General features: G+C 43.4%; 42 protein-coding genes and 2 pseudogenes (2 of these 44 cut by a window edge). 13 read left to right on the forward strand and 31 right to left on the reverse strand.

What is annotated here, in order from left to right:
• Window positions 1-432: pseudogene (locus tag QNI08_RS13110) on the reverse strand (CDP-glycerol glycerophosphotransferase family protein); its annotated part reaches 771 nt to the left of the window's first position; the annotation flags it as partial.
• A gap of 757 nt (window positions 433-1189) precedes the next feature.
• Between QNI08_RS13110 and tagD the strand changes: the two are divergent.
• The 4 genes from tagD to QNI08_RS13130 all read left to right on the forward strand — a co-directional run bounded on the left by tagD (window position 1190) and on the right by QNI08_RS13130 (window position 5212).
• Window positions 1190-1588, forward strand: coding sequence for a glycerol-3-phosphate cytidylyltransferase (gene tagD, locus QNI08_RS13115; protein WP_285767873.1), 399 nt, complete (start codon window positions 1190-1192; stop codon window positions 1586-1588).
• Window positions 1581-2744, forward strand: a complete 1164-nt coding sequence (locus tag QNI08_RS13120; RefSeq protein ID WP_285767874.1) for a CDP-glycerol glycerophosphotransferase family protein — start codon at window positions 1581-1583, stop codon at window positions 2742-2744. The genes tagD and QNI08_RS13120 overlap by 8 nt, the downstream gene beginning before the upstream one ends.
• A gap of 277 nt (window positions 2745-3021) precedes the next feature.
• Complete coding sequence (locus QNI08_RS13125; RefSeq protein ID WP_285767875.1) at window positions 3022-4059, forward strand: C40 family peptidase; 1038 nt, start codon at window positions 3022-3024, stop codon at window positions 4057-4059.
• A gap of 226 nt (window positions 4060-4285) precedes the next feature.
• Window positions 4286-5212: an LCP family glycopolymer transferase gene (locus QNI08_RS13130; RefSeq protein WP_285767876.1), complete on the forward strand. Its 927-nt coding sequence runs from the start codon at window positions 4286-4288 to the stop codon at window positions 5210-5212.
• A 404-nt stretch (window positions 5213-5616) separates the two neighbouring features.
• On the opposite strand, the gene QNI08_RS13135 is transcribed toward QNI08_RS13130, so the two are convergent.
• The 3 genes from QNI08_RS13135 to secA form a co-directional block, all read right to left on the reverse strand.
• A complete protein-coding gene (locus QNI08_RS13135) occupies window positions 5617-7380 on the reverse strand; it encodes an LTA synthase family protein (RefSeq protein WP_285767877.1) in 1764 nt (587 codons plus the stop codon).
• A gap of 231 nt (window positions 7381-7611) precedes the next feature.
• Window positions 7612-8082, reverse strand: a complete 471-nt coding sequence (locus QNI08_RS13140) for an SLAP domain-containing protein (RefSeq protein WP_285768112.1) — start codon at window positions 8080-8082, stop codon at window positions 7612-7614.
• Window positions 8082-10421, reverse strand: a complete 2340-nt coding sequence (gene secA, locus QNI08_RS13145; protein ID WP_285767878.1) for a preprotein translocase subunit SecA — start codon at window positions 10419-10421, stop codon at window positions 8082-8084. The genes QNI08_RS13140 and secA overlap by 1 nt, the downstream gene beginning before the upstream one ends.
• 504 nt (window positions 10422-10925) lie before the next feature.
• Here secA and QNI08_RS13150 point away from each other — a divergent pair.
• Together QNI08_RS13150 and QNI08_RS13155 are read left to right on the forward strand one after the other, a co-directional pair.
• Complete coding sequence (locus QNI08_RS13150) at window positions 10926-14099, forward strand: YhgE/Pip domain-containing protein (RefSeq protein ID WP_285767879.1); 3174 nt, start codon at window positions 10926-10928, stop codon at window positions 14097-14099.
• Between the two features lie 88 nt (window positions 14100-14187).
• Window positions 14188-15624, forward strand: a complete 1437-nt coding sequence (locus QNI08_RS13155) for an alkaline phosphatase (RefSeq protein WP_285767880.1) — start codon at window positions 14188-14190, stop codon at window positions 15622-15624.
• Window positions 15625-15832: 208 nt separating this feature from the next.
• Here the strand turns inward: QNI08_RS13155 and QNI08_RS13160 are convergent, their stop codons facing one another.
• The 4 genes from QNI08_RS13160 to QNI08_RS13175 form a co-directional block, all read right to left on the reverse strand.
• Window positions 15833-17899, reverse strand: coding sequence for a SpoIID/LytB domain-containing protein (locus QNI08_RS13160; RefSeq protein ID WP_285767881.1), 2067 nt, complete (start codon window positions 17897-17899; stop codon window positions 15833-15835).
• A gap of 101 nt (window positions 17900-18000) precedes the next feature.
• Window positions 18001-20187: a bifunctional glycosyltransferase/CDP-glycerol:glycerophosphate glycerophosphotransferase gene (locus tag QNI08_RS13165; protein WP_285767882.1), complete on the reverse strand. Its 2187-nt coding sequence runs from the start codon at window positions 20185-20187 to the stop codon at window positions 18001-18003.
• A 630-nt stretch (window positions 20188-20817) separates the two neighbouring features.
• Window positions 20818-22824: a penicillin-binding transpeptidase domain-containing protein gene (locus QNI08_RS13170; protein ID WP_285767883.1), complete on the reverse strand. Its 2007-nt coding sequence runs from the start codon at window positions 22822-22824 to the stop codon at window positions 20818-20820.
• Window positions 22825-23122: 298 nt separating this feature from the next.
• Complete coding sequence (locus QNI08_RS13175) at window positions 23123-24562, reverse strand: hypothetical protein (RefSeq protein ID WP_285767884.1); 1440 nt, start codon at window positions 24560-24562, stop codon at window positions 23123-23125.
• 454 nt (window positions 24563-25016) lie between these two features.
• On the opposite strand from QNI08_RS13175, the gene QNI08_RS13180 reads away from it, so the two are divergent.
• The gene (locus tag QNI08_RS13180) at window positions 25017-25163 is read left to right on the forward strand and encodes a hypothetical protein (RefSeq protein ID WP_285767885.1); all 147 of its coding nucleotides are present in this window, start codon (window positions 25017-25019) and stop codon (window positions 25161-25163) included.
• Window positions 25164-25191: 28 nt separating this feature from the next.
• Here the strand turns inward: QNI08_RS13180 and QNI08_RS13185 are convergent, their stop codons facing one another.
• On the reverse strand, window positions 25192-25509 hold the full coding sequence (locus QNI08_RS13185) for a hypothetical protein (protein WP_285767886.1): 318 nt from the start codon (window positions 25507-25509) through the stop codon (window positions 25192-25194).
• A gap of 542 nt (window positions 25510-26051) precedes the next feature.
• Between QNI08_RS13185 and QNI08_RS13190 the strand changes: the two genes are divergently transcribed.
• The 3 genes from QNI08_RS13190 (at window position 26052) to QNI08_RS13200 (ending at window position 32001) form a co-directional block, all read left to right on the forward strand.
• Window positions 26052-26945: a helix-turn-helix domain-containing protein gene (locus tag QNI08_RS13190; RefSeq protein WP_285767887.1), complete on the forward strand. Its 894-nt coding sequence runs from the start codon at window positions 26052-26054 to the stop codon at window positions 26943-26945.
• A gap of 468 nt (window positions 26946-27413) precedes the next feature.
• Window positions 27414-29036: an SWIM zinc finger family protein gene (locus QNI08_RS13195; protein WP_285767888.1), complete on the forward strand. Its 1623-nt coding sequence runs from the start codon at window positions 27414-27416 to the stop codon at window positions 29034-29036.
• The gene (locus QNI08_RS13200; protein ID WP_285767889.1) at window positions 29029-32001 is read left to right on the forward strand and encodes a DEAD/DEAH box helicase; all 2973 of its coding nucleotides are present in this window, start codon (window positions 29029-29031) and stop codon (window positions 31999-32001) included. Before QNI08_RS13195 ends, QNI08_RS13200 begins: the two co-directional genes overlap by 8 nt.
• A 103-nt stretch (window positions 32002-32104) precedes the next feature.
• On the opposite strand, the gene QNI08_RS13205 is transcribed toward QNI08_RS13200, so the two are convergent.
• Window positions 32105-32713, reverse strand: a complete 609-nt coding sequence (locus QNI08_RS13205) for a LysE/ArgO family amino acid transporter (protein WP_285767890.1) — start codon at window positions 32711-32713, stop codon at window positions 32105-32107.
• Between the two features lie 88 nt (window positions 32714-32801).
• Between QNI08_RS13205 and QNI08_RS13210 the strand changes: the two genes are divergently transcribed.
• Complete coding sequence (locus QNI08_RS13210; RefSeq protein WP_285768113.1) at window positions 32802-34280, forward strand: aminotransferase-like domain-containing protein; 1479 nt, start codon at window positions 32802-32804, stop codon at window positions 34278-34280.
• A gap of 81 nt (window positions 34281-34361) precedes the next feature.
• Here QNI08_RS13210 and QNI08_RS13215 read toward each other — a convergent pair whose 3' ends face one another.
• From QNI08_RS13215 to ssb, 10 genes and pseudogenes are all read right to left on the reverse strand, one after another.
• A complete protein-coding gene (locus tag QNI08_RS13215) occupies window positions 34362-34775 on the reverse strand; it encodes a hypothetical protein (RefSeq protein WP_285767891.1) in 414 nt (137 codons plus the stop codon).
• Between the two features lie 875 nt (window positions 34776-35650).
• A pseudogene (locus QNI08_RS22525) lies at window positions 35651-35767 on the reverse strand (hypothetical protein); the annotation flags it as partial.
• A 144-nt stretch (window positions 35768-35911) separates the two neighbouring features.
• On the reverse strand, window positions 35912-39646 hold the full coding sequence (locus QNI08_RS13220; protein WP_285767892.1) for a S8 family serine peptidase: 3735 nt from the start codon (window positions 39644-39646) through the stop codon (window positions 35912-35914).
• Between the two features lie 210 nt (window positions 39647-39856).
• Complete coding sequence (locus QNI08_RS13225) at window positions 39857-40759, reverse strand: ABC transporter permease (protein ID WP_285767893.1); 903 nt, start codon at window positions 40757-40759, stop codon at window positions 39857-39859.
• 12 nt (window positions 40760-40771) lie between these two features.
• A complete protein-coding gene (locus QNI08_RS13230; RefSeq protein ID WP_285767894.1) occupies window positions 40772-41776 on the reverse strand; it encodes an ABC transporter permease in 1005 nt (334 codons plus the stop codon).
• 114 nt (window positions 41777-41890) lie between these two features.
• Window positions 41891-43498, reverse strand: a complete 1608-nt coding sequence (locus QNI08_RS13235; protein WP_285767895.1) for an ABC transporter substrate-binding protein — start codon at window positions 43496-43498, stop codon at window positions 41891-41893.
• A 44-nt stretch (window positions 43499-43542) separates the two neighbouring features.
• Window positions 43543-44511, reverse strand: coding sequence for an ABC transporter ATP-binding protein (locus tag QNI08_RS13240; protein WP_285767896.1), 969 nt, complete (start codon window positions 44509-44511; stop codon window positions 43543-43545).
• Window positions 44492-45496, reverse strand: a complete 1005-nt coding sequence (locus QNI08_RS13245; RefSeq protein ID WP_285767897.1) for an ABC transporter ATP-binding protein — start codon at window positions 45494-45496, stop codon at window positions 44492-44494. Before QNI08_RS13245 ends, QNI08_RS13240 begins: the two co-directional genes overlap by 20 nt.
• Window positions 45497-45782: 286 nt before the next feature.
• Window positions 45783-46076 carry a hypothetical protein gene (locus tag QNI08_RS13250; protein WP_285767898.1) on the reverse strand — a complete coding sequence of 98 codons (294 nt, stop codon included), beginning with the start codon at window positions 46074-46076 and terminating at the stop codon, window positions 45783-45785.
• 17 nt (window positions 46077-46093) lie between these two features.
• Window positions 46094-46456, reverse strand: a complete 363-nt coding sequence (gene ssb / locus QNI08_RS13255) for a single-stranded DNA-binding protein (RefSeq protein WP_285767899.1) — start codon at window positions 46454-46456, stop codon at window positions 46094-46096.
• Between the two features lie 368 nt (window positions 46457-46824).
• Here ssb and QNI08_RS13260 point away from each other — a divergent pair, with 368 nt between their 5' ends.
• Window positions 46825-47259, forward strand: coding sequence for a YwpF family protein (locus QNI08_RS13260; RefSeq protein WP_285767900.1), 435 nt, complete (start codon window positions 46825-46827; stop codon window positions 47257-47259).
• 112 nt (window positions 47260-47371) lie between these two features.
• Here the strand turns inward: QNI08_RS13260 and QNI08_RS13265 are convergent, their stop codons facing one another.
• The 8 genes from QNI08_RS13265 to spoIIQ all read right to left on the reverse strand — a co-directional run bounded on the left by QNI08_RS13265 (window position 47372) and on the right by spoIIQ (window position 53796).
• Window positions 47372-47662 carry a hypothetical protein gene (locus QNI08_RS13265; protein WP_285767901.1) on the reverse strand — a complete coding sequence of 97 codons (291 nt, stop codon included), beginning with the start codon at window positions 47660-47662 and terminating at the stop codon, window positions 47372-47374.
• 259 nt (window positions 47663-47921) lie between these two features.
• Complete coding sequence (gene fabZ, locus QNI08_RS13270; protein ID WP_285767902.1) at window positions 47922-48350, reverse strand: 3-hydroxyacyl-ACP dehydratase FabZ; 429 nt, start codon at window positions 48348-48350, stop codon at window positions 47922-47924.
• Window positions 48351-48478: 128 nt separating this feature from the next.
• Entirely contained in the window at window positions 48479-48733 is a 255-nt protein-coding gene (locus QNI08_RS13275) for a DNA-directed RNA polymerase subunit beta (RefSeq protein ID WP_285767903.1), read from the reverse strand.
• A 169-nt stretch (window positions 48734-48902) separates the two neighbouring features.
• Entirely contained in the window at window positions 48903-49751 is an 849-nt protein-coding gene (locus tag QNI08_RS13280) for a flagellar hook-basal body protein (protein WP_285767904.1), read from the reverse strand.
• Window positions 49752-49806: 55 nt separating this feature from the next.
• Window positions 49807-50643, reverse strand: coding sequence for a flagellar hook-basal body protein (locus QNI08_RS13285; protein ID WP_285767905.1), 837 nt, complete (start codon window positions 50641-50643; stop codon window positions 49807-49809).
• A 271-nt stretch (window positions 50644-50914) separates the two neighbouring features.
• Window positions 50915-51916 (reverse strand): rod shape-determining protein, encoded by a 1002-nt coding sequence (mreB, locus tag QNI08_RS13290; RefSeq protein ID WP_061141258.1) that lies wholly within the window; start codon window positions 51914-51916, stop codon window positions 50915-50917.
• Between the two features lie 275 nt (window positions 51917-52191).
• Window positions 52192-52464 carry a sporulation transcriptional regulator SpoIIID gene (spoIIID, locus tag QNI08_RS13295; RefSeq protein WP_034315767.1) on the reverse strand — a complete coding sequence of 91 codons (273 nt, stop codon included), beginning with the start codon at window positions 52462-52464 and terminating at the stop codon, window positions 52192-52194.
• A gap of 432 nt (window positions 52465-52896) precedes the next feature.
• Window positions 52897-53796, reverse strand: a complete 900-nt coding sequence (gene spoIIQ / locus QNI08_RS13300) for a stage II sporulation protein SpoIIQ (protein WP_285767906.1) — start codon at window positions 53794-53796, stop codon at window positions 52897-52899.
• 152 nt (window positions 53797-53948) lie between these two features.
• On the opposite strand from spoIIQ, the gene QNI08_RS13305 reads away from it, so the two are divergent.
• Window positions 53949-54374, forward strand: a complete 426-nt coding sequence (locus QNI08_RS13305) for a VanZ family protein (protein ID WP_285767907.1) — start codon at window positions 53949-53951, stop codon at window positions 54372-54374.
• An 18-nt stretch (window positions 54375-54392) separates the two neighbouring features.
• Here QNI08_RS13305 and spoIID read toward each other — a convergent pair whose 3' ends face one another.
• From spoIID to QNI08_RS13320, 3 genes are all read right to left on the reverse strand, one after another.
• Window positions 54393-55430: a stage II sporulation protein D gene (spoIID, locus tag QNI08_RS13310; protein WP_285767908.1), complete on the reverse strand. Its 1038-nt coding sequence runs from the start codon at window positions 55428-55430 to the stop codon at window positions 54393-54395.
• Window positions 55431-55626: 196 nt separating this feature from the next.
• Complete coding sequence (gene murA / locus QNI08_RS13315; RefSeq protein WP_285767909.1) at window positions 55627-56928, reverse strand: UDP-N-acetylglucosamine 1-carboxyvinyltransferase; 1302 nt, start codon at window positions 56926-56928, stop codon at window positions 55627-55629.
• A gap of 32 nt (window positions 56929-56960) precedes the next feature.
• Window positions 56961-57671, reverse strand: partial view of a YwmB family TATA-box binding protein gene (locus tag QNI08_RS13320; RefSeq protein WP_285767910.1) — the 3' portion only. 39 nt of this gene lie beyond the right edge of the window; only the last 711 of its 750 coding nucleotides appear in the window; its start codon lies off the right edge, out of view — the gene reads right to left on this strand; it ends in the stop codon at window positions 56961-56963.

Raw genomic sequence — 57671 nt, forward strand, 5'->3', positions numbered from 1 at the left:
CATATGCACTTCCTTCATATCTGCAGCAAGTTTCTTTAAAGGAGTCCCATGCCACGTTTGTAAATAGATCGTGTGCTTCGGCTTCGGGATCCAAAGCGGGAGCCTGCTGTTCGTCACCCAATAGCCCGCTCGAGTCATTTTAAGCAGCCAACTTAATGAGAAACGATGAAGATATGGAATGCCTGCCTCTTCGAATTGAGCCTTATACCTTTTATCCACACTCCAATACATTTTATATTCTGGATGGTGACTCTGCAAGTATTCATATATCGCACGGGGATTACAGCTATACTGCTTGCCTAAAAAGCTTTCGAAAACAACAAGCTTTTTATCGGCCGGCAACACTTTACCTGCCAAAGAAAAAACCATTTTATAGACACTTATAAGCATGTGCTTTGCCTTATTTATTATCGATGACATTATTTTCTCCTCTCAATAAAAGAGCATGCTGGTTACCTTTTCCACTTTAGTTTTACTATAACTTCATAACTTATATCCATTAAAGGGGAATCCCTTCTCAAAAACCTGTCTGCAACATAATTCCAGATTCATTTCATGGTAAATAAAGAAATTGAACCCCATATGATATATATTTTATCAAAAACCTTCTTTTGCTACTTAAAAATTATTGGGATAAGCAAATATTAAAATACATTGGGTTTTTACAACTTAGCCTAACCTACATCTTCAATATAATGATTAACGATTAATTTCTCCCTTTCTTGAAACATCTATTTCCATAAGTAATAACATAGGATTTTAATAAATTAAGTGTAAATTTACTGTAATTTTACATATAATTGAGGAAAATATTTTTTATGTTTCTACTATAATATACTTTTACATTCCGAACACTTTATTCATATCAAACCATGAATTAATGTTATCTTTAGTTTGTTTTTATTATGCTAAACAAACTTATTTATAAGACATTTTCGTACTTTTAGCTATTTTCCAATATTACTTGAATAATGACTTTTTAATTTGTAAAATTATCTCCTTATTCATTTAATCTTATTTATATAAAATATGATTGTAAAATTTTTGTGGTTCAAATGTAAATTTTATTTGTTATAATGATAAAGACTTTTAAAATCTATCATTTTTTAATTAGTCATTAGCCTAGGTTTTTTTTGTATGCGCCTATCAAGATAAAAAATATAAATACATTTGTACAGGAGGAATAAACATGAAGAAAGTAATCACTTATGGAACCTTTGATTTGCTACATTGGGGTCATATCAATCTATTAAAACGCGCTAAAGATTTAGGAGATTACCTTATCGTTGCCATTTCCACAGATGAATTCAATGCTTTAAAAGATAAAAAAGCTTATCATAGCTTTGAAAATAGAAAGATGATCCTTGAATCGATCCGCTATGTGGATGAAGTCATACCGGAAGACAATTGGGCACAAAAGAAGGAAGACATCATTCGTGAAGGTGTAGATATTTTTGTAATGGGTGATGACTGGAAGGGCCAATTCGATGAACTATCTGATGTTTGTGAAGTGGTCTATCTTCCAAGAACAATCGGTATTTCGACTTCCCAAATTAAAGATGACCTTTTACAAGTTACTAATGGCTAAAGAGTTGGCGATAGAGACTTATCTTCTTTGTTTCAAAATTTTATTCTCTATCTTTAAACTTTTTCCTTTACATGACAAAACGACCTTTGTCACATCATTCGGGGATAATTGCCAATATATAGCTGATGAAATGGACAAGCGGGAGATCCCTGTTCAAAAAGTGTTTTTAAAGAAACCGAGCAGTCATATTATTGCGGAGGGCGATGGGCAAACCATCGTCCTTCCGTTTGAATCTAAAAATATCACAGTCATGATCCGTTCGATCTACCATCTTGCCACTTCAAAATGGATAATCATTGATAATTATTATGGCTTTCTTTCAGCAGTTTCATTCAAGAAGCAAGTAAAATGTGTTCAAGTTTGGCATGCGGCAGGTGCCGTTAAACAATTCGGCGCGAAAGACCCTTCCATCAAAAATCGTTCTGCCGGGGCCAGGAAAAGGTTTTTAAAGGTATATAATAAGTTTGATTATGTAACGGCAGGTTCAGAACGAATGGCAGAAATTTATCAAGAAAGTTTTCAATTGCCGGGATCCCGCATTCTAAGGACGGGGATTCCCCGCACCGACTTCTTTTTCGATGGTGATTCAAAGAGGACTGCACGGGATGTATTTTTAGCCAAGTTTCCGGAACTCGAGCATAAGAAAATCATCTTATACGCCCCTACATTTCGTAATGATGGATTGGATGATGGGAAGAATGCACTTGATATGGAATTGCTGTATAAGGAACTGCAAGCGGAAAATTATGTTATTTTGCTTAAACTCCATCCGGCTGTTAAAGCTGACCATGACTTACAGAGCCAATACCCCGGGTTCGTTTATTCCGTCACTGGTGATTTTCATGTCAATCACCTGCTGATCAGCACAGACCTTTTGATAACCGACTACTCCTCCATTCCGTTTGAATTTTCCTTTTTGAATAGACCGATGATTTTCTTTGCTTACGATTTGGCTGAGTATGAAAAGGAGCGGGGCTTTTGGGAGGATTACACCTCATCCATGCCTGGCCCTGTGGTATCCACCACAAAGGCATTGTTGAAGGAAATCCGTTCAGCCGATCACTCATTAATGAAAATCGCCCCCTTTAACCAAAAATGGAATCAATATTCGACCGGAAATTCGAGCCGGAACATAGTTGACTACCTTTTTAAATAAAAAATCCCTTCAAAAATGAGGGGGTTTTTTTTCGTCAAAAAACCAGTTAATCCAAGAAAAAAGGGGGATTTTAACAGTGTTTGACAAACTTTTCCGCCCCTCGCCTAAATGTGAAAAAAGACTCATAATATAGAAAATATTGTTGGTTTAATCACCATTATCAAACCAATATAAACCAGTATAATACTACTATTTTCCTTCTGTAATAAAAATGTAATATAAATACGTCCGTTTATTTTGTTAGAATAGGGAAAAAGACATATTAGAGGTGGAAAACGTGAAAAAAAGTGTAGTCGCATTTTCGACAATAGCCGTTTTATCTTCAACCTTTGTTTCTCCTGCCCTTGCCGGTACATATACAGTCAAAAGCGGCGATACGTTAAGCAAAATCGCACAGAAACATAATACGACGGTACATGACTTAAAACAGCTTAATCATTTAAAAACCGACTTTTTGAAAATCAATCAAAAATTACTGACATCCAACTCCAAAACAACATCAAACAATTCTTCGGTTTCCGTGAAAAAAACAACGAATACCACATATACCATTGTCTCTGGCGATACGTTAACCCGGATAGCGAACAAACATAACCTGACACTTGCTGAATTGATGAAATTGAACAACCTTAAATCCGATCGAATATATGCAGGCGCAAAACTTATCGTATCCAAATCGTCTACAACCACCACCATTGAAATACCAAGCAGCTCCAAGCCATCCAATGATACACAGACCTCGGTGAATTCTGCTACCTACATTGTGGTGAAAGGTGATACACTCTCTAAAATTTCCAGCAAAACCAACATATCAGTAGTGCAACTAAAAGCGGCCAACTCATTAACATCGGATTTAATCAGGGTGGGACAAAAACTAAAATTAAGCAAATCCTCCACTCCTGCCAATCCAGGAACAAATGATGACAAGGTGGAGGCACCGAGCTCAGGCAACAAAGTGACCAAGCTCATTTCCGAAGCGAAAAAATTGATTGGAACGCCTTATTCATGGGCAGGCGCGTCCCCATCCGGATTCGATTGCAGCGGTTTTATTTACTATACATTCAAGAAGGCTGGATATGATATTTCCAGGGTTTCATCCTCTACATATTATGATATGGGCAAAAAGGTGACTTCACCTAAAAGCGGTGACCTTATCTTCTTTGCAACCGGTTCTAGTAAGTACGTGGTAAGTCATATGGGCATCTACTTGGGCGGCGGACAGTTCATCCACGCCTCATCAAGCCAGGGCGTAACAATCACTTCTACTTCGAACTCTTACTTCAATAGCAGAATCATCGGTTATAAAAGTTTATAATTGCACTGTCCGGGCTTGTACTTGAAGCCTGGGCTTTTTCATGTATAAATGGCACTGCTCATGGACCAATCACGGATATCCTTCGTTTTTTCGGATGGGAATAGGTAAAAATGCACTCTACCTACAAAAAGATACTATTCTATTTTCAGCAGAAAAAAGGTATAGTTATTGCTAGGTACTTTTTCATACCCTCCATTTTCGTTGGATGGTTCAGGGAGGAATTTAGATGAGATCTGAACATAAAAAGAAGAAAAAGAAACGCAAAACGTTTAAAATAATTGGCTTTTCCCTGCTTATCCTTTTCATAGGCGCAGGCGTTTATGCAGTTTCCGTTTATCAATCTCTGGCAGGCGCGATTCACACGATGCAGGGCACGGAGCATAAAACGGATAAGCGCGTAGATGATATTAAATTCAAGAGCAAAGACCCCTTTTCCATCCTTATCCTTGGCGTGGATGAAAGGAAGAATGACAAGGGCCGGTCAGATACGATGATTGTCATGACGGTCAATCCTAAACAAGAATCCATTGAATTATTGAGCTTGCCAAGAGACACACGAACCGAAATCATCGGTAAAGGCACGAACGATAAAATGAACCATGCCTATGCATTTGGCGGAGTTACCATGTCGATCAACACAGTCGAAGCCTATCTCGACATCCCGATCGATTATTATGTCAAAATGAACATGGAAGGTTTCCAGGATATCGTCAATGCTGTTGGCGGCGTCACCGTCGATAATGATATGGACCTTGCCTACAAAGGCTATAATTTCAAAAAAGGCACCATTGATTTAAATGGTAAAGAAGCCTTGATTTATTCCCGGATCCGTAAAGAAGATCCACGTGGTGATTATGGACGCCAAATGCGTCAGCGCCAGGTTATCCAGGCAGTCATGAAAAAGGGCTCAAGCCTATCGACACTCACCAATTATGATGATATCTTCGAAGCATTAGGGAAAAACGTTGAAACTAATTTAACCTTCAACGAAATGCTCAGCATTCAGAATAACTATAAATCTTCACTAAAGAATATTGAACAATATACACTTCAAGGTGACAATCAAAGGGTGAATGGCATCTTTTACAACATTGTTCCAGAAGATAAAAAACTCGAAGCACAAACCCGTATCAAAACACACTTGGGATTATAACCTAAAAAGGATGAATCTCTTTAGACTTCAGAACAAAAGGGTTCCGGAATACTCTCATTCCGGAACCCTTTTGTTGTTGAAAGGCTCTCAAATAAATCATCCGTGTCCGGTTGACTCAACCCATACATACACGGCACACATCCACTTTCTACCAGTATTTTCCAATGGGGTGCAAGCGTTTCGCGCAGAGCCGTATGAAACGGAAGGTTCGAAATCCTTGCGGGATATACAGGCTAGGGGGGCACCGCAGACGCAACGCGACGAGGAGGTTTCCCGGCCGTTCGCTGAATGCGAGAGCCTGCAGTGTATGGAACCGTCTCCGTTTCCTCACTTAAATTTTATGTAATTCATTATCGTTTGTTTTCCATCTCAGAAGATGACATTATTTTGGACAACCTCTTTCTTCAATCCAATTGTTTAAAATAGTCGGTAAGAATCACTTGATCACTCAGATCCATTTCCTTTTGGTCTTTTGGTGTTATTTTTTCTACCTTGCCTGCTGCGTTTATTTTCATTTGTGTTCCATAATCCCCTTTCAATATCAAGGCACTCCCCTTCTCGCCATTCAGCATGCTTTGGCCAAAGTATGAAGAGCTCTTAATATCAAACAAATCATAAAGGGTCGGTAAAATATCGACCTGTCCCGCTACCTTATCAATTGTTTTTCCTTCCATATCCTGCTGATAGATGATGACCGGGATTGGCATATATTGTTCAATCCACTCTTCATCGCTAATCTTTCGCCCATAGTACGCTTCAACCTCATGTTTATCTTTTAAAAAAAGACCATCATGATCTCCGTAAATGACAATCACACTGTCTTTCAGCTTCCCGGCATCCTTCAGCTTCTTAACGAACCCGCCGATCGCGGAATCCGTGTAATGCATCGCCTCAAAATAATTAGCCAGGTAGCTTCCTTCCTTTCCTTTTTCAGGTTTCCATGCTATTGTTTCCTTTGGCAGCGAAAAGGGAACGTGACTGGTCAAGGTCACAAAAAACGCATAATACGGATCTTGTTTCTCTTCCAGGATGTTATAGCTTTGGTTGAAAAAACTGCGGTCTCCCAAACCCATCGAAATGAGTTCATCCTGCTGCATATCTTCGATTGAATAATAATCGGAAAACCCCAATGAAGGATATGCATGCTGCCGATTCCAAAAGTCCGCTTCATCCCCGTGAAAGGCGAAGCTTTGATACCCCGACTTTTTCAACTCTTTGGCAAGGCTGGGAAAGTGATTATAAGGGAACCGAAAAAAAGTCGCACCTTGCTTCAAAGGATATAAACCCGTATTCGCGATCAGCTCACCATCTGATGAATTACCGAATACTGTTTGGGGATATACATGCGGGAAAAACAGGCCTCCTTTCGCAAGGTCATTCATGAAGGGGGTGACTTCCTGCCCGGCACTCTGCTGAAATAGCGGAAATGCCTGCAATGACTCCACCTGGATCAGGATGAGGTTCTTCCCCTTTAGTGTTCCAGATAAGCCATGGGCCGGTGTTGTCTTATTATTGAAGTAATAGGAAACGGCTCTTTTATCCTCCGCCGACATCTCATGCTTTCCTGCGTCAGCAAAGTAGGCATACGCATCCAATACATGATGCCCGATCGGACCCCAGTTTCTTAAAAAAGTATTCGCCTCATAACGCCGTGTAATATCGACCTTGTCGAGGAAAATGTTCTTGACCGGCTTTAGTCCCGCGATCATCAAAAATAGCAGCGCGGGTATAAGTGCCATGTGCCTAAGAGGATATTGTTTCCTCACGAAAGACTCGGCAATTGGAAGGACAGCCAGAAGAAAGAGGGCATCCTTGATGTCCATCATGCTGAATATACTTTCACCCAACCCATTCAGATTGCTTTTTTGCATCCATAAGTATGAATTCATGGGTGTGGCGTAATAACGATAAAACCAAATATCGGCAAGGGAAAAAAGCATGATCGATAATAGGAACAGTGAAAAAACCACGCCTTTCACGATTCTGTTCGGTACCCACTCCTTCAGGTACACGATAAAGCCGGCAACGCCTACGATGATCGTGGTAATTCCGATAGTGAGATGATTGCCCATCTTCGCATTCGTATAAATGAAAAGCATGGTCACGATTGATACCGACAAAACCTCCAATAGTCTTTCCTTCAATCGCTGATTTAGATTAAACTTCATGCTCCTGCCACTTTCCTCTTCATGATTTTCCAGGAGGTCAAGCCTGGTTACGGAAGATTCTTATAAATATTACTTAGCGTTGCCATTTATGAGAAATTGCAGACGGACAGCAGGATAAATATTTGACATAAAAAAAGCCCCCATCAACGGATGGCGGCTTCTATATGCAATTTTCTTCATGAATTTCACAGTCATCCCAAAAAAATGTGATCCCCTTTTCCCAGCCTGCGCTCATTTCCATTCAAACGCGATCTGCCAGTCTTCATCAGGAATCGATGCTGCCACCATGTCATCTTCCTCGAATGAAAAACGCCATGGCAGGCTTGAAAGGGCAGGTACCTCCCCGATTAGCGAAAGGTCAAATGCCTTTTTAGCCAATAACCTTCCGCTCCCATCGACCAATACTATATCCACGGTTTTGAACCGAATCGCTTTCTCTAATGAATTTCGTAAAAATGCGATGATAACCACATCGCCCTCTTCCCTAACAAGCTTCACCCCTGTCAGCGAAATTTGATTGGGCTTCAGCACTGGCAGCTGCTGATGGTGGAACCTATAGACGTATTCCTCTTGCTTTGAAATGTCCCAATTCTCGTGAAATCGCAGGGCAGTTTGAACAGAGTCAGCCTGCTTAAGTCCTTCATGTCCATTCGATGCGGACATGCCATTGCTATCATTGGATCCTTTACTGAATAAACGCATCAATCATCACCCTCCTCCAGGTTGCTCTTCATAAATTCAAGGAAATGGATACTGATTTCCGACTCCATTTCACTTAACATCATGTTGAATTGACTTAGCGCTTCCTTTTCATACAACATATAGGGATCCTGCTGGCCGTATCCGCTTAAACCAATCCCTTCCTTCACACCATTCATTTCGTTTAAATGGTTCATCCAATTCACATCAATATGATGCAGAAGGAAAGCACGCAGCTGGATGCCCCAGCCTTTATCCTCTCGAAAACTTTCCAGCTTCGATTTCAATTCAGCTAAAGCCTCTGTCGCCATGGCCTCAATTAGCTGGACATCCTGATCCCCAATTTCACCTACCGGCCAGTCCGCCGAATGAAAAATAAGGACAAGGTTTTCCATTAAAGCCCCCGGATGATCATCCGCCGTCAGCCTGCGAATGTAATTCTCGATGCCTTCAAGTAAGATCGCATGCAGCCGTTCCGTCTCTGAATCCAAAATCCGATCTCTCATTGCGTAAATGATTTTACTTTGCTCATCGAGGGCAAGCTCGAGCTTGAATAAATGGCTTCGGCTTGATTGATGCTGCTGCTCGACCGTTTCCTGCACCTTGCTCACGAATTTATCGGGTGCAGGTGCAACAATCAATCCTGTTTCATCCGTTTTGATTTTCTTTACATAACGCTCCATTTCTTCCTCATCATAGTAATCAAACAACTCATCTTCCAAAGAAATGATGAATTGTGTGGAGCCTGGGTCACCCTGCCTGCCGGCACGTCCTTTAAGCTGCATATCAATCCGACTGCTTTCGTGCTTCTGCGTACCAATGATATGGAGCCCACCCAAAGCTTTTACGGCTTCAGCAAGCAGTATATCCGTTCCTCTTCCAGCCATATTCGTTGCCAGCATGACTTCGTTTCTTTGACCGGCCTTGGCGATGATTTCAGCTTCAGCTCTTTCGGTCTTTGCATTAAGAATCTGATGCCCAATATTGGCCCGCTTTAAATGGAGCGATATTTTTTCCGATTGCTCGATCGAGGTTGTCCCGATTAGGATCGGTCTGCCTTCTTCATGAATCCGTTTTACAGCCGTTACAATCTGCTTGATTTTGCTTTCTTCATCCTTATATATCGAATCGGGCTTATCGATGCGAATCATCGGCTTATTGGCCTGAATTTCAATTACGGGAAGCTGATAAACATCCCAAAATTCCGCCTTTGATGGCAAGGCGCTGCCTGTCATCCCAGACATTGAATCATATAATCGGAAATAATTTTGAATGGTGATCGCAGCCTTTGTTTCATTCACTGCCGAAATTTCCAGACCTTCTTTCGCCTCGATGGCTTGATGAAGACCATCACTGAAACTTCGTCCTTCCATCACCCGACCCGTGAACTTATCGATCAAGGAAATCCGGCCATCCCTTATGATATAATCTGCATCCCGTTTCAGGATCGCATAGGCTTTAAGTGCCTGTGATGTGTTGTGTAAAAGCTCCCGATGCTCCAGATCATACAGATTTTCGATGCCAAAGGCCCGCTCAACCTTGGATGCACCTTGATCGGTAAAATGGGCAGCATTTGATTCAACCCAGACGTCATAATCTTCGTTTTTTATCAAGGACTTGATGATCTGTGCCGTGATTTCGTGGAGCGAGGTGCCATCACCGGAATTACCCGCAATGATCAATGGTGTTCGTGCTTCATCAATCAAGATGCTGTCAATTTCATCGACAATGGCAAAGTTTTGCCCCCTTTGCACCTTTTCCGCTCTGCTTAAGACCATGTGATCACGCAAATAATCGAAGCCAAACTCGGTTGCCGTTCCATATGTGATATCTGCCGCGTAGGCTTCACGCTTTTCTGCGCCCTCCATGCCGGAAATGTTCAAGCCCACTGAAAGTCCTAAAAATGCATGGAGTTGTCCCATCAGCTCTTGATCACGCCTGGCCAAATATTCATTGGCCGTGATGATATGGACCCCCTTCCCTTTCAGCGCATGTAAATAGCTGGGTAAAGCTGCCGCAAGTGTCTTTCCTTCCCCCGTATTCATCTGGGCAATGCCCCCTTCGCCCAGGACAAAGCCGCCTATCAGCTGAACATCATGGAGCCTTAGCTTCAACACCCGTTTTGCGGCCTCCCGAACAACCGCGAAAGCCTCGATTTCGATTGCCCTTATATGTTTTCCGGCAGCCAATTCCCGCTTGAATCTATCCGTCATTCGCTTTAACTCTTGATCTGAACATCTTTCATACTCGCCTTCAAGACGATTCACGGCAGCTGCCAACTTATATATTCGCTTTAGGTCTTTGGAGCTTTCCTTGAAGAATTTTTTCATACCAGATAGCATACGGACCCCTCTTCTACTAATTCGAATTGAACTCTACTGAAAGTATATCAGTTATATATTTACTGTTTATTAAAAATCATCTATATATTGAAATCAATAGTAAATCTTTTTTCATTTTCACCCGTTTTTCCCATTATCGTTTTCAAGACGTGAAGCTGTTTTAGCATGCGTTGCTTCTATTTAAAGTAGAACTTTTTTTAAAAAAATTATTATACGATTTTCATAAACAGTATACTATTTCTTACCTACTTTTTCAGAATAGCTATGAATGAACACCCATTCATATTATACTTTCATTTTCCCATCCGACTAAAGAAGCGTTTTGCAGACAAACGAATCATTATTCTCTGAAACTTTCTAACTAATTTCTTCGAAAAAAATTGAAAATATATGTAAAACCGAAGGAGGATTTAGCGAATATAGTCAGAATATACTGTGTTATGAATTGGAGCGGGACATTTCCCAACCATATTCATAACTATAAATGTATATAGGGGGTAATGTATGAAAGGTTCAGGGTTACAGTTCGGCGGCTCCACAAATAAGGCTGGTTGGGTCATTGCCATACTGGCTGTCTTATTCATTCCATTCATTTACGCAGCAATCATTCTAACTGCAAAGTGGGGTCCGTACGATAATTTGTCTAATTTGCCGGTTGCCGTAGTCAATAAGGATGCAGGTAGTACATTGGGAGATAAACCGCTTAATGTCGGTAAAGATCTAGTATCGGAGCTAAGGAAAAGCGATACCCTCGGCTGGGATTTCGTCGATGCGAAAAGGGCGGAAAAAGGACTGCAGAATACAGATTATTATATGGTCATCGAAATTCCCGAGAATTTCTCTCAAAATGTAACGACGGTTTTAGACGAGAACCCTGTTAAACCTGAATTAACATATATTCAGAACGAAGGGCTTCATTATATGGCGGCCCAAGTGACCAAAAGCGCCTCTGAGCGCATTCGTGAAAATCTGTCAAATAAAGTGACGGCAAGTTATACGAAGGCCCTTCTCTCGCAAATGGCCGGAATTGAAAACGGTTTCAATGATGGTGCAGGCGGTTCACAAAAGATCAATGATGGGGCCGGGAAACTCAAAAACGGAACGGCCCAAATCCTTCAAACCTTGCAGCAAAAAGCTCCCGATATTGATAAGCTTGCAGGCGGGGCAGCCCAGTTAAGGGCCGGAACCGGTGAAATGTACAACTCATTGGCAGCTAAGCAAGCCGATATCGGTAAGTTGGCGGATGGCGCTAACCAAGTCGATACTGGTATGCAGCAGGTAAACGGCGGTGCCCGGAAATTACATGCAGGCATCCAAACATTGAATGTTGGCATGGTCGAATTGAATTCTGGAGCCCAAAGGCTCAACGGAGGGCTTAATGATGCCAATACGGGCGCACAAAAGCTTAGTGGCGGGGCCCGTCAGGTCGACGATGGCGCTCATTCCCTTTATGCTGGTGCAAGGAAATTAACGGGAGGCGTCAATCAAGTCAATGATGGTGCTCAAAAACTAAAGGATGGAACAGGCTCTCTTTATGCTGGCGCAAAGGAACTTTCCGGCGGGGCCAATCAAGTCAATGATGGCGCACAAAAGTTGAATAACGGAGCAGGCTCTCTTTATGCCGGGGCAAAGGAACTTTCCGGCGGCGCCGATCAAGTCAATGATGGCGCACAAAAGTTAAATATTGGGGCAGATTCCCTTCATTCCGGGGCAAAGGACTTATCCGGCGGCGCCGATCAGGTGAACGATGGTGCCCAGGAGTTAAACAAAGGCACAAAGGATTTAGTCAATGGGGCAACATCACTGAATGGAGGTGCAAAACAGGTACTGGATGGCTTGGTGGATGCTGAATCTGGCAGCAACAGGCTGAAGTCCGGTATATCACAACTGGAAGCAGGCGGCAGCAAGGCGGCAGCAGGAGCAGCTGCCGTCCATGATGCGGTAAGCTCGTTGGCACCGGGGGCAAAGGATGTAGAGCAGGGTATCATAAAACTTGGAGAACAAGTTCCAGGCCTTAAAGAAAGCCCTGAATATCAGCGTTTGCTAGCTGGAAGCCAACAGGTCTCTGGAGGTTTGGGCTCCTTGGCTGGTAAAACTCCTGCATTGGCTTCGGGAACTGCCGACCTCTCAGAGGGACTTAAGCAAGCTTTAAAAGGCTCCACTGATTTAGAGGCGGGACTGAATGAATTGCTGGATGGACAAAAACAGGTATATGGGGGAACCCAAAATGTCGTCCAAGGGGCAAACCAGCTATCGAATGGTGCCGGGAAGCTTGCAGACGGGACAAGCAGTGTCGCTTTAGGTAATCAGAAACTGGCTGCTAGTTCAGGTACTCTGGCCACTGGAACGAAAGCGGTGGCAGCTGGAACAAGCAGCGTCGCTTTAGGCAATCAGAAACTGGCCGATGGCTCAGGTGCCTTGGCCAATGGCATGGAAGCGGTGGCAGCTGGAACGAATTCAGTTGCTTCAGGAAATAAGCAATTGGCCGATGGTTCAGGCGCAGTGGCAAATGGCTCGATAGCCCTTGCCGATGGTACCCGCTCAGTAGCTGAAGGAAGTGAAGCGTTGACGGTCGGCTCAGGCGCGGTGGCAGACGGTACCCGTTCGGTAGCTGATGGCAATAAAGCACTGGCGGAAGGCACGAGCACGCTTGCCAATGGCTCGGCAGCTCTTGCAGGCGGCATCCGGACTGCCGCTTCCGGAAATAATGAACTGGCAAATGGTTCAGGCAAACTGGCTGATGGGACTCGTGAGCTTGCAGTCGGAACCGGAGCTGTAGCTGACGGTAACCAAACCGTAAAAGCAGGCTGGAATAAGTTAACGATAGGGGCAAACAGACTGAATGAAGGGACGATCCTGGTAAGTGATGGTACGAATACCGTTAAAGCAGGCTGGGGTCCTTTAACTGCCGGTGTCCAACAAGTAGATGGCGGGTTGGGTGCAATCAAAGATGGCAGCAAGGAGCTTGCAGCAGGACTTTCAGGCGGAGCAGGTAAATTGAGTAACATCCATACGAATGAGCCGAATATCGACATGTTTTCAGCACCCGTACAATTGAGCGGCAAGGCCATCAATACATTCCCTGAATACCGCTATGCCAATGCACCATATATCCTTTCATTAGCGTTATTTGTTGGGGTATTGGTCATGGCTTGTCTTTTCGACTTACGGAAGCCGGCCATTCTAGAAGTTTCTTCCTTCAGATGGTATGCCAATAAGTTAGGTACGATGGCCGTATTTGTCACTGCACAGGCACTCATTGCCTCCGTATTCGCTTCATTTTATTTAAAATCAACGTTTTCAAATGGCGTCATGTTGATTTTATTCTCGATATTCGTCAGCTTAACATTCCTGGCGCTCGTGTTTTTCCTAGTGATACTGGCAGGCAATATCGGCAGATTCATTGCATTCTTATTCTTGGTTTTACAACTATCTACAACAGGTTCAAGTTTGCCTGTTCAAATGCTTCCGGAAAACCTGGAAAGAATGAGCCATTTTCTTCCGCTTACGTATTCAATCAATGGATTTAAATCAATCGTAACCTTAAATAACATGCATTTACTTTGGTCAAGCGTAAGCGCTCTTGCCGCTTTCCTGCTTGTATTCACAGTTCTTTCGCTAACAGTCATCTGGTTCAAGGCAAAACGTGTTTCGCAACAAACGCTGACTGAAGCATAGACCCCATCCTCCTCCTGAATATCAGGAGGGGATTTTTTATGGAATTTAACAAATAATAGGGAGAAACATACCTAATGGAGGATTACAGATGAAGGAAACATCAATAAACTCATTACTTCAAAAATTTTTCCAGCCCCATCTCTTTGGGTTGCTCATCCTATCCTGCCTTATTGGCATTGCCCATCCCATTCAAGCAGAAACGAAAAATACCCCGAAAAATGTCATCCTGCTAATTGGCGATGGCATGGGGTTAGGTGCAATAGAAATAGCGCGGCAATTGGAATATGGCAAAACAGTTTCCTTACATTTGGAAAAGCTGGAGCATGTTTCCCTGATGCGTACTTATTCCGCCAATAATCACGTCACCGACTCCGCTGCAGGCGGGTCCGCGATCGCCACAGGCATTAAAACCAACAATGAGTCCATCGGCGTCGATGTTAACGGCAACGAGGTCGACAGTGTATTGGATGCATTTCAGAACGATGGCAAAAAGGTCGGGATCATCTCGACCAATATGGTCGTCGATGCCACTCCGGCGGCCTTTGGTGCAAGTGTCCCGAACCGCTGGACAGGCGGAGCCCATATCGCGAGGCAGCTCTTCGATAATAGGATTGATGTCATTCTTGGCGGAGGTGCCAGCTATTTTGGAGCCGATAAGCAGAACGGCGAGGATTTAGTCAAGAAATTCAAACAAGCGGGCTATGGGATTGCAACAACAAAAGACGAGCTCAGTTCCATGGATAAAACAAAAAAACTATTGGGGCTATTTCACCCCACTTATATGAACTTCAAGCTTGATAAGGAAGTATTGAATTCCCAAGAACCATCACTGCCCGAAATGACCGCCAAAGCGATCCAGATTTTGTCCCAAGGTGATAAGGGCTTCTTCTTGATGTCAGAGGGTGCAAGGATTGACTCGATGGAGCATGCAGCTGATTTCACGGGGATTTGGAAGGAAACGATTGAATTCGATCAGACCGTGAAGGAGGTCGTGAATTGGGCCAAAGACAGAAATGATACATTGATCGTTGTGCTGGCTGACCATGAAACCATGGGAATTTCCGCCTCGGAAACGATGGATATCGCTGCTCTGAAGAAAATCCGGGTATCGACTGAATATATGTCCAAACAGCTTACATTCGATCGAAATAACCAAATCAATCCAGAAAGTGTCGCTTCCATATTCAAGAAATATGCCCATATTTCCCTTACAGATCAGGAAGTGCATCAATTCATCGACAACGTAAGGAAAAACAGAACACTCGTCTACCCGCAGCATCGGATTGATTGGGAAATCGGCAGCACCATCGCCCGGTACCATAAGGCTGGTGTGGCTGAAAGGAGCATCCGGGCTGCCAGTTCAACCGGAGGCCATACGGCCAATATGATTCCCATATTCGCGGCAGGCCCAGGCAGTGAAAACATAGATGGCGTCCTGGAAAATACCGATATTTCCAAAATCATCACTAAAGCTGCCGGTGTCCCTTTCACACCTGGTGAACACAAAGCAAAAAGCGAGGAATGATGCCATTCCTCGCTTTTGTTCCATGATATACTCAGCATCAGTTGGTTTATATACCTAAACCATGAGACCCCTGCTTAGGAAAGCATGTCCTGCAGTGATAACTCAGGGTCGGGGAGGCTCCCCAACCTCCGGATAAGCAAATGCCTGTAATGTAATGAAACGATCAAAGTGCTGATTCATGGCAATTAGGGTACAGCGTCCTTCGTCTTCATTTCTTAATGCATTTGATAGGCACAAACCCGACTTGGCTTCCCTTTTTCACTTTATACCAATCACCTTGTTGGGCCAATATGGTTAAAGCTTGATCTTCATAGAGCGTTGCGATGGTTTTGGATGATGGATTGGCCTTTTCCTGCATCCGTAATTCTCTTACGGTGACAATACCCTTTGTCTTCCTGACCAGGATTTGTGTAGACACGGTTTTCTCGTGATTGCGCGCATCCTTGGCGGATATCAAAACCGTGAACGTCCCGTTGGAAATATTTCCAAAATCCCAGTTAACGGATTGCCTCCCTTTCCTTAACTGCCTTTCGGGAAGGACACCCACCACCTTGCCTTTGCTGTTCTTGATTTCCACTGCCACTTTTGAGTTTTCATTTATCATAAAGGAAATGTTCACTTTTTCCGTACTATAATCACCCGTCGTTTCGACATCGGAAATCATGGGTGCCTTCGAATCCTTACTAACGTTGATCTTCAGTATCCCCTCTGCTTCATTCCCGCTTCGATTCCTTGCCGTTGCTACCGCTGCATATATACCATTGTGGACATCACCCATTTTCCAGACCGCTGCATGACTTCCTTTTTTTAACAATTGGTCATCGATGGGTGTAGCTACCGTTTTGCCAGCACCATCTTTAATCATGATTGATACGGCTGCAGCTTCTTTTAGCGAATAGGTGATAGTGACTTGACCGTTAACATGATCCTGCTTCGCTTTCATGTTAATTGATGACGTTTTTTTATTGGTACTCTCTTCGTCTATCACTGGTGACTCACCATATTCCCTAGCAAGGGAGGTATTAGGATAATAAAATGCTACTATCTCCTGATACGTTTGACCTGCCTCTGCCCTCGTCTTCGCCCCGAACTGACTTAAACCGACTCCATGTCCGTAGCCTGACCCAACTATTTCTACTCTGGAAGAATCTGAAGCCGAATCATCCACCAAATAGCTTTTCATCACATCCCGGCCGACCATGCCCCTGATCTTGGAAGCCGGTACATTGGTAAGCTGGACTTTTTGCTCGGAAAGCTTCCCGCTTTTATCAACGAGGCCCTTAACATAGAAATTCAGTTCAATGGAGCCCTTCGTAGCCCGGCCGCCCGTTTTTTTATCGGTGAAGCTTAAAACCGGAACCGCTGTTATTTTTATATCCCGGTTCGCATAGCCATTCCTTTTCAGCCAAGCCTTCAGATTCGGTACAACCATTTTATCTTTTTCCTGTACACTCCCCCACCACTCATCCGGCTTGGATAAGTCTTGGTTTGACAGGTCGATTTGTTTCTTATCAAGCGTTATTGTCCATTTTGTTTTCGAATCATAAACATCTTGCTTGATGGATAAATAGCCTAGAGGGTTTCCACCTGACCAAGCATTGGAATTCACTTCGGTCACTCCTCCGTTGCTAGAAGAAAAGAATGCCTCAATGATTTCCCCATTATGCTTGATTACCCTTCCCGCTGTCTGCTTGATGGCAGAATCGGTCCGGCTGTCTCCCTCCGCTCCACCATACACTTGATAGGAAATCGTATCATCGATCAGTTCCGATTGATGGTGAAGAGCATATGTCCGGGCGGCAACCGCTTGAGCTTTCAGTGCTTCAGGATGCCATATTGCAGGCATTTCCTTCGGGACCACACCCTTTAAGTAATCTTCGATGTTCACAAGATTGATAGGGCGAATGTAACCTTCCTCAACTGTAAATAAGAAGGAGCCATGATAGGGCCTTTCATTGATGGACAGTGACTTATCTCCCTTAACTGGATCGATTTTCAATGCAGCAAACAGGCCCAATTTTTTTGATTGTTTATACACGGCAAGTTTTCCCGATTCCACGTTCAGATTCATCTCTTCTCCCGCCTTGATGAATATATCGCCTTCGGAAGACCGATAATCCCCTGCTGCCGTTATGCTGATACTCGTTCGATTTCCTAAGTAGTTCTTCAATTTCACTTCCATTAATGTATTCTCTTTTGCTGCCTTTGCCTCGTGGGAAGGAAATGTAGAAAAAATGATAAAGAAAGCCAAAAACAAATATTTTAAACTCCTCATTCTTTTTCATCCTCATTCCTTACATCATTCAGAAAACCGCCTAAAGGATATCTAAACCATTAATTGAAACTTGCATCGGCAACAGAAGAGGATCATACGTACTATTTTACATTCTCGCCAAATACGGTTTTCACGACATTCTCTGATGCATTGCCATTATCCCAACCGCAGAATTTATCGTAAAAGCGATCATATGTTTCTTGATATTGAGTTTTGACTTGTTCTATTTTTGTAACGGCATCAATGATTTCATCCGTGGTTTTCACTAATGGACCAGGAACTTCTGATTCAATATCTATATAAAATCCTCTTAATGTATCTCTATATTTCTCAAGATCATAGGTGAAAAACAAGATTGGTCGTTTCAAATTTGCATAATCAAAAAATACAGAAGAATAATCAGTGATCAATATATCCGAAATCAAATAAAGTTCAGCAATATCATCGTATTTTGAATAATTATATACAAATCCTTCTAAACCATCTGTGTCGATTTCATCGGCAATAAAGTAATGCATGCGTAATAAAACGACATATTCATCTCCTAATTGCTCTCTCATTTTATGCAAATCCATTTGAATAGCAAACTTATACTTTCCAGGTTCATAAAATTCATCATCCCGCCATGTCGGGGCATATAAAATAACTTTTTTATTAAGAGGCATTTTGAGACTCTCTTTTAAATTCAGGATAGACTCCTCATTATCCCTTTTATATAAAATATCATTTCTTGGATACCCGAATTCGAGCATTTCCTTTTCGTACTTAAAGGCACTTCTAAATATATCCGATGAATATTGATTCGGTGAAATAAGATAATCCCAACGTCTTGATTGATTAAAGAAATGCTTTTTGTAATTTGGATTTGCCGAATAAATATCATTCATATCAAAAACAAGCTTCTTCAACGGCGTTCCATGCCAAGTCTGCAAATCGATATTCCCTTCACGTTTATCCAATTTTAGTGGAAGGCGTGAATTACTTACCGAAAATTTAGATGTAGCGAAATAATAATAGTAAGCTAAACTAAACCGTTTCACTTGTTTTGCATTACCTGGGATCTCTTTCCCTGTCTGATTGAAAATCCATATATATTTATAATCATAATTATGCTCAAGCATATATTCATAAATATACTTTGGACTATCCGAATAGTTTTTACCTAAGAAACTTTCGAATACGATTGTTTTTTCTTTTAGCGGCATACGCATGAACACAGAGCGATATAAATAAATGTACATTTTCTGCCTACTCTTTAATGCCCTCTTCATATTACGGGCAAAATGATGGAGTCCAATCAGCCTTTTATAAGATTCCAGTTTCCTTTTACGTAAAAGCTTTAGCTCTCTTTTTACTACAACATTAAGCTTTTTCCTTTTTGATACATCAATTTTATCAACAGAAACGGCTACTTTATTAAAAAATTCTTCAATACTTCCTTTTTTGGAAAACAGCATGATAATCTGTTTTCGATATATATTCAAAAATAACCAGTCTAAATATGAACATGCTCGTTGGTTCGTACCATATTGATCTTTCATTTGATTATAGATTGATAAAAAATCCAAAACCTTTTTTTCCCGATCCAATTGCATTAATGCAGGATTAGAAATGGGGTCATTGCGCCTGCGTTTGAAATAATAGCAACGTGTTAAAAACGGGTATTTTCCCATTTCACTTATGATAGGGACAATTAAGGATATATCTGAATAACAATCCACTTCTTCTGAAAACCGCAAATTATTCACCTGTATAAAATCACGCGAAATAAGAGTGTGCAGGATAGACATACCACGAAACGAGCGTTGAATCCCTCTTCTTAAACGCACACGTCCTTCTTGCACTTTCTCTTCAATTTCTTCTATTATCATGCCATCATCAGCTTCTTCTTCAACCATATTCCCGATTTTACTATCCTCTTTATTAGTTAACCGGACCCGCTTTCCGGTAAGCATATCGTGTTCCCCAATATTCTCGACGAGCCTTCCAATTGTATCGAGAGCAATAAAATCGTCACTATCAATAAAGTAGACGAACTCACCCGTGGCAATATCTAAACCTTGGTTACGAGCTGCGCCTACTCCTTTCCTCTCATTATTATCGATGCAGGTAATCCGCTTATCTCTATTAGCAAAATCATTGATGATAGCACCAGACTGATCCAATGATCCATCATTTATAATTAAAACTTCCAAGTTACTATATGTTTGATTAACCACTGAAGTTAAACACTCATTTAAAAATTCTTCTGTATTATATGTTGCAATAATTACTGATACCTTTTTCAATTTCAAAACTCCTTAGGTATTTAATTTCCTAATTTTAATTAATAGGTAGATTTATTATACAATATTTCAGATCTTTTGACGTCCCCAATAAACTGGATTAAAGTGGGATTTATTTCGTTGAAAACTTAGAGAGGAGCGGCTGCGATAATTGATTGCTTGTGAAATAAATTCAACTGCATAGAAGAAGGTAAAGACACTTCTCTTTTACCCATACCTTCCTAATTTTTTTACTTCAAATGCATTATTGATGGATTTTCATTGCAAAAGTAATAAAGCATAATTAAACAACGGTATTAACCTCTACAGAGAAGGAACGGAGTAAACCTTTATCAGAATTAGATAACCGTACTTTATGATTAATTAATTTTAAGTTAGATACAAATCCCATTTAATCATTAATTACTAAGAGGATTTATTTTAGAGACATAGCAGACTACTTATAAGAATAGAGTATTCATTAAAAGAGTACATAATCAATACATATAACCATAAAATCTACTCGAATACAAATAAAGGGGCGACTTACTTTTCCCTCCAAGTAAAAAGGCTGGACATGATTGAAAACATGTCCAGCTTTTTTACGATAAATATAAGCTGTATTCACCCTATATCCCTGAATCCTTTTTCTGTTTACTTCAAGTACTTCTTCAAAACGGGCTTCATTTGATCGACGACGATATGACTGCCGCCTCTTCCCTTAACATCTTCAACCATCCAGGCCATGAGCAGCTCAGGGTCTTCCGTGTCCATGGCTACAAACCAGCCATTTTCCGTTCCATCGGAATTTTTGGAAGCCTTGATTTCGGCCGTTCCCGTTTTGGCTGCGATTTTGATGCCAAGATCATTTATACCATGTCCGCTTCCCTTCGGATGTTCCACTACCTGAGTCAGCATTTTGGTGATCGTATTGGCCTGCTCGGGAGAAATCACGTTATTCTTCCAAATTTCATTTTCCTTTTTATCTCCTGTCAGTAAGGTCGGCTTGACGATGTTTCCTTCATTTAAGAAGGCCGAGTAGGTCATAGCCAGATGAAGCGTGCTCATTTGGACCTGCGCCTGACCATATCCGGCATCAGCCAATCGACCTTCACTGTCAAGTTTACCGATGCTCGATGCCTTGATTGGATAATCGTAGTTCAATGGTTCATCAAAACCGAATGCTTTAAGTCCGCTGTCGAATTTTTCCTTACCAAGCCCCAATGCCTTCTGGGCAAAATAAATATTATCGGAATAAATTAACGCTTTCTCCATATCAATCGGAACACCCGGGTCAGAGACCCTTGTGATGGAATGGTCCTTCCATGTCGATTTGGCCCACGTTTTTCCTTGGATATTGATCGCCTCATTCGGATTCACTCCATTTTTCAAGGCGATCGCTGCCGTAAGGGCCTTTATCGTAGAGCCCGGTGCGAAGGTCGAACTGAAGCGATTAAGCAATGGCTTCCCGGGATCTTCCTCCAGCGCTTTTTGCTCCTCCTTTGTTATCCCAAAAATATATGTATTGGGGTCGAATGAAGGACTTGATACAAGTGCAAGCGTTTCGCCCGTTTTCGGGTCAAGGGCCGTTGCCGAGCCAACTTCGTTTTTATATTGCTTGAAGATATCTTTTTGAAGCTCAGCGTCGATGGTTAATGTAATGGTTTCTCCCTCTTCGGCGGGCTTCTCAGCAATCACTTTTTCTTCGCCAGCATCCGTTTTGATAAAGATCTTGCCGCCCGGCTTTCCCTTCAAGCGTCCTTCCAAAACCTCCTCAAGCCCGCGCTTGCCAATTAGGTCGCTTGCGGTATACCCTTTACCCTGCAATTTTTCCAAATCTTCGGCAGATGCCTCGCCGACATATCCGATCAGATGTGCCGTAGCTTCTTTGTAGGGATATATCCTGGCTTCCGTATTATTGACCGATACCCCGGGAATGTCCAATAGCTTTTCCAAAGTTGCCGCATTATCACTCGACATCTTCTTGATTGGCACGAAATAACCTGGCTTCACCCAAGATTGCTTTAACTTCTTATCCAGCTCTTCGGTGGACATATTGAGCATTCCAGCCACCTTTTTGACCGTTTCCGCTTCGTTTGTCATCTTCTCCGGCACGATCCCCACTTCGGAGACTGTTCCATTCATGGCGAGTCCCCGCTCATTCCGGTCGACTATTTCCCCGCGAATGGCTGGATATGATTGAACCGATATCTTTTCACCAGCTTTCAACTGGGGGAAAATATAGCTTTCATCCCACTTGATGTACCAATTCTCCTCGTCACCCTCGCCTTCCTTGATGAGGGTCGCTTGATGATCAGAGCTGACCGCTCCAGCCAGCGTCGACATGTCAACGGTATAAGCAAGATTTACTTCTTCTCCGTCTTTATGCTTCTTTTCTTCTTTGGGCTGTTTATAATCCACCTTCAATTGGTCGACCTCTATGCCCTTATAGATTTTTTCATAGCGCTCCGCAAATTCATCTGCGCTGATTTTTTTCTTCGTTTCTGGTGACAGGTATTCATACATCTTTTTAAAATCCTGTTTATTCCAAAGCTTGGTGTATGCAGCAAAACGCTCTTCCGGACTTGGCCCATCCGAGCAGCCGGCCAAGAACAGTACGCTCATCAACAATAAGCTGAAAACTAACGCCAATTTCTTCATGAGTTCCTCCTAATGCATAGTAAGAATGATATACATATAGTTTATCAAAATATAAAGGAAATGGGGGAATTTGTATGACCAATTTCTTCATTTTGCTACTTTATCATACTTTTACTAAAACAATAGTCCTGAATGGCGATACTGGCACAGACAGGTCTCTCCTCATGTCGAAATCATCCGATTACCAGGAAGGGAAATGCCGATTTTGGAACGGAAGGCGCACAATTCAGTTCAACCTAAAACAAAAAACCGCAGACCAAAAACATTACCGAATGGTCTGCGGATCCTATGACATGTACTATAGCATTCTTTTTTTGCGGCTTTTTTTCTCATGCAACCATTTTTTCAAGAAGAAAAAGCCCAGGACGGACGAGATGATAAGGCCGCTTGTCGTCACGAATACGGCTACCCATTCATATAAGGTATAATCCATATACGTTTTCCACGGCAATTTCTTCTTCCAATCTTCAATATAAAGATTCATCCCGAATATTCCCGAAATGACCGTATAAATCGTCAAGATCTGCAAAAGGTAATTACTGCTCTTGCCCGATAGTTTATCCTGATTCTGATAAAGGTAAGAAAGCGTTTCTTTCACTTCTTTATATAGAGGGGCAATCCTGAAGGTTTCGTCCGTAATTTTGAAAAGCTCCTTGCCTGCCGCCGTGCTATTAACCTCAGTGAATAAATACTTCGTAGTAAACTCCGTGATCATGAAGATCAGTTGCTCCGTATTGGATTGATCCTTTTCGATATCTATCTGGGAATGCTCATGAACCAGCTTCAGCAGCACAATTTTATAATAAAAGAAAAGCAATACCGAATAAAAGTTTTGGCCGTACATCTCACTTGCCAGCTGTATTTGCAGCTTTCCTTTCGCTTTCGTGACACAAGCGAAATGATACATGCTCGTCACGTAGTAGGTCTCTTCCCCCCACCTGTCATACACCCGCTCCTTGTAAAATTTGTCGATATAAGCCGGGTTGGATGCGCCGACGTATGGCTCCCCATCACCGTCATAGCCGTTCATCTCACTGGCCCGGAATAAATCATTTTTACTGATGACGCGATCATCTGGGAACACAATATAACTGACGACATACATTCTTTCATCGATAAAGAAGGGCAGGCTGCCGAAATAGGTGGAATCGGTCTGCTGTTCATCGATAAATTCCTCCAGCGGCGGCATTAATTCATTGAAAATGAAGTCCTTTACTTGTTCATACTGATTTTTCCTACAGCCCACTTTTGTCTTCTGTTCATCATCAGCAATCGGTTCAAGTATTCGAAATGTATCGGAAAAATAAAGAACATCATCGTATGAAAGTCCTTCAGGCAGTGTAACACGCAGATTCATCATGCCGATATGGAACGGGCATATGAAAATATCAATAGAATCAATAATGAAGGATGTATTTAAAAAGGGGGACACGAAGGTACAATCAATATCGAGCTTTTTCGTAAAACGGCGCAATCCTTCTTTTTCTTTCAGATGTGCTGGAAATAGGATCGGCTCGATGTAGGGCATGAAATACTTTTCCAAGTTACGGTGTGATATCTTGTGTTCACCGTAGAAATGGCCTTGCTGTTCCATATCTCTCAGGTTCAAGAAGACGAAATTGTCTTCCAGCATCTTTCCCACGAACTTTTCGATTTTATTCCCTTCAAGAGTGAACGGAAAGAGGTATTGCTGGAAACTTTGCTTCGTTGGATCATTTTTTTCTAGCTTCACTTCCATGATCATATTCCTCCGATTAGCCTGGAGTGCTCAAAACCCCACTCATCTTGTTTCTTATGTTTACCCAAGTATACGTAAACAAAACGGAACATATTATAGAAATAAAATGGACAACTTACCAAAAAAATCCCCCAAGCGAACGCTAGGGGGCCATCGAAAAGGGTTCTTCAACCCTCCTCACTTTAGGGTACTAGAAACTGAAGTTTCTAATGAAAAATCCGATATTCGGATCATTTTAGCATGTATTTCCAAGATGATAAACCACGGAAATCCTTCATATTTCGGCTTCCGGACGCTTTAACGGACAACCCTTCCCCCTATTCATTGACTGACGGTCGAATTTATAACTATAGGAATAATCATGTATTTTTTTCGATCGACAGCCCAGCCACTTTGAAATCATGTTTCATATAGACGGTAAGGGGTAAATGAATAGTAGCAAAGGAGAGTCATCATGAAACCAAAAAACAATGAGCAACCCTTCAAATTTTTTAAAAAAGCAAATGATTCTAAGCCGACTGAAAGAAAACAAATGAGCGATTTCATCAAAAGAATGAAGATGAATGGGCACGACTCTCATTTAAATGGTAAAAACTCATGACACACTGAACGGTCATGAGTTTTTGCGGTTAAAAGGCTATTTCAGTTCCCTTCAGGCTGTGCTTCACACATTTTTTGATACCGATTACACTCAAAAAATGTTGTATTTTCTTCATGGAGGTTGCCTGATATTCATCTACAATCGAAAATTCTTTAATATAAGCGATTTTTCCCTGTACATCCGTATCTATATGATCTTGGTTGCATTCTTCTTCTTTTGATTCTTCGCAAGTGTACACTACAGCCTCACCAATTTTCCTGGTCGCCTCATCAAAATAAAAAGAAAACACAATGGCACATTCATCATCGTAAAAAGAGGGTTGAACTTTCATATTAATATCTATCATTAACCTTACACCTCTCTCCGTTTTGTTATATACACTATAACAAAACCCATAAAGGGAAATAGGTGTTCCAAACTACGCTCCCGTTTCTTTTACACCCTCCAAATGGACCTTACATCCACCTGGCATGGATAATTATAACTACAGGAATATGCGCAAAAGAATAATCTCCGGGAGAATTAAAAAAACATCTTCATAAGAAGATGCTTAATGGGCTTAATGAATGCACCAATTCTTATTTATATAAACCTGGAAGTTCTGCGTAAAGGCCTGGCAATTCAGTAGGTACGATTACGATGGCAGCGATGATAAGAAAAGATACGACTAATGCTTTAGTACTTTTTTTCATAGGTCAAACCTCCTTTTCTTTTAAAAAAATATTGGTTAAAATAGAAATAAATTCTATAGTTATATTTAACCACAATTGATTAAACTAGATATTTTAGCTAAGGAATCTATTTAAACCGTTAAGGGCATGTACATACAGTTTTCACCGATTTTTCATAACAAAATATAACTCTAGGCATATTTTAAGGAGAATCATAATGGATTTTTTTGCAGTTGGACAAAAGATCAAAGAGCTACGTAAACAAATCGGACTTTCCCAGGAAGAGCTAGCATCCGGTATTTGTACACAAGCACAGATCAGCAAGATTGAAAAAGGCGATGTCTATCCATATGCGTCCACTCTTTACCTGATTTCTCAACGCCTAGGCGTTGATGTAAACTACTTTTTCGATATCGGGATGACACCTAGGCTGGATTACGTGGAAGAAGTGATCTATCAATTAAAGATAGCCAGACGGACGCGGAATTATGAGGAAATGCAGCAAATCGTAAAAGCCGAGGAAAACAGTCCCCTATTCCTGCAGAATAAAAAGAATCACCAATTGATTCTTTGGCACAAAGGGATCTACGAATACGAAAAAAATAAAGATTTAGAAAAGGCCATTGAATTTATTTACAGGGCCATTGCCATCACCCATACTACGGAAAAAATTTATTCGGAACGCGAGCTTGAAATTTTAAGCAGCCTCGGTGTCATGTATGTGGCCGAGGAACAGTATGAGAATGCATTCACCTTGCTAAAGAAAGCTTTGGACCACTTGAAGGCAATCCCATTCCTGACAGATAAAACGCTGAAGACCCGCCTTTCCTATAATTTCGGCAGGGTATTAACGCGGCTTGGACGCCATGAAGAGTCGATTGCCTGCTGCCAGGAATCCATAAAATGGTGCCTTGAACATGATCAATTATATGCCTTGGCCGATTTGCATTACCATTTAGGCTACAATCTTGAACTGGTAGGAAATTTTAAAGAAGCAAAAGAGTACTTGGAAAAGTCAGCCTTTCTCTTCTCGTTGCAAAAAAATCATGCTTTTGTCACCTTCATCAACAAAAAGCTGGAAAACTGGAAAAATGAAATGAAAATAAACTGATTTTTTTATTCTAGAGCCATTCCCCGCGGGAGTGGCTCTTTCCCCTCAATTCATGATCGACTCTCGCTCATCAGCTTCAAATTTCACGCCAAAATGAAGTATAATAAAGAGATGCTTCAAAAATCGACCTATTAAAAAGGATCACTCCCTCCCCTGCCTCATGTTTCACTGAGGGGAGGCAGGATGATCCAGGCCTTTCGCAACCATGAAATCCATCGATCAGATAACTTATATTCAAGGGCATTTTTGACGATATTGACTTCTACGGGAGTTAAATGAAAATTCGGAGTGCCGATGTGAATGATTTGTACATCCTTATGGAATAATCCGGAAAGAGAGTGCCGTGAAATAGGCAGCCTAAACTCATGCAAACGCATCAATATAATACGATTGTTACGGCACTGATCATTCATGATCAGGCAAAAATATAATGTTGGTAAACAGGGGTAGACCCTGAAGGAGGAGAGTATGGAGCGGGAGTTGTTGTTAGTTGGGGAGCGGCTGGCGGAGTTTTTGGAGGCCGGGAATCCAGATGATTCGGACGTGGTGAATCAAGGGCTCCATTTATACCGTCAGGGGCTTGTTGAAATTAAAGAAGAAGTGGCAGATACGATAGCGGCCGAGGTACAGGACGTAACGCGCCATAAGGCCAGGCTGAACCTCATCTTCCCTCAAGAGGGCAGCTGCACATGTGAGTCAAGGTTCATTTGCCGGCATCAATTGGCCGTTTTCTTTTCAGCGTACTCCGAACACGCTAGTGTTTCCGACTGGCTGGCCGAATGGAAAGCACCTAAGATGGAATCGGCCTCCCAGGCGCTGCAGCAAGTTAAACGTGCAAGTGAATTACTGAAACAAGCAGAGGAAAATTCAATCATTTTAGATAAAAGCTATCCATCATGGAAGCGATTCGTGGAAGTCACCTTTTCGGACCATGTTGAACCCCATATCGGCGAGCCGAACTATATGATTGAAAACCATATACAAACTTACTTCAAGCGCCTTAGTTCCAAAGCTCCGATGGAAAGGGAGTGGAAACTGCTCTACCAGTTCGTAACGAAATTTTGCACACTGCAGCTGACACTGAGAATGATTCAGCTGCACAAAAGCCAGACCCAGACGATCAGGGTCTTTTATGCACTTGCTGTCGACCTGGCTGAGGAATTGCATGAAACAGTGCAGCCCCTTAGCCGGCAAGCGAGACCCTTTGCCTTTGACCCCTTCGTTTTCAGCATCAAGGAAGATGTAGCTAAGCTGCTGGACGGCGGATTCGGTCTTGAATATGAAAAAATCGATCTCTACAGAGAAATTTGGAGTTACTTATTCTCCAACTCTTCATGGCGCAGAGAAGAGCTTGAACGAATCAAGGCAGATATTCCGGACAAATACATGGGTACGACTGAGAGGACGTCCTACACACTTGCAGCCATTCATCTATCACTTCTGGAGAACCAGGACAGCCAGGCAATCGGGCTTCTCCATGAATTGAAGAAGGATGCCTGTCCATACATTTTCTACTGGCTGAATCTCCTGGCTGAATCAGATCGGTCACGCAGCATTCCTTTCATCGAATTCATCATTGCGAATGTCCAGGAGTTCCTCGCAGAATTATCCGATTATTATCAGCGGGTGGATTTCGTGAGGACCTTTACGACTTTGGTCAGCAGTTGCTGCTTTAAATTGAAACGAACGGATTTACTCGAGAAGTTTTACAGAGCTACCCTTCCGCACAGCTATTGGAACTATGCAAATTTCCTTTTCGAACAAGGACAATACAAAAAATGGGTGGAGATGCATATTTACTCTGAAATCAGCATTGACTTAATCAGCAGTGAGTCCATCAAGGAAGTTGTTTCTAAAGAACCAGAGCTAATCCTGCCCCTTTACTATCATGCAGTACAGGAAAAGGTTTCGTTAAAAAACAGGCCCGCCTATAAGCAAGCCGTCCGTTATTTAAAAAAGATGCGCACCATCTATAAAAAGACGAAAAAGGAAGACAGCTTCGAACGCTATATCTTATATGTAGCCGATTCAACCAAACGGCTTCGCGCTTTCCAAGAAGAATTAAAAAGGGGTAAGCTTATCGATGTTTAATCCAGGAAAATTAAAAATCAAAATAGCGGCTCTCGAAAACGGGTCCTATGCCCTAGGTGCCGTCAATGAGGATAATGCCTTCCTCAACACGAATCATATACGCAGGCTGCTCTTCAATTGGGATGACGCAAGCTTTTATGGGACGAAAATGACTACGGATACGATCGATGGCAATCCTGTATTCATTCTGGATGCGTGGGGACTTCTCAATTTTTTTGCGAAGGAGAGTTTCAACTCCTTCATAGAATGGGAATGGTCCGAAATCTCGTCGCTTTGCCTGGCGGCGGCACCCGTTCTGCATGAATCCATTGAGGCGGGCATCCCAGTGCCCGATTTCACCAATCTGCAGCTGGACTCCATTGGCTGGAAGCTTCCCGAAGAAGTCGAGGAGGAATTCGTCCCTTCATTTTGGGAGGAAAGCATCGTGTTAGACCTCCCCGCTCCAGAGGCCGAAACGAATCGGACATTCATCGAAAAGTGGTATAACGGTGCCGCTAACATGTACTTAAAGAATTATTCACCCATGCACCATAAGTGGAGCGAGGCTGTTGGCGCATTAAAGGATTCAAGATTATCACCTGAAGAACTACAGGCATTTTTTGATAAAGAGAGCTGGCAGGAATGGTTAGGGGCAAAGCCCGATCCGAAGCCCTTCACCATTGGCCTCCGGTTAACGGAGCCTCCTGACGGCAATGGGCCCTGGGTACTCGACGTCACCCTTCGATCCAAGAGGGATGAAACGATCGTTGAAACCTATACCGGGAAAAAACTGCCGCGCGGCTGGAACAAGTATGCCAGCGATGTGGTACGGGCCACGAAACGCTGGCAGCTCATCGTGCCCTGGCTTGGAGAGAATGGCCGTCTGAAAAGGGAGATATCGGAAACGGACGCATGGGAGTTCTTGACCGATGCTAGTGAAAAGCTTCTGTTCCTTGGCGTCGAAATCCTCCTTCCCTCCTGGTGGCTTGCCCTGAAGGAATCCTCCCTGAAGGTGAAGGCGAAAGTAAAGAGCCAATCCAACCGCGGCCCTTCCTATGTAGGGCTGAAAGCTTTAATGGATTTTGATTGGCGCTTCTCATTAAATGGCAAGGAGCTCACCGAGGCGGAGTTCGCGGAGCTCGTCGACCAAAAAAGACGGCTTGTCTTCATCCGCGGTCAATGGGTCAAGCTTGATCCGGCTTTCATAAAGCAAATACAGGTATTGATGGAAACAGCCAATGAAAAAGGGATACAGCTGTCAGACTTGCTGCAGCAGGAGTTATTGAATGGCGAAAATGAAGATGGAGTGATCGACTCGGAAAATGAGGATATGCTCCGCATTCAATTCGAGCTGAACCAGGAGCTCCGTAAGATGGTCGGAAGGCTCAGGGAAACCAAAAACATATCCGTCCTTCCCGTCCCCGATGAACTTCAGGGCGACCTGCGTCCCTATCAAAAGCTGGGCATGAGCTGGCTGCTTTTCTTGAGGGAGCACGGTTTTGGCGCTTGCCTTGCAGACGATATGGGGCTGGGGAAAACGGTGCAGATGATTGCCTACCTGCTTCATGTTAAAAACAAGGAAGGCGCAGGTAACGAGCTGCCCGCAGCATCCAGCGGCGAACAAAAGCGTGAAACGATCATCGTCGAAGAGGAAGTTGGCGCAGGGGTCAGTGACGCTGAAGATATCATTGCTTCTACTCCTGAACCTGTTTCCGTGCAATCTGCGCTCATCGTCTGCCCTACGTCGGTCCTTGGCAACTGGCAGAAGGAATTGGAAAAATTTGCACCGACACTTAAAGTCCACCTTCATTACGGATCGAATCGATCGAAGGGTGAGGCATTTGCAAAAAAAGCCGCACAGCACGATATTGTGCTGACATCATACGGCCTGACGCATCAAGATATCCCTGAGCTAACCTCGATCCAATGGAGCAGCGTCATCCTGGACGAAGCGCAAAACATCAAGAATGCCCAAACCAAGCAATCCAAGGCAGTCCGCAAGCTCAATGGGCGGCACCATATCGCCTTATCGGGTACACCAATGGAAAACCGCTTAAGTGAGCTTTGGGCGATTTTTGACTTCATTAACAAAGGATATCTTGGAACGCTCGGCCAATTTCAGGAAAAATATGTGGCCACGATCGAACGGGATGACCAAAAAGATAAAATCAAGGAATTGCAGCGTTTAATCCAGCCGTTCCTGCTTCGCCGGACAAAACGGGATAAAGATGTCGCACTTAATCTTCCCGATAAGCAGGAGCAGAAGGAATTCGTTCCGCTTACCACCGAGCAAGCATCATTGTATGAACAGCTGATCAAGGATACCTTCACTGATATTGAACAGCTGTCAGCCTTTGAACGAAAAGGCATCATCTTGCAGATGCTGAATAAGCTGAAGCAGCTTTGCAATCACCCAGCGCTTTATTTAAAAGAGCTTGATAAGGAAAACATCATGAAGGCGGCAAATCGATCCGGTAAGCTCGAGAAGCTTACCGAGCTTGTTGATGCCGTCCGCGAACAGGAAGAAAGCTGCCTCATTTTCACTCAATATATCGGGATGGGCAACATGATGAAAGAATTGCTGGAGAAACGGTATAACATCGAAGTTCCATTCCTGAACGGAAGTGCGAACAAGAAGCAGCGCGACGAAATGATTACACGCTTCCAAGATGGCGAATTTCCCATCTTCATCCTTTCATTAAAAGCCGGCGGCACTGGCCTTAACCTTACGGAAGCAAACCACGTGATCCATTATGACCGTTGGTGGAATCCGGCTGTCGAGAATCAGGCGACGGACCGTGCTTACCGAATTGGACAGCAGCGGTTCGTTCATGTTCATAAGTTAATCTGTACAGGGACACTGGAAGAAAAAATCGATCAAATGCTCGATAAAAAACAAGCATTGAACGACGAAATCATCAGCAGTGACAACTGGATCACCGAACTTTCCACAGAGGAAATCAAGGATCTGGTCGCTCTTCAATAGGATCAAGATCGATCTGCTAACGAAAAGGGAGAATGCCGATACTACCGGCATTCCCCTTTTTCGTTTACGTTGACCGTACCATCCGCTTATTAGTGCCAGTGATTCAAAAAACCGAACGTATCATATAGAGAGCCGTAATCCAGATGACGATGGCGGAAATTTTATTTAACAACCCTAGGAACGTTCCGGATGAATCCAACTTTTTCAGCAGTCTCCCTGCAAAACATAGTCCATGGAACCAGCACCATGACACCGCGATGCAGGTTGCCGTGAATATCATTTTATCCGTTCCTGAATAAACAAGCGAGCTCGAACCGATGACACCGATCGTATCCAAGATTGCGTGTGGATTCAGCAATGATACCGATAAAGCGAAGGCAATTTGTTTTTTCGCAGGCATTTGCTTTGATTGATTATCTGCCTGTGGATCGGCAGCGGAAGACCAAATCTGGAATCCCATATACAGCAGGAATAGGACTCCAATAATGATTAAGGTCAGACGGAGCCAGTCATATTGCACGACAAGCAACGAAACGCCCATAATGGCCAACAATATGAGTAATGTATCACATAGGGCAGCTGTAATCGTGGCAGGCAATGCTTTTTTTATGGTCGGCTGGATTGCCCCTTGATTGAAAATAAATACATTTTGCGCTCCTAATGGCAGGATCAGGCCCAATGCCAATAATAACCCATGAAAAAATGGTCCCATTCGAATACCTTCCTCCTTCAATTTCAGTATAATGAAAAAAACAAGGGAATTGACCATCCATTTAGGAGAGCTTCCACCCAACCAATTAATGCCGAACCGACAGGAAAGGAGTGAGTTTTGCATCGTTATCGAATGGAGACCAAACCGGAAAATAAGCATATCCCTTCACCAGCAAATAGTGGATTGGATGAAACAACAAATTACAAGGGGCGAATGGCCAGTGGCGACCAAGCTTCCGTCGCAACGCTCATTGGCCGGAACTTTTGGCGTAAACCGCAGTACGATCATATCGGCCATCGATGAGCTGATGGCAGACGGACTATTGGATACGAAGTCAGGATCCGGCACGTTCGTATCCAATAACACCTGGAACGTGTTAGCAGCAAGAAAGCAGCCCGACTGGAGCAACTATGTGCGCAACGGCCTGCATGAACCTAATTTACAGACGATTCAAGACATCAATCTCCATGAAGCGGACACCTCCATGATCAGATTGGGCACTGGTGAGCTTTCCCCATCACTTTTGCCCGTAACAAAAATCGAGCAGACGCTGCAATCCACCGCCTTTGATGCATTCTCATTAGGATACTCCGAGCCCAAGGGCGATAAAAGGCTGCGGCAAAGCATTAGTGATCATTTAAAGGAAAAAGGCGTGACCGTAAGTCCGAGCTCGCTCATGATCGTCTCCGGAGGGCTGCAGGCACTCCAATTGATTGCAGTTGGCCTGCTTCCAAAAGGATCATTGATTTTACATGAGTCACCTTCTTATTTGAATTCGGTTCACCCCTTTCAATCTGCTGGCATGCATTTGGCCGGCCTATCAAAACAAGGCAGGGACAATATCCGGAGACAAATAAAGCGGATCAATGGGAAGCAGAAAGCGTCACTTTTCTATACGGTTCCAACGTTTAACAACCCAACCAACGCAACATGGACAAAGGAAGAAAGGCTGGACCTTCTATCCATATGCAAAAACGAACAAATTCCCATTATTGAAGATGACGTTTATCGTGATTTATGGTTTGAACATGAACCGCCGCCACCCTTAAAATCCTTTGATACAGATGGCCTGGTTTTGCACATCGGCAGTATGTCGAAAACTTTGAGCCCAGGATTGCGCATCGGATGGATCGCTGGACCGATGCCAGTAATTGAACGGTTATCGGATATTAAAATGCAGATGGACTACGGCTCAAGTGCACTTTCGCAGCAACTTGTAGCCACATGGCTCTCCAATGGCCATTATTCCCATCATTTAGAATGGCTGCGGCGTGAATTGATGGCACGCAGGGATTTTACATTGGCTCTTCTCAAGCAATATTTTGAAGGAATTTCCAAATGGCAAACACCTCAAGGCGGTTTTTATATATGGGTAGAAATATGCAAACCAATTGTAAATCCAACCCTTTTCAAGCTAGCGATAAAAAATCACCTACTCATCAATCCCGGTTACATATATGAACCAAATAACCATACGCATATAAGGCTCTCGTACTCATATGCCTCTGAAGAACAACTGGATTACGGAATTCGAACCCTATCGAAAATCATCAGGCGATTGATTTAACGGCATCGACACAACTTGTGGCTTCAAATTCGCCAACCGACCAAGAAAAAGGCTGCCTCGGCAGCCCCTTCTTACTACGCTTTAAAATCGGCTCACCCTTTCACTTTTCTTCTCACTCAAATTGTTGATGAAAAAGGAATGATGATCCCCATGATCGATCATGATATGCTCCAGAATTGCAGTAAGTGCACTGCCTTTATTTAGCTGGTGTTCTTCCGGAATCTCTTCGATCGTAATCATTTCTTTATGCGGGTCATATTGAATCGATGTTCTGGCACCCTTTTCCAGGAAAGAAAGGGTCACTAACTGGCACAGTGGGTAATGTTGATAAGTTGGATCCATGGGGGGCTTGTTTTCAAAGGGAGAACTGACATGTTGGAGCGCATCAAAAAATCCTGGTTTTGCCAAGGAAGCCGAACTGCTTTCCCTTCCTTCAAGCTTCACTGTAATTCCCCGAACATCCTCCTTATTGCTCGAGTCTTTCTTATAATTCATAAACACCCTCCTTATTTTGATTCTTTATACCTAATTCTTTTCTACCGCCCAAATTACCTGCTAAATTATAATTTTTTTCATTTAACCCAATAAACGTTTTTAAAAACTGCTCCATACATCTGTTATAGTAAGCCAAAAAGTCTGTTAGCTATGGAACGAAGGGAGCAAGAATCCTGCGGGAAACGCGGTCAAGGGAAGACACCGCAGGCACAAGCCGATGAGGCTAACGGAACGCCCTTACGAGTTTAGGCTTTACATGGATTTGTAGCGGGTTTTCTTGAAGATTGCTATTTTTAAGCGCCCATTAGGGCCGTTTCTCGTCGATTACTTGCGTTATCCTCAAATTCGGCCTGGGTTCCCGACATCATCACTGCTTCCTTTCACCATTTCGGGGCGTTACTCGTCAATTTAGCGACTTTACTCGCCAGTTCGGCACTTTTACTCGCCAATTTAGCGACTTTACTCGCGAATTTCGTGCTTTTACTCGCGAATTTATACCTTGCATTGAATTTGTGGCGGGTTTTCTTGAAGATTGCTATTTTTAAGCGCCCATTAGGGCCGTTTCTCGTCGATTACTTGCGTTATCCTCAAATTCGGCCTGAGTTCCCGGCATCATCACTGCTTCCTTTCACCATTTCGGGGCGTTACTCGTAATTTAGCGACTTTACTCGCCAGTTCGGCACTTTTACTCGCCAATTTAGCGACTTTACTCGCGAATTTCGTGCTTTTACTCGCGAATTTAGACCTTGCATCGAATTTGTGGCGGGTTTTCTTGAAGATTGCTATTTTTAAGCGCCCATTAGGGCCGTTTCTCGTCGATTACTTGCGTTATCCTCAAATTCGGCCTGAGTTCCCCGCATTACCACTGCTTCCTTTCACCATTTCGGGGCGTTACTCGCCAATTTAGTTACTTTACTCGCCAATTCGGCACTTTTACTCGCCAATTTAGCGACTTTACTCGCCAATTCGGCACTTTTACTCGCGAGTTTAGATGTTCACTGTGAATGTACAATTCGACCAAACTATAGGCAGTGATTTCGAGCAGATTGGAATGCAAGGGTCAAGAATCAAAACCAAAAAAAACTGTAGACAAACTCCATCATTACCCGAGTTTGTCCACAGTATGGCCTTTTGGACTATTTCTTAGCTTTCACTATGTTGTATTCCTTCTTCGATTCGTTGCCAGCAAGATCGGTCACTTTAAATTCAATCTTGTTGTTGCCTGATTTGAGCGGCAGTTCCAATTTCTTTATCTCTTTCTTAAAAGCTCTCATTTTGTATGGTTCCTTGAACTCATTATAGAAAACTTCATTTCCGTTCAAGTAAAGGCGGATTTCATCGAAATTATCCTCGACCGTCACGTCCACCTTCGGATTTTTCGCTTTTGCTCCTACAGTTGCCGGTACGCCTTTAACCTTCAAGCCCGGTTTTGTCGTATCAACCATGATCACCTTTTTAAACGAAACCGTGTTATCCCAATTGTCTGTGGCTTTGACCGTCATGCTTTGAACGCCATCTGCATACTTCTTATCATAAGAGAATTCATACTTTTTAGTCGTTTTGTTATACGTTACAGGGACCGATTGATTATCAATCTTAAATTCCTTGATTTTCGATGCTTCCTCGATTTCTCCCGTTATGTTGATTTTACTTTTATTGCTCACGCTCAAGGTTTCAGGACTTTTAATTTTCACAGCCGGTGCATAATTATCGATTGGCGCCGTATCCTTGGCTAATTCCGTTTCAGCCACTTTTTCATTGCCTGCATTGTCAATCGCCACCACCTGTACCTTTTCCCCTCTTACATCAGGCAGGGTGAATTGTTTCGAAGTCGCCGGAAGCTCCTTTTCCACGATTGATTTTCCATCGATCTGTACATCATAATAAGCAATTCCCGAACCATTCAGATTATCTTTACCTTGGATCGTCAATACATTACCGCTTTTCGAAATTCTGACCGTCGGCTTTACCGTATCGATTCTGACCGGCATTTTAAATGTCTGCCATTGTGCACCTTCGTAATCTATCATCGCTTTGATTTCAAAATAATAGACACCATCTTTTGCGGAGGCATTATTGACCTTCCCATCCCATTTCCGTGCTGAATCAAGCGTATAAGCAGTGCCTTCCCCGCCATCGTAATAGTTCTTGCGTACATTATTCTCCGTGCGAAGTTTACGTACCTGTTTGTTTTCACCATTCAATATAGTGTATTCTACCTTTTTTGCATTCCTCAAGAATGATAGAATCGGCACGAAGTCATCCTTTGCACCATCACCATTTGGGGAAATTGCAATCCGTTTGCTGTTGAATGTATCTGATGCAGGGTCGTAGCCAAGGTAATCGAAATCTTTACCTACTGTCGTTGCTGCCCCTGCCGCGCCATAGAAAGACTCTTTGTCGTATTTGGTTCCATCAAGGATCGGTGCCTTATCCCACTCTCCCTTGAACCCTACGTACGGCACATGCAGCTCCGGATTGATGTCGGCTGGATCCTTTAAAGTAACGAATCCTTCCGCAAAGTATCCATTCGGAAAGACCTTGTTGATGTCGACAAGCGTCTTAAGATCATCGCCAAGCACTTTTGCTTTGGATATGTCGACTTTCACTTCGAATGTAACCGATTTTTTTGCTGGTACGGTTATCTTGTTCGTATCTTTATTATTGATTTTGATTGAAGCGTCCTTTATTTCCTGTGCCTCCAATTGATGAGCGGAATAGCCGAGTTGACCCTGGATGCTATAATCCGTTTGGAGATTTCCTTTTACATCATATTTGACTGCTTTGTTGCTGAAATTCTCTACCTTCAAGCTAAAGGCGAATGTATTGCCGACCTCTTTCATGGCTACCTTCGCTTCTTTCGTGGAAGCCTCTGTGACGATGGCTGGCGTGGACAATGCTGAATGAAGCTGCATGACCCCGGCGCCCTGCCTGCGTGGCGAATAAGGATTATCCCAGCCGAACGCCTTATTGACGACCCCTTGATCCTTCACTGGTCTTGACGTGTTCATCATTAGGTTCTTAGCCAAATTGGTTCGGGCCTGCCCTGTTAATTTAAAGTCTTTGTCCACCCTTTCTAAAACAAGGGCAGAGCCGCCGGCAACATGCGGTGCCGCCATCGAGGTACCACTCATCATCCCGTATTCATCATTGTTCAAGGTCGAGTATATTTGCCCGCCCGGAGCAGTGATTTCTGGTTTGAAGTCCAAATTCGGGGCAACGCCCCATGAGCTGAATGCACTCATTTTCCCGGCTTCCGGATTTGCCGATTTTATTTTACCGCCCTTGAAGCTGACTTTTACCTTTTCTCCGGCAGTTAAGGCCGTTTTCAGCTTGGCTCCATCGGATTTCAACATGAACAGCTGGGGAATCGTGATGCTTGCATCTGTCGCCATCGAAATGTAACCGTCGGCATTATTATAAATGATTACGCCTGCAGCACCTGCTGCCTGGGCATTTTTGGCTTTATCGATAAAAGAAAGCGTGCCGCGCTCGATGAGGGCGAACTTGCCTTTCACGTCCACTTTCGAAAGCTCCTCTGGCGACCCAATCCCTGCAGCAACCAAGTCATACGTTTTTTCCTTTAACGCATTCGGATGTACGCTTGACGCCGACATGAACGGAGACTTGCCTTCTTGACCGCCAATATCATAGGTAACCGCATCCAAATCCATAAAGTTATTCTCGACGGATGCCACTTGGACCGAGTCATAAGCAAGACCAGGTGAACCTGATACACCTATATCGGGGTTGGAGGCTGCTGGATTGGCAAATCCGTTGCCGAAGTGGGCCGAGTTCCCAGCCGAGATCGACATGATTATCCCATTATCTACAGCTCTCGATACCGCCTGCTGCTCGGGATCGTCCTCGGATACGAATCCTGCAGTCGAGCCAAGGCTCATATTCAGTACATCCGCCCCTAAAATGATGGCATCGTCAATGGCCTTGATATAAATATCTCCCCAAGTCGTCTTCATGGCAGGATCATTACCGAAGACCTTCAAAGCAAGCAGCTGAGCTTCAGGGGCAACCCCTTTTATTCCGCCGTGCGCTTCATCTCCATTGGCACCAGCCGTTCCTGCCACATGCATCCCGTGCATCGAGGCCCCCTCACCAAGATCAAGGATTTCTTCATTTTCATCCATGTAATTGTAGCCATATGGCACCTTAGGCGTATAGTAGTTGCCTAATAGGTGGCTTGACTTCTTGATCGCCTTTATTTCACTTTCACTCAGCTCTGCCTTATTCTCATCGTCGAGGACCATATCGCGGTGTGAAGGATCGATTCCGGTATCGATGATTCCAATGACCATCCCTTCCCCTTTATAGCCATATTCCCGCCAAGCTTCCTGGGCTTGGACCAGTTCTTTACTATAAATCATATCGGGCTTCTCGACCGGACGTTCGTATTCGTTCGCTATATGTACTTCAGCAACTTCCGGCATGGCCTCCACCTTTTTGATTTCACCATACTCTATTTCACCGCTGAATCCATTGACTACTGTCGTAAAGCTTTCAAGTTCCTTGAATGCTATTTTTTTCTCTTTCACCTTAGTTTTCAATTTCTTCTGGTTTGCCAGCTTTTCAGACTTTAATTGTTGCTTCTTGCTTTTCGATAACTGTTTGAATAGCTTGCCTTCCTTGGAAGCTATATCTATAGCGGGCGCTTCCTTCATTTCAACGATCACCCTGACTTTTTCGTCACTTTTATAATTCTTTCCCATGCCATCTTTCTGCAGCTTGAGGATGCTCTGCTGATTCTTCTTCCCTTCGCCAGAGCCGCTCGGAGCATTCGGGAGCTTGGCTGCGGAAACGCTTGCAGTAAATACTAATAGAAAGATTGCTAGAATGGACAAGCTACGTTTAATCAATGAACTTTTCCTCCTCTAAAATAATCAATATTTGGAATTTTCTTACTGAATATAAAATATCACAACTTTTGGGGTGATTTTAAGAGATAATAGTCACTATTTTCCTATTTAAAACTAGGATATTGTCATTATTTTCATATTATTAATAGATTTACATTTTTATAGCAAAAAGATGGTGATGTTATTAATAACATCACCCATCCTGTCATCCTAGTTTTTCATGCGCGGATCCAAAGCATCACGCAGTCCATCCCCCATTAGATTGAAGCCCAGGACCGTAAGCATGATTGCCAGCCCGGGAAAGAGGACCGTCCATGGGGCCTGTATGATGAAAGATCTTGAGTCGGCCAGCATTTTCCCCCACTCTGGCGCTGGCGGCTGTGCCCCAAGCCCAAGGAAGCCGAGCGCTGCACACTCAATGATGGCTGTGGCAATCGCCAAGGTTCCCTGCACGATGATCGGCGCAAGGCTATTCGGAAGGACGTGATGAAGGAGAATCCGGCCATCCCCCATCCCGATGGCCTTTGCAGCCGTGACGTATTCTTCTTCTTTCACCGTTAACACCCGTGAGCGTAACAGCCGCCCGAATATCGGGACATTGACGATGGCAATGGCAATTAGCGCATTGCGAAGGGAAGGTCCCAAAACCGCTACCACCGCAATGGCAAGCAAGATGCTCGGAAATGCCAATATGATATCAAAAATCCTCGAAATGATCGTATCCAGCCACTTCCCATAATAGCCTGCGATGATTCCAAGGAAGGATCCGGCGACGACAGATCCGGCGACAGATAAAAAGCCGACTCCAATCGATATCCGCGATCCATAAATGACCCTGCTTAAAATATCACGGCCAAATTCATCCGTCCCAAACCAATGTTCCGCAGAGGGCGCCAAATGTTTATCACTCAGCTTTTGCCCTTCGAATGAATACGGTGCGATAAGGGGGGCGAAGATGGCGATCAAGATGAAGAATAAAACGATGCCCAGCCCCACCAGGGCCACCTTATTCTTCCTAAAGCTTTTCCAGCCTTCCTTCCAGGGAGAGATGACTTGATCCCCTGCCTCTTTGGGAGGAAGGATTGGCGATGTATTCGTTGCTATTTCAGGCATGAATTTCCCTCCCTACTTATACTTGATCCGAGGATCGATCGCTGCATACAATAAGTCCACAATTAAGTTGATCATAACAAACAAAAAGGCGATGACAAGGATTCCGGACTGTATGACAGGATAATCCCGGGATAGGATTGCATCATAAATATATGTACCGATACCTGGCCAGCCAAAAATGTTTTCCGTTAAAATGGCCCCGCCCAACAGCAAGCCTGTCTGCAGGCCGATGACCGTCACTACAGGAATCAGGGCATTCTTCAAGGAGTGCTTGTAAACGACCCAAAACATCTTCATTCCTTTAGCACGGGCGGTGCGGATGAAATCCGACCTCATGACTTCGAGCATGGATGAACGTGTCATCCTTGCAATGATTGCCATCGGAATGGTCGCTAACGCCATTCCCGGTAAAATGAGATGCCTGATCACTTCAAAAAACTGATCTATCCTGCCATTCATGAGTGTATCAATCAAGTAAAGGCCGGTTATGGCCTCTACGGGATCCCTGATATTATCCCGCCCTGTGGTTGGAAGCAGGTCCCATTGAATGGAAACGATGTATTGCTCCATCAATCCAAGCCAGAATATCGGCATGGACAAGCCAACCAACGCAACCACCATCGCCACATAGTCAAACCATGAGTTTTGGAACCAAGCCGAGATGATTCCGGCATTCACCCCAATGACGACAGCGATGATCATCGCAATCAAGGCCAACTCGATCGTTGCCATTAAATATGGCCCGATTTCCTCGGATACGGGACTATTCGTTTTGAGCGATACACCGAGATCCCCCTGAACCAAGCCTGCTAAGTAATCCCAAAATTGAACGAACCAAGGTTTATCCAGTCCAAGCTGCTTGGTCATTGCCGCTACAGCCTCTTCTGTTGCTTGCTGCCCCAGGATCATCTGTGCTGGATTGCCCGGAATCGCCCGAATCATCATGAATACAATAAATGCCATTCCGAGCAGTACTGGAATGAGAGATCCTAAACGTCGTACGGTATAGGAAAACATAACAATCACCCTCCTTTAGCATAAGGGTCCTCTGAGCGCCCTCAAATCTTTTGAAATGCATTCCATAACAAAACCGGGAAGCATGCAAAACTACATACTACCCGGTTCTTACGGTTAATTTTCTAAAGAAACGTTAATAAGGGATTGAGAACCAGTTGGATGTGGAACAAACCCTTTGACTGTCTTGGAACCGGCTAGCTGCGGTAATGAGTGGACAAGCGGTACCCATGGTGCATCATCATGGATGATTTCCTGCGCTTTTCCATATAACTCATTACGCTTGGCTTCATCCGCCGTAGACTGTGCTTCGATCAATAGCTTGTGCACTTCATCATTTGCATAACGGGAATAATTGTTTGAGCCGATATTATCTTTATCCAATAAGGCATAAAGGAAGTTATCTGCATCTCCATTATCGCCTGTCCAGCCCAGCATGAAGGATTGGGCCTCACCAGCCTGCACTTTCTCTAAATAGGCAGCCCATTCGTATGAAACGATATTTGCCTCGATGCCAACCTGCTTTAAGCTTGCTTGAATGGCCTCGGCCACTTTTTGACCATCTGGCATATACGGGCGCGGCACCGGCATAGCCCATAGATCCATTTTAAATCCTTTTTCATATCCGGCTTTTTTCAGAAGTTCCTTCGCTTTTTCGACATCATAATCATAGTCTTCAATGTTGTCATTGTATCCGGAAACGGATGGCGGCATTGGATTTTTCGCAGGCTCCGCTGTGCCTTCGAAGAAGTTATCGATGATTTCTTTTTTGTTGATTAGGTGCGAGATGGCTTGACGTACTTCCTTTTTGTCGAAAGGCTTTTTCTCGACATTGAAGCCAAAGTAGCCGACATTCATGGACGGACGTTCGAATAGCTGCAGTTTGTCATCTCCTGTAACCTTGCTGATATCGCTTGGGTTCAAGCCGTCCATTAGGTCAACTTCACCTTTGATTACAGCATTTAAGCGAGCAGAGTTATCTTTAATGACTTTAAACGTGATTCCATCAAGTTTTGGCAGTCCTTTTTGCCAATAGTCCTCATTCTTCACCACTTCGATCGTATCGCCTGGCTTCCAGGATTTGAATTTGAAAGGACCTGTTCCAGAAGGGTTCTTCGTGAAGTTATCTCCCTCTTTTTCCAACCCAGCCGGACTGGCAATGGCGAAGGTAGGCATGGCAAGGTTTTTAAGGAACGGAGCCTGCGGGCGGTTCAATGTGAATTCCACCGTGCTGGCATCGAGTGCCTTCACTTCCTTGATGACATGGCCTTCATCGCCTTCAAACCCTCCGAACATGGAGGCATAATAAGCGAATTTCCCTTCATCCTTGCTTTGTGCCCAGCGTTGAAAGTTCTTCACGACAGCATCTGCATTGAAATCGGAGCCATCATGGAACTTGATGCCGGTTTTCAATTTGAATGTGTAGGTTTTTGCATCATCGGACACATCCCAAGATTCGGCAAGGCCAGGTTTTATCTCTGTATTATCTTCTCCGTATTTTACGAGCGTTTCAAAAATTTGCTGTGTGACGATGAATGATTCACCATCGGTTACGATAGCTGGGTCAAGACCGACCGCATCTCCGCCTTTACCATAAATCAAAGTACCGCCCTTCGCCTCACCCGATCCTCCTTTGCTCTCCTTTGATGTGGACGAGGAGCATCCAGCAAGCGCCAGTGACAGAGCCAGGATACAGGTCAATAATAAAGCCAATGTTCTCTTCATTTTCTTCCCCCTTGTTTTCAAGAATTTATGTATACGCCGGCATGTCAGTTATATAAATGACAAGCAACGTAGTGACCAGGTTTATGTTCATGCAAGATCGGCTTTTCCGATTGGCACTCCACCATCGCTTTAGGGCACCTCGTATGGAAGGGACAGCCGCTTGGAGGGTTCGAAGGACTTGGAACATCCCCCTGCAGGATCACCCTGTCGCCCTTGTACTCCACATCGGGAATCGGCACAGCCGATAATAAAGCCTGCGTATACGGATGGAGGGGATCTTCATACAACTTCTCACTCTCCGTCAATTCAACTATATGTCCAAGATACATGACACCGACACGGTCAGAAATATGCCTCACCACGCCAAGATCATGGGCAATGAATAGGTAGGTCAAATCAAAATCTTCCTGCAGGTCCTGCAGGAGGTTCAAGACCTGTGCCTGGATCGATACGTCAAGTGCGGATACGGGCTCATCGGCGATGATCAGCTTTGGGTTAACGGCAAGGGCCCTGGCGATGCCGATGCGCTGCCGCTGTCCCCCGCTGAATTGGTGCGGGTACCTTTTTGCATGGTACCCGCTTAAGCCGACAACCTTGAGCAGTTCCTGAACACGTGCCTTACGGACTTTTTTATCTTTTACACCATGAACGATGAGCGGTTCTTCCAAGATCTTTTCAACTGTATGCCTAGGGTTAAGGGACGCGAATGGGTCCTGGAACACCATTTGCATTTCACGACGCATTTTTCTCATTTCCCCCGGGGACAAAGAAGTCAGATCCTTCCCTTCGAAGTAGACATTCCCTTCACTTGGCTCTAGCAATCGCAGCAAAAGCCTTCCCGTCGTCGATTTACCGCAACCGCTTTCACCCACAAGCCCCAAGGTTTCCCCTTTATAAATGGAAAACGACAAACCATCTACTGCCTTGACCTCCCCAACGGTCTTTCCCAAAACACCGCCTTTGATCGGGAAATGCTTCTTAAGGTTTTCCACCTTAACCAATGTTTGATTCATGCATAGCTGCTCCTTTCCCATCTTCATAAAGCCAGCAGCGTACTTGCTGACCATCACCAAAATCCAATAGAGACGGGGTCTCGGTCACGCATTGCTCCATGGCATGGGAGCAGCGCGGTGCAAACTGGCATCCTAGGCTGCTTGTCCCGGGTTTTGGCACATTGCCGGGAATTGAGTAAAGGCGCTCTTTCTTTATCCGCATGTCCGGTATCGACTGAAGCAGCCCGACGGTATAAGGGTGCTTTGGGTTTTGGAAAATCGTTTGCACATTTCCTTCCTCTATCACCTTGCCTGCATACATGACAATGACACGCTCACACATCTGGGCCACGACCCCGAGGTCATGGGTGATCATCATGATGGCCGTATCAGTTTCTTTATTCAGGTTCTTCATCAGCTCAAGGATTTGTGCTTGAATCGTCACATCCAAGGCCGTTGTCGGTTCATCTGCGATAAGAAGCTTTGGCTCACAGATCATGGCCATGGCGATCATGACCCTCTGTCTCATACCGCCCGAAAGCTGATGCGGATATTCTCCAATCAATTCCTCAGCACGGCCAAGCCCAACCAGCTTCAGCATTTCAACAGCCCTGAGCCTGGCCTGTTTTTTGCTCCACTTTTTATGGATTCGGAGCGTCTCCACCAGCTGGTCTCCAATGGTGAACACAGGATTCAGGCTTGTCATCGGTTCCTGGAATATCATCGCTATATCGTTCCCGCGAATTTTTCTCATTTTCGCTTCAGTGGCATTCGCAATATTCTCCCCTTTAAAAAGGATTTCTCCTTCGACCTTCCCGGTCGGCGAAGAAACCAGTCCCATGATGGACAAAGAAGTCACGCTTTTCCCGCATCCCGACTCCCCAACAATCCCTAACACTTCACCGGGATTGACGTGAAAATCGATTGAATTGACAACCGGAATCACACCATCGTCCGTACGAAAACTGGTTCGCAGCCCATTCACTTTTATAATCGGTTCGACCATTCAATCACTTCCTATTTATAACTTTTTTTCCATTATATTATTTGGTTTATTATTGCATCAAAATTAAAATTTTACAATACGTTTTCTAAAAATTCTAATTTTGCAGAATAATTTTTTAATTTTTATAAAAAATGCGCATGTTGGCATAAAAAAAAGACTGCATATTGCAGTCTTGAAAGGGGGGAATCGACTAATCCGATTCGCTGGGGAGGTAAACCGGGGTATCAAGCGGGGGAAAGCCATGTTAGCTATAGGGGATGATGGGGAAAAGAGCAAGCTACCGCCATCAAGCTTTGCGGAGTTTCTTTCTGTCACCTAAAAATCCTTCACCTTTTTCGAGAGCTGAAACCCTTTCCATTAATTTTTCATTATGGTCATATAAATACTTGTTTTGCATTTCCAATTCATTGAGCATCATTTTAACCTGTCCCAATTCATAACCATTATCCCAGGTTCTCACATGCGTCCTTGCCAGATGGCCAATTAAGACGCTAATTCGTTCTTCCATCCGTTTGTTGATCTGCATGAAATCATTTAGGGAATCTGCATTCTCAAGGGACCCCTTATATGCTCCATTCATACGCTCCACCTCCAAGTCTATAAGCCAATTTGCTCGAATTCCTCTTGCTTCACTTCTTGCTGTTTAGGCCCGAGGAATTGAACCATTTCTGCAACTACTTCCGTTACGTATATGTTCTTGCCATCCTTGTTTTCATATCTCCTCGTTTGTATCCTGCCCGTTATGCCGATCAATGTCCCTTTCCTACAATACTGGGCAGTATTTTCAGCTGACTTATTCCATATGATACATTGTACGAAGTCAGCTTCGTAGTCACCAACCGTATTTCGAAAGTTACGGTTGACCGCTAACGTGACGTTGGAAACAGCCTTGCCTTCAGGAGTGTACCTTAATATGGGATCCTTCGTAAGTCTGCCGACAAGGGTTACTTGGTTGATCATCTTTTCTCTCCTTTCCATTTAAGATGCTTTAATCATACTTGTTCTTCCATCAATAGAAAAATGCCGAAAATGGACTTATTCCGGCTGTCTCTTTTTTAAAAATTGATGATATTAAGATCATAATCATTTTTTTCTGCTTGTAGTCGGGCAATAAGCTAATAGTTAACAAAATTAAATATTTTGCAAATTTTTATACTTTCGTTCATAATTTAGACAATTGCTGGGTTTTCTTTTCTTTAAGGGCACCTTGTTTAGTATGATATAATTACCTTTAAAAGGATTAATCGACATGTGTCATTTTGGATAGATTAAAAATTACGTATAAGAGGGGTACATGCCGCTCTTTTGGCAAGAAACGGAGGAATTAGATGAAATCGTTTAAATTGATCTCGCTGCAAATCGTTACGGAAAATTTCCACCTGATTGATATTGCATTGACTGATGGGCTGATAATAAATAAAGAAAACGATGCCAGGACCTGGCTGCTGGAAGCCTTTGTGGAGGAAGATCATTTCAAGGAATTCGAGCGCTCGCTTCCCAATATAGACGGAGAGGTGTATATCCAGGCCGTCATTACCAAAAAAGATAATGAACCGGCTTTATTCCACACCGCCTTGCGAACGATTAGAAAGGTAGGCAGCCATTATAGCCTCTTATTCGTCGGGCATATCCAAAAAACGCGCAGCAAATATGCAGAGCTCCTGCTTGAAGATTTGGTCCATAAAGGGCTTGCCGGTGATGAATTGATAAATGAATTCAAACAAAAAATCCGCTCGAAGCCTAAATTGGCAACGAATAAATAAAGACTCCGCTCCTTTATCCCCTAACCGAACGCACATACAATAAAAGACTGACATAGCTGAAAGGATATCCATCCTTTTTCACTAAGCCAGTCTTTTATCAATTTTCAACTAATTACTTATTGTTATCTTTTTTATTAATGTCGTCATCCATGTTGGTATCATCGTTATCGTTTTCAAGCATACCGTCATCATCTTTATCCATATCATTGACATCGTTATCATTCATGTCGGTATCATCTGTGCCGCCGTCGTTATCATTTACGCCATTGTTATCATCTTCTATGATATTGTTGTCATCTTCTGGAGCGGGATTGTTATCATTATCATTTGTTCCACATCCGGCAAGGAACATTATGGATAATAAAGATCCCCCAATTAGTGCTAAAATTCTGCTCTTCATCATTTGGCAACCTCCTTTCATTCTTAATCATTAGCTATTTTGCCCGAATGTGAAAATAACTTGCGCGCTATTTAAAATTAAAAAAGAAAAGGCACCAAAAACCAAATCGGCCATAAAAAAGGCCGGACATAAAATGTCCGGCATTCAAAGGGAGAATAAAAAAGGGTCTAAAATTCAATTTGCTTTCAAAAGCATGCAGTGCTCTTTACTATATACACCGCTCAACGATCATTTAAACCATTTTTTAGAAAATGAGGGAGATTTATTTGTCAGCGAAGGCAAACATGATTTCGGCTTCACATGCTACTTCGCCATCTACCGTTGCCACAGCTTTCCCCTTGCCCATCGATCCCCTCATCCGCACAATCTCAACCTCAAGACGCAGTTGATCGCCTGGCTTCACTTGCTTTTTAAAGCGACAGCTATCGATCCCGGCAAAAAATGCAAGCCGTCCTTTATATTCTTCTTGTTTCAACACGGCTACAGCACCGACCTGTGCCAAAGCTTCAACGATTAAAACCCCAGGCATTACCGGATAATCAGGAAAATGGCCATTGAAGAATTCTTCATTGGCAGAGACATTCTTCAATCCTACCGCCCTTTTTCCTTCTTCTATTTCAATGATGCGATCCACTAATAAAAATGGGTAGCGATGCGGGATGATTTCTTTTATTTGTGTGATATCAAGCATATTCGTTCCTCCTGCGACTTCATATTTTAAGAAAATGACGAGACTCGCCCCTGCCTTTGCGGGCAGAGGTGCATGGACCCAGTCCTATCATTCCGTTAACGCATAAATTGGACTCCCAACAAGGAAGTTTATGCGCCCTTGTTCACTATATCAATGATGTGGGTCCATGTGGATTTTTGGAAAACATCCAGGGCATGTCCTCCCCCAATGACACTGTAGCCTAAAAGCGCCCCTGATAATACAGCAATGAATATCAATCCAATAACAATGAGCAAACGAAGCCAGATCGGCAAAAGACGGACCCTGATTTTAAGGTTCGGCTTCGGCTCGACTTCCGTTAGCTCTTCTTCAATTTGTTGTTTCATTACACGATTTTGTTCCATATAGAATGTGAAAGCTCCTTTTTCTAAGAAAACTCACCGACTTATTTCCCTGTACTCAAGGAATACGGCAGCTATGCAAAATGATGGGCACAAATGAATCTCTTTGTCATGAATCCATTATAACCGATTTGCTGTAAATCCGCAGGGAGGCATTTTAATTTCCAGATACTTAACGGATGCCATTGATCAATCCGCTCATTTGATCCGCCATCGTGATGGAACGGGATTGAAACTGATAAGATCGCTGAACATTAATCAAATCCGACATCTCTTTTGACAAATCGACATTGGAGGACTCAAGGGCTCCTTGGCGGACTGCTATTTGATTCCGGGACTCACCGGACAGCACAGTCATGATATCGTCCGCGGTCACATCAAGATCCTTGATGTTTTCGGGCAGGCCCAATAAATTCCCGCCCAGCCGGTCAAGGAATTGCGGTTTCTTGACAGATACGATGCCAAGCCTGAAGCTTTCACGTCCATATTCTTCAGTATCCACCGTCATTTCGCCATTGTCCGAGATGTTAATGTCCGTGACATTTCCACCGATCAGGATGGGATCGCCATTTTCATCAAGGACTTTGTGCCCGGCAGATGTAACCAGCATCATTTGCTCCGGGTCATTCGCGTTGGGGGATAAGTAAAAGGCCCCGTCACGGGTTAGCCTGGTATTGGCACCTTTCCCGTCCTGAACGCTCACTGTGAAGAATTGGTCTTCCTTAGTCAAAGCGGCATCGAGGTTCCGGTCTGTCGTCTTGATCGCTCCCTGCGAAAGCACCAATTGAGATTGGCTTATCATCGCACCAGTTCCCTGCCGGATGCTAGGTGCCGTCAGTCTTCCCTTTTCCTTGGATTCATCAGGCTGATTATTGAAGCTCTGTGTCAATAAGTCATTGAAGCTCGTTTGGGTCTTTTTATAAGCGGTCGTATCCACATTGGCAATATTATTACTTATCTGATCGATTTTATGTTGAAGTTGGTTCAGCGTATTTGTCGCTGTCATCATGGTCCGATTCATGGGTGTTCCCCTTACATGTTCAAATTTCCATTGGCTTGTTCCTTCTCGTTTTCACTTAAATCCTGCCCACTTCATTGACCGCTTTATCCAAACTTTTGTCATAAGCCTGAAGCACCTTCTGGCTGGACTCAAAGGAGCGGTATGCCGACATCATTTCCGTCATCGTCCTCGATTGGTCGACATTCGAACCCTCCAGGAAGCCTTGCTTGGCAGAAAATCCGCCCCCCGCTGCCGCATATGCGCTCGGTAATCCTTCATCGTTCACAGCCTTATAGAGGCCTTCTCCATCCTTCATCAGCTGGGAGGATGGATCATTTGAATACCCGATGCCCAGTCGTGCGGTTTGGACATTCCCCTCCAAAATGGCACCGTCACCCGTTACGGTAAACCGGTCGCTTTCAAGCTTGATCCGTTCATTCTTGTCACTTAAAACATAGAGACCTGAAGGCGTTGTTAAATAACCTTGCCCATCAAGGGTAAAGCTGCCGTTTCTTGTATAACGGAGTCCGCCATCACCATCCTGGACAGTAAAAAGCACTGACCCTCTGCGTCCATCATCATTGGCAGGCAAGCTTTCATCAGCCAAAGCCAAATCGGTATTGAGCCCAGTTTCCTCCAATGTCCCCTGGGTGAATGAAGGGTTCGCCTCCTGTACGTAAACGCCGGTACTAAGCCCACCGACTTTGGAAATTTCAGGAATGCCCAATTTATTCTCAGTAGGGATCGTTTTCCCGCCCATGTTGCTGATAAGCATTTCCGAAAAAGACCTTACACTCGTTTGGTCAGCTTTATACCCCGTTGTATTCGCATTGGACATGTTATTTGTGAGTAATTCAGTGCGCCTTTGCTGTGCAATCATCCCGGAAGCAGCTGTATAAAATCCTCTTAGCATCTTCTTCACTCCTCATTCTTTAAAAAACTTTAACCGTTCATTTTCTCATATCTTTCTTATCGGACATGAACAACAGTATCTTAAGGAAAAATGAAAAGCTTTAGGCGGAAGTAGGATCCGTTAGGTCAGATTTAAAGGAATGGTGTTAAATCCCGGATAAAAGAAGAGGGTCTATTGCTCATCATTACTAGAACCGCACGCACTTTCACTATGCCCCATGTTTGTCTGAACCTTAGACCCTTATCTTATGATGCAGATTTCCATCCGCTTTTTAGTTGAATTTATGCCTTGGCAGCTTGTCCATATTATCCAGCATGATTCCAGTTCCGATTGCTACACAATCCATTGGATGCTCGGCAACGAGTACAGGGACTTTTAGTTCTTCGGCAAGCAATAAATCGATGCCGTGAAGCAATGCTCCCCCGCCCGTTAAGATGACGCCACGGTCAATGATATCAGCCGAGAGCTCAGGCGGTGTCCGTTCAAGCACGCTTTTGGCAGCTTGTACAATGACGGAAACCTGCTCGCGAAGAGCTTCCTCAATCTCTTCAGAGTTGACCGAAATGGTTCTAGGCAATCCCGAAACCATATCACGTCCACGGATGTCGATGACTTCATTACGTGAACCTGGGAATACGGTTGCCACCTGGATCTTGATGTTTTCCGCTGTACGCTCACCGATCAGGAGCTTATACTTCCGCTTGATATAATGCAGGATTTCGTTGTCGAATTTGTCACCGGCCATTTTAATGGAAGAAGATGTAACGATATCACCCATTGACAGTACGGCAATGTCAGTCGTACCTCCGCCTATGTCCACGACCATATTGCCGCTCGGTTGAAAAATATCCATGCCGGCGCCAATAGCAGCCACTTTCGGTTCTTCTTCAAGGAATACTTTTTTCCCGCCGCTTTTTTCCGCCGCTTCTTTAATTGCCTTTTGTTCTACGCTCGTAATGTTTGTCGGGCAGCAAATCAAAATCCTTGGCTTGGAAAGGAAGCCCTTGACGTTCAATGTATTGATGAAATGCTTTAGCATCGATTCCGTTACATCAAAATCCGCAATGACTCCATCTTTCAAGGGACGAATGGCGATGATGTTTCCCGGGGTCCGGCCTACCATTTTACGAGCTTCCTCGCCGACTGCAAGAACACGGTTCGTATTCTTATCTATTGCCACCACCGAAGGCTCATTTAACACAATTCCTTTACCTTTGACATGTATAAGAACATTGGCTGTTCCAAGATCTATCCCAATATCTCTAGCAAACATTTCTTAAATCCTCCTTGAATATCCTCACATATAACCTACTTCTGTCCTAATTGTTTATTTTACCATATTGCATTGACACAAGTAAGTATGAATTATAAATAAACGTTAATGAATACTTTTACTACCTATTTTGGCAAAATATAAATATTTTCAATACCATATGTACCATCCTTGTTGCAAAAAAAAATCCCGGCAGTGAATCGCTGTCAAGGTTCGGGTTTGACCCTTACCCTGACGGCTCGACTCACATCCAAATGCCGGAATGGTATACCTGTTCATTTGACGATTTCTTCTTCTCTTTCAGAGCGTTTATATTTTAATTTTGTTGCTTCGCCGCCCCTAAGGTGACGGATGGATTTATGATAATCCAATATATCCTTTACTTCGTTAGCCAAATCAGGATTAATTTCTGGCAGCCTCTCCGTCAAGTCTTTATGGACCGTACTTTTAGAGACTCCGAACTCTTTTGCAATGACGCGGACCGTTTTTCTAGTTTCCACGATATACTTTCCTATCTTGATGGTTCTTTCTTTGATGTAATCGTGCACACCACTCGACCTCCCCAAATTGGATGTGAGAAGTGTGAAATGAGATTCGTATTTTTCGAATCGAATACCGCTGCCCTATAAACAATGAAAGATAGAATTATTCAACTATTAGATAATTTGTAATAAACGATTCCTCACCTCAAACACTCTCTTTGCATGGTTTATAACATCTTATTAGCTTGGTTAAGAATATATGCCTAATGGGACAGGAGGTTTGGATTTATTTCTAAGCATCACCCGTTTTATTTTCATAAGAAGAAAATTATTTCCCAAGAAATTTGTCGGATTATCAACAGGTTCAGCAATAGTGGACGCATCACCTCGATACAAAAAGAAAACCGTCCACAGTGAACGGTTTCCTTTTACCAAATTTTCAGTTGTTGTCATTCGTAACGTCCATGGTTTTCGTTTCGATTTATGAAAAACTTTTTATTAATTAGATTGATTTAATGAATCTTTTAAGGAGCCGCTCTCTTCAGTCGTATCTTCACCTGGAGTTGAGCCTTCCTCATCCGTGCCATTATCTAAATTCGCACCTTCGTCAGTTTCGTCAACGGCAGGAGTTTCTTCCTGGCCTTTTTCAGATTCTTCGATTGCAGGTGTTTCTTCTTTTTTAGCTGAGTCGTCAAGCTTGCTGCCTTCCGCTTCGGTTGCAGCTTGAATGGCAGAAGCTTGTTTATCGAAAAATTCAATCGGATTCAATGCAATGTTATCTTTCCTGATCTCGAAGTGGACGTGTACGCCAGCTTCTTCATTGATTTGGCTTTTTCCAGCCTTAGCAAGGGATTGTCCTTGTTTCACCTTGTCACCAACGGCCACTTTAATGTCTTTAACAGATTGATAACGAGTAACGACACCATCTTCATGCTCTACTTCAATCAGATTTCCAAGTAATGCATCATTTTGAACTTTCGATACATTACCGCTTAAGGATGCTTTAACATCGAAAGACTTTCCGTCTTCCATTGCAATGTCTATCCCTTTGTTCTGTTCGTATCTATTGTTGTAAAAAACCAAAGCATCTTCCTGTGCCTTTTCATCTGCATTCACATCATAAAATTGTTTTTTGATTACCGTCTTTTCTGCATCGGCTACAGGCATCTTGGTCGTTTCAAGATTACTATTGACCTCGACAGAAGGCTGATCATAGTTTTTTCCTGTTTCAGCTGACTCTTCATTCCCGTCTTTAGCTGAATCATTAAAACTATTTTGTAATAAGAAGGCCGCGGCTAGGATTATGGCTGCACTTGCGATATAGATTGCTGCTAACGCCCAACGCTGTTTTAGTATACGTCGGATTGTGGAAGTTGATTTCTTTTCTTCCTCTCTCATATTAATCACCTCAGCAATCATTCTGAACACTTTGCTAAGATTATATACACGCATGAAAAAATTTTTTTAGATTTATTTTGTGGAAATGAAACCGATTTTATTCGCGGAATGGTAAAATGTTTTGTATCTTAATGCCGAAGGATGTTTAATTTATGAAAAAAGCCTTTAAACTCGTATTAACATCATTGCCTTTCCTATATATGATTGCAATATGGATTATGTCGGGCAATCCCGATGATATGCTTCTTGACCTTCCATCGACTTCGATCGACCGATTTATAAAAGAAGCGCTTCACCTTGTCGAATTTGCCATTTTGTTCATTCTTTTCGTTTCGGCACTTGCCGCAAACCAAAAACTGAAACCAGGATTAAGCCTGCTGGCTGCCCTTGCATCCTGCCTTTATGGAGTATTGGATGAATACCACCAATCATTCGTTCCATACCGTTCAGCTACCTTAATAGATGTCATAAAGGATATCATCGGAGTATCCGCTGCCTATTTCCATGTTCAATATCATTATTTCAAGCACGGACGCGGCTTTTTGACCTACATAGAAAAAGTGACCGCAAAAAAATGAGAGACGGATTATCGTCTCTCATTTTTTTGCGGTCATCGTATTCAGCCATTTATTGGAGGACTGGACTTTAACCCCTTTATAATAATACTTCACGATATCTTCATAGCTTTTTCCTTCCCTGGCCATTCCATTCGCACCATATTGGCTCATCCCAACGCCGTGCCCCGATCCCCTTGTCGTGATGACAATCCGGTTGCCTTGGCGCTCCCAGTTAAAATCCGATGATGTCAGCCCTAGCTTTTCCCGAATCTGTTTTCCCGTCAATTTCTTGCCCCCGATTTCCACGATTCCCACGCGATTGCCTGAGGTTCTTTTGACGACAGTTCCTATCGTAGTTCCTGCCGAAAGACTCACACCAAGTTTACTTTCAAAATCGGCAGCGTTCACGACAACTTTATTATAAAATTTTGGTGATTCCTCTTTATCCCACGGACTGGACACACTTCTTAAATAGGGAAAATCCGCTTGCCAATAGTCCTCGGAATTTTCCGTGTAGCCATTGCTGGTGGAAAAAAACGTGGCTGTAATCGGTTTTCCATCATAGGTAAGAATTTGCCCTTCCGTTTCCTTGATGGCCTTGCTGATTTTTTTCATCTTCGATTTATAATCAGAGCCCCATTGCTTTTTAAGCTCATCATCATTCTTATAAACCTGATGCATGACCGTATCGCTCACATCGGCACCATCAGGCAATCCAAGGCGACTCTCGCCAATAAGCTGATTGACAATGTAGGTCCTTGCCGTCAACGCCTGTGCCTTCAATGCTTCTTCCTCAAATTCCGCTGGCATCTCAGCAGCAACCACGCCAGTCAGATACGTTTCCATCGGCACCTTTTCAATCTTTTTTGCTTGGGTCCGGTAAACGGCAACATCAACGCTACTCATTTCTTTTGCACTTACTTCATTACTGCTCTTCTTCACTTTCTTCTCCAATTGCTCGGCTAACTCACCACTTGTCTTATCATTTGAAAATGGAAGCACAAGCACTGCTGGAATCATGATAATTACGAATGCTACTGCTACGAATAGTATGATCATCGGTTTGATTGCTTTCAAACTCCTGAGCCTCCCTACACTTGTTTTCTCTGCCGCAATTAGCCTTCGGCAGGATCTTTACATAACAAATGTATGTCGAAGGACAAGCATTTATGAATAGAAAAACGGCATCCGCTCAACAGGAGTCCTTACTTGAAAGAACAAAAAAACCATTCACGTTTCAATATCTCAAACGTAAATGGTCGTATAAGCTAACTTAAGCGTTCAAATCGGCAATTTTTTTTGTTTCTGCCGGTACATCTTCATTGATGCGTTCCACATCGGCGCCTAAAGCTGCCAATTTACCGTGGAAGTTCACGTAGCCTCTGTCAAGATGCTTCAATTCCGTAACACGAGTGATGCCATCTGCAACCAAACCAGTCAGGATAAGCGCTGCTGCGGCACGTAAATCTGTTGCAGCTACTTCTGCACCTTGAATGTTAGTCGGTCCATTAACGATAACGGAGCGGCCCTCGATTTTAATATTGGCATTCATGCGGCGGAATTCCTCAACATGCATGAAACGGTTTTCGAAAACAGTCTCCGTGATCATACTTGTTCCTTCAGCACGCAGCAATAATGCCATCATTTGTGACTGCATATCAGTCGGGAAACCAGGATGCGGCATTGTTTTGATATCAATCGCCTTCAAGGTTTTTGGACCGATGACGCGCAGGCCATCTCCTTCTTCAATGATCTTGACTCCCATTTCCTCCATTTTGGCAATAAGGGAAGTAAGATGTTCAGGCACAGCTCCTTGAACAAGAACGTTACCGCCGGTAAGAGCTGCCGCTGTCATGAATGTACCAGCTTCGATACGGTCAGGTATAATATGATGTTCAACGCCATATAATTTATCGACGCCTTCGATTCTCATCGTACCTGTACCGGCACCTCTTACTTTGGCACCCATCTTATTAAGGAAGTTCGCAAGATCTACAATTTCAGGCTCTTTGGCCACATTTTCCAAAACAGTAATGCCTTCAGCAAGTGTTGCTGCCATCATGATGTTTTCAGTGGCACCCACACTCGGGAAGTCTAGATACACACGTGCACCCTTAAGCCTTCCTTCGACCTCGGCATCAATGAAGCCATTGCCGACCTTCACTTTTGCTCCCATCGCTTCAAAGCCCTTCAGATGCTGATCGATAGGACGTGAGCCGATGGCGCAGCCTCCTGGAAGTGCAACGCGGGCCCGGCCATTCCTTGCTAACAAGGAGCCCATCACTAAAACGGAAGCCCTCATTTTACGTACATATTCAAATGGTGCTTCATCTAATAACTCTCTTGATGCATCTACAGTTACTTGATTATCATGAAAGGCAACATCTGCATTTAAGTTGCGCAATACTTCATTGATTGTATATACATCGGAGAGCGTAGGAACATCTTTAATGATACTTTTCCCATCACTTGCTAATAATGTTGCAGCGATAACTGGCAAAACGGCGTTTTTAGCACCTTCTACTTTAACTGTCCCGCTAAGCCTTTTTCCGCCGCGGACGATGATTTTTTCCAAAAGTATTCCCCTCCGCGTCCATTTTCTCTATATTAATATTCAAACGTTATGATTGGTGTGCCAACTACAAAGTTCGTTCGTTCACCCAATCCTTCTGTCCGTAGCCCAAACTGCAAATTTAATTTTTCTTTTGTCAAAGGTTGTTTAAACAAAGTTGAATGTGCAGATATAGATGTAAAGTTTGTTTCATGCACACTCTCAATTTCCCTTGCTTGGAACATATCTAACAGGTCTTCAGTTTTAGAGTTTAAAACCGAATCCATATTATCATTGATAGACCCTTTAATACAAGAAAAAATTGAAGGAGTCCCTATAAATAGGTCATTTACCCTGTTCTGGAATGTAGTTGTAAAAAAGGCCGGATTGCCTTTTTTCCACTTCTGTCCCTTCACTTCATAAATGACATAGGTAACTTTTTCAAATTTCTCTTCTGTTGTCATTATTTTGATAGACTCGGTCAGACCTGAATCGACATTGTACGTTAACGCCTCAGCCTTCCAGCCGGAAGCATCATCTTTCCGGTGCCATTGAAATTGAGGGTATTTTTGTTTCAATGCATAAATTTCACTGTCAAACTCTTGTTTAGTTGCAATCTCTTTATTTATTTCTCTAGCGAGTACGGACCATTGACCTATGTCCAAATCCTCATCTTCTTGTAACAGCCCAACCATTTTGACTATATCCGGTCTCGTTTCTGCCACAATCGTACTATTCCCAATTATAATCACCATCAAACCAAGAAA

This window comes from Peribacillus folii, from assembly GCF_030271255.1.
Lineage (GTDB): Bacteria > Bacillota > Bacilli > Bacillales > DSM-1321 > Peribacillus.

Coding starts and splice junctions, on each gene's coding strand:
- spoIIQ (WP_285767906.1), bottom strand. CDS start 53,796: ATGAGAGAGGAAGAAAAGAAATCAACTTCCACAATCCGACGTATACTA.
- QNI08_RS13260 (WP_285767900.1), top strand. CDS start 46,825: ATGAAATCGTTTAAATTGATCTCGCTGCAAATCGTTACGGAAAATTTC.
- fabZ (WP_285767902.1), bottom strand. CDS start 48,350: ATGCTTGATATCACACAAATAAAAGAAATCATCCCGCATCGCTACCCA.
- QNI08_RS13305 (WP_285767907.1), top strand. CDS start 53,949: ATGAAAAAAGCCTTTAAACTCGTATTAACATCATTGCCTTTCCTATAT.
- QNI08_RS13175 (WP_285767884.1), bottom strand. CDS start 24,562: ATGGAAGTGAAGCTAGAAAAAAATGATCCAACGAAGCAAAGTTTCCAG.
- QNI08_RS13225 (WP_285767893.1), bottom strand. CDS start 40,759: ATGCCTGAAATAGCAACGAATACATCGCCAATCCTTCCTCCCAAAGAG.
- QNI08_RS13240 (WP_285767896.1), bottom strand. CDS start 44,511: ATGAATCAAACATTGGTTAAGGTGGAAAACCTTAAGAAGCATTTCCCG.
- QNI08_RS13230 (WP_285767894.1), bottom strand. CDS start 41,776: ATGTTTTCCTATACCGTACGACGTTTAGGATCTCTCATTCCAGTACTG.
- QNI08_RS13120 (WP_285767874.1), top strand. CDS start 1,581: ATGGCTAAAGAGTTGGCGATAGAGACTTATCTTCTTTGTTTCAAAATT.
- QNI08_RS13210 (WP_285768113.1), top strand. CDS start 32,802: ATGCCGAACCGACAGGAAAGGAGTGAGTTTTGCATCGTTATCGAATGG.
- secA (WP_285767878.1), bottom strand. CDS start 10,421: ATGCTATCTGGTATGAAAAAATTCTTCAAGGAAAGCTCCAAAGACCTA.
- QNI08_RS13280 (WP_285767904.1), bottom strand. CDS start 49,751: ATGAATCGGACCATGATGACAGCGACAAATACGCTGAACCAACTTCAA.
- QNI08_RS13135 (WP_285767877.1), bottom strand. CDS start 7,380: ATGAAGTTTAATCTAAATCAGCGATTGAAGGAAAGACTATTGGAGGTT.
- QNI08_RS13140 (WP_285768112.1), bottom strand. CDS start 8,082: ATGCGTTTATTCAGTAAAGGATCCAATGATAGCAATGGCATGTCCGCA.
- QNI08_RS13265 (WP_285767901.1), bottom strand. CDS start 47,662: ATGATGAAGAGCAGAATTTTAGCACTAATTGGGGGATCTTTATTATCC.
- QNI08_RS13275 (WP_285767903.1), bottom strand. CDS start 48,733: ATGGAACAAAATCGTGTAATGAAACAACAAATTGAAGAAGAGCTAACG.
- QNI08_RS13195 (WP_285767888.1), top strand. CDS start 27,414: ATGGAGCGGGAGTTGTTGTTAGTTGGGGAGCGGCTGGCGGAGTTTTTG.
- QNI08_RS13185 (WP_285767886.1), bottom strand. CDS start 25,509: ATGATAGATATTAATATGAAAGTTCAACCCTCTTTTTACGATGATGAA.
- QNI08_RS13180 (WP_285767885.1), top strand. CDS start 25,017: ATGAAACCAAAAAACAATGAGCAACCCTTCAAATTTTTTAAAAAAGCA.
- QNI08_RS13150 (WP_285767879.1), top strand. CDS start 10,926: ATGAAAGGTTCAGGGTTACAGTTCGGCGGCTCCACAAATAAGGCTGGT.
- QNI08_RS13190 (WP_285767887.1), top strand. CDS start 26,052: ATGGATTTTTTTGCAGTTGGACAAAAGATCAAAGAGCTACGTAAACAA.
- QNI08_RS13160 (WP_285767881.1), bottom strand. CDS start 17,899: ATGAGGAGTTTAAAATATTTGTTTTTGGCTTTCTTTATCATTTTTTCT.
- QNI08_RS13155 (WP_285767880.1), top strand. CDS start 14,188: ATGAAGGAAACATCAATAAACTCATTACTTCAAAAATTTTTCCAGCCC.
- QNI08_RS13285 (WP_285767905.1), bottom strand. CDS start 50,643: ATGCTAAGAGGATTTTATACAGCTGCTTCCGGGATGATTGCACAGCAA.
- QNI08_RS13170 (WP_285767883.1), bottom strand. CDS start 22,824: ATGAAGAAATTGGCGTTAGTTTTCAGCTTATTGTTGATGAGCGTACTG.
- tagD (WP_285767873.1), top strand. CDS start 1,190: ATGAAGAAAGTAATCACTTATGGAACCTTTGATTTGCTACATTGGGGT.
- ssb (WP_285767899.1), bottom strand. CDS start 46,456: ATGATCAACCAAGTAACCCTTGTCGGCAGACTTACGAAGGATCCCATA.
- QNI08_RS13215 (WP_285767891.1), bottom strand. CDS start 34,775: ATGAATTATAAGAAAGACTCGAGCAATAAGGAGGATGTTCGGGGAATT.
- QNI08_RS13245 (WP_285767897.1), bottom strand. CDS start 45,496: ATGGTCGAACCGATTATAAAAGTGAATGGGCTGCGAACCAGTTTTCGT.
- QNI08_RS13130 (WP_285767876.1), top strand. CDS start 4,286: ATGAGATCTGAACATAAAAAGAAGAAAAAGAAACGCAAAACGTTTAAA.
- QNI08_RS13235 (WP_285767895.1), bottom strand. CDS start 43,498: ATGAAGAGAACATTGGCTTTATTATTGACCTGTATCCTGGCTCTGTCA.
- mreB (WP_061141258.1), bottom strand. CDS start 51,916: ATGTTTGCTAGAGATATTGGGATAGATCTTGGAACAGCCAATGTTCTT.
- QNI08_RS13205 (WP_285767890.1), bottom strand. CDS start 32,713: ATGGGACCATTTTTTCATGGGTTATTATTGGCATTGGGCCTGATCCTG.
- QNI08_RS13200 (WP_285767889.1), top strand. CDS start 29,029: ATGTTTAATCCAGGAAAATTAAAAATCAAAATAGCGGCTCTCGAAAAC.
- QNI08_RS13250 (WP_285767898.1), bottom strand. CDS start 46,076: ATGAATGGAGCATATAAGGGGTCCCTTGAGAATGCAGATTCCCTAAAT.